Here is a 40,460-nt window from a genome sequence, read left to right as displayed (position 1 = left end):
GGGGGGGGGGGGGGGGGGGGGGGGGGGAGTCTGCTCTGCCACCGCGCATACCCAGCTGTACCCCGGGTGCGCTGTCCGTCTGGACCGATCCGGCCGCGTAACCCCTCACGAACCGGACGAAGAGCCCGCGCACCCCGCGGGGGCGTCGGAGACAGGATGATCCTCAGCTGTAGAGGTGGTACCTGGACCACTGCGCCCGGACCGAAGCGGCGCCGGCACCGTCCTCGGTGAGGGAGAGCAGCGCGGCGAGCAGGACCCGTGCCTGGGAGGAGCGCAGGTAACCGCAGCTCAGAACGCCTCGCCTCGCGAGATCCGCCCCGCCGCCGGGGCCCGAGTACGTGGGCGTCGCCTCGCCCCGCGGGACGCGGGTCGAGGTCGCCACCACGATGTCCGGGCGCTCCACGGCCAGGTCTGCAACGGCCTCGGCCACCAGTGGGGGCAGGTTGCCGGACCCGGTCCCCTCGAGGACCAGCCCGCGGGCCCCGGCGTCCACGCAGGCCCGCAGCGCCACGGCGTCCGAGCCGGGCGGGCAGGACACCACGTCCACCCGGGTCCCGGAGAACCGGGCCCGGCCGGGCAGGGTGGGCCGTTCGAGCTCCGGTGGCAGGCCCTCGACCGGCTGGTCCGGGGCGTTGCGGGCAAAGGCGACGGGCTCCGTGGTGTGCCACTTGCGGACCCCTCGGGCCTGGAGGATCGCCCGTCCCAGCACCACCAGGACGCCGAGACCACGTGAGACCGGGTCGGCCGCGAGCAGCACCGCGTCGAGGAGGTTCGCGGGCCCGTCGGACTCGGGGTGGTCGGCGGGCAGCTGGGCACCGGTGACCGCCACCGGCCGGGGGTCGCTGTGGTGGAGGTCCAGCGCCATGACCGTCTCCTCCAGCGTGTCCGTCCCGTGGGCCACCACGACCCCGGCCACCTCCGGATCGACGAGGACGTCCGCGACCGCGTCGACGAGGCCGTCCCACTCCGCGGGGCCGAACGTCGACGAGTCGGCGTCGAGCACGGCCCGCGCACTCACCCGGATCGAGGCCGGCAGCGCGGAGCGCAGCCCCTCGAGCATGGCCTGCGTCGCCGCGGCCGAGTCGCCCGCCACCACCGCCCCTCCCGGCACTGTGGAGGCGGTGATCGTCCCGCCGGTGGTGCAGATCACGACGTGGGGGGTATCGGTGCTGGTCTCGACGCTGGTCACCCGGTCCACAGTGGTGGGCTCCGGGCTCGTCGTCAACCACCCGGGCCGTGGACGGTGGAACAATGGAGCGTCGGTATCCGTTGGGCTGTTGAACGGCCCGACAGTTGCACATCACGACGAAAGGACCATGCGTGAGTCTTCGACGGACCATCGCCGCAGTCTCCCTCTCCGCCTTCGCCCTGGGCGGTCTCGCCGCATGCGGCGGGGATGACGACGGAGGGCGCGAGACGGCACCGGCCCCCACCGCGACCGAGCAGACGGCCGCCCCCGTGCCCACCGCCGAGGAGCTGACCCAGCTGCTCGCCCGGGCCTCCGACCCGGCGGTGCCGGTGGAGGAGAAGGTCGACCTGGTCGAGGGCGGCGCCGAGGCGCCGGAGCTCTTCGATCAGATCGCCGCGCTCAAGGCCGAGCAGGGCGCCGACGTGATCATCACCGGCGCCGCCGAGGGCGACATCCCCGGCACGCTCATCGCGAACGCGGTGATCATCCAGCCCGGCCAGGAGGACATCAACGTCCAGGCCCAGTTCATCCAGCAGGGCGGTCAGTGGCAGTTGCAGCAGTCCTTCGCCTGTGCGCTCATCACCAACGCGGGGCTCGAACCGCCGGCCACCTGCCAGGTCGCCTGATCTCCTGAAGACCCCGCCGGGTCCACCCCCCGCGGGGTCTCACCCGGCGGTGCGGAACTCCAGCACCGAGTCCTCGACGTAGGTCGTGCGTCGGCCTGAACCCGGGTCCACGTACACGGCCCGCGTCGAGGACTCCGTCGTCCCGTCGACCGGCAGTGGCGCGCGGAGGTCCACGGTGAGTTCACCCGACCCCGTCACCTCGTACGCCTCGACCTCCAGCGTGACGCCCGGGCCGCCATCCGGTGCCGGTGCGTCCAGGGTCGCGGCGGCGTCGGGTGCCGCCAGTTCCATCGACACGGTGGCGACGTCGCCGTCGAGGGCGGTCAGCTCGTAGGTCACGGCCCGCTCCGGCGCCACCGCGTCCTCGACGCTGCGGGTGACGGTCCACCGGGCCCCCACCCCGATCGCCTCGGTCGGCCACGCGACGGTCGCGTCGGATACGGAGTTCGCCGTGATCTCGACCCCCGCCCGCGCGGCGTCCGTCGCGGTGGCCGGCGCCTCCAACGACAGGCCGCGCACGATGCCGTCGGCACTGCGGGTCCAGGTGACCGCGAACCCTGGAGCGGTGGCGAACTGGGCGGAACGGAGCTCGTCCACGGAGGTGAATTCCCGGGCCGTGACGGTGGCCCGCTGGGCGCCGTCGACGTCCGGCTCCGACAGGCCCTCGACGGTCAGTGTCTGCTCGGGGGTCTCGTCGACCCTCGTCTCCGCGCCCGGGACGGTCGTGCGAGCCGACGCGGACCTGGTGACGGCGACGGTCACGGCGTCGCGGGACGGGGCGTAGGCCATCACCCGCAGCTCGCCCGAGCCCTCGTCGAGGAGCTCGACCGTGGGGGCGGGTCCGGGGTCGACCTCCACCGCGGGCTCGAGAGCCTGGCCCTCCTGTGCGGCGACGGTGTCGTCCACGGCGGCGTCGCCCTCGTCCGCGCATGCGGCGGTGGAGGCCACGAGCGCGGTGGCCAGTGCGGCGACGAGCAGTCGCCGACCGGAACGGACGGGTCGGGGACGGCCGGAGGCGGAGGGCGTTCGGGGGTTCACGACCCCCGAGCCTAGAGGGTCGGTCCACCGCACCCGGCGGCCCCGCCGGGGGATCAGGGATACTGGAGCGCATGACGGAGACCAACGGGACGCGGGCCGATGCGGCGGGGACGACGCCCGGTGGGACCGGTGCCCGATACTTCAGGGCGGGGCCGGCGGCCATGCTGGTGATCGCGGCGGTGATCGTGGCGGTGGACCAGGCGACCAAGGCGCTGGCGGTGTGGGGTCTCGAGGGGCAGGACCCGATCCGGATCGTCGGTGATTCCGTGCGGCTCCTCCTGCTCCGCAACCCCGGCGCGGCCTTCTCGATGGGCACGGGGTCGACCGTCGTGCTGAGTCTCGTGGCCACCGTGGTCGTGCTGGGACTGCTGTGGTTCTCGCGCCGGGTCCACTCGAGGTGGTGGGCGTGGGGGCTCGGGTTGATCCTGGGTGGCGCCGCGGGCAATCTCGTGGACCGCTACGTCCGCGCTCCCGGCTTCCTGGAGGGCCACGTGGTGGACTTCGTCTCGGTGGGCTGGTGGCCGGTGTTCAACGTCGCCGATTCGAGTCTGGTCATCGGTGTGGTCGTGGTGGCCGTCGCCGTGTTCAAGGGAGTGGAGTTCGACGGCTCACGTGGGCCGGCGGAGAAGGTCACGAAGGATGGGTGAGCTGCGCACCTTCCCCGTCCCGGACGGTCTCGACGGGATGAGGGTGGACGCCGGTGTCTCCCGCCTCCTCGGACTCTCCCGTACCGCGGTCGCCGATCTCGCCGGGCAGGGCAAGGTGCTGGTCGACGGCCGGGCGGTGGGTAAGTCCGACAAGCTCACCGGGATGTCGTGGATCGAGGTCGAGATGCCCGATCCGCGGGCCGAACCCGCGGTGGTCGCCGAGCCGGTCGAAGGGATGGCCGTCGTCTACTCGGATGCCGACCTCGTCGTCGTCGATAAACCCGTCGGCGTGGCCGCCCACGCCTCCGTGGGCTGGACCGGCCCCACCGTGATCGGTGGGCTGGCGGCCGCCGGATACCGCATCTCCACCTCGGGGCCGCCGGAGCGCAAGGGGATCGTCCACCGACTCGACGTGGGCACGTCCGGACTGATGGTCGTGGCGGCCTCCGAGCGGGCGTACACGCTGCTCAAACGGGCGTTCCGCGACCGCACCGTGGACAAGACCTACCACGCTCTCGTGCAGGGACATCCCGATCCGCTGTCCGGGACGATCGACGCGCCCATCGGCCGCCACACCTCCAACGACTGGAGGTTCGCGGTCACCTCCGACGGCAAGCACTCCATCACGCATTACGACACGCTCGAGGCGCACCAGGCGGCAACGCTCGTCGAGGTCAAGCTCGAGACCGGTCGCACCCATCAGATCCGCGTCCACTTCTCGGCCCTCCACCACCCGTGCGCGGGCGACCTCACCTACGGCGCGGACCCGGTGCTGGCGAAGCGGCTGGGGCTGGAGCGGCAGTGGCTGCACGCGGTGGGGCTCGGCTTCGACCACCCGGGCACCGGTGAACGCGTGGACTTCACCAGCCCGTACCCCGACGATCTCCAGCACGCGCTGGACGCCCTGCGCGCGGCGTGAGCAGCCCTGCCCCGGCAGCCGACCGCTCCACGCCCCGGTCGGTCGCGCTGAGGGCTCTCACGGTCGCGGGCGTGGGCGTGGTGATCGTCCTGGCACTGGTCGCCGTCCTCACCGCGCTGCGCACCGAGCTCCCGCGCACTCCCGGGGCGATGAGCGATGCACTGGGACCCGAGAACGGTGAACCGGTCGACGACTACCTGGCGCGTGACGCGAGCTCCTTAAGGCACGACGGCGAAATGGTTGACGACGGTGAGCTGGGTGACGACGGCGAGGACCCCGCCACCGGAGCGGACGCCCACCGCTGGGCGCTCGTGACCGCCGCCCGGCCGTGGTCCGCCGCGGAGGCGGCCGCCGTGGTCCGTGGCCTGCCCAGGGTCTCCGGGCTCTATGTCCAGGTGCCGGTCGACGGCGTGGCGATGCCCGTGACCGGGGTGACGCTGGCCGAGCCGGTGTCGGGGGAGTCGGGCCGTGAGCCGGTGTTCGACCGAGGCCTCGATGACGTGGCGCACCGGTTGGACGCAGTGATCCCCACCGGGCCCGAGCGACCGGATGGGGGGCAGGCTCCGCCCGACGCCGACCGGGCGGCCAAGGCGGCCGCGCTCACCGCCGCGCGGATCCGATCAGGGGAGCCGGCGATCATCGGTCTGCTCGCCCGGGGTACCCCGGCGCAGCTGAGTAACGCGGCCGGCCGGCCGTCGGTGCGGGCCGTCGAGGCGCTGCCCCCCGACGCGGTGTGGCAGCGGTTCGCCGTCCGGCCCCTCCAACCACAGCAGGTGGACGCCGCGTTCCCGCTGCCGGACGACGCGCCCGTCCCCTCGGCGTGAACCAGAGGGAGCCGAGATGGCACCGGTGAGCGAGCGTGGTGGGGCGACCGGGGGGCAGGACTCCGCCGATCGCTCCGTGGCGCTCGGGATGCTCGCCGGGGTCTGTGCGTACACGCTCTGGGGGTTCTTCCCCGCGTTCTTCCCGTTGCTCGAACCCGCCGGTGCGGTCGAGATCGTGGGCCACCGCGTCGTGTGGTCGCTGGTGATCATGGCGCTGGTGCTCACCGTCACCCGGCGGTGGCGGCAGCTGTGGGCCCTCGACCGTCTCTCGTGGGCGCGAATCACCGGGGCCGCCGCGTTCATCACCGTGAACTGGGGTGTCTACGTCCACACGGTCAATTCCGAACGGGTCACCGAGGCCGCGCTCGGGTACACGATCAACCCCCTGGTGAGCGTCCTCCTCGGGGTCCTGATCTTCCGCGAGCGGCTGAACCGGCCCCAGGTGGTCGCGGTGGCCCTCGCCGTGGTCGCGGTGGGCGTTCTCACCGTGGGGTACGGACACGTCCCGTACCTCTCGCTGCTCCTCGCGACGAGTTTCGGGTTCTACGGGGTCTTCAAGAAGAAGCTCCGCGGGGACCCGGTGGTCGGGATGACCGGGGAGGTGCTGGTCATCGGCCCGCTGGCCCTGTCCGTGCTGGTGTGGCTGGGTGTGACCGGCGCGGGGACCTTCACCGGACACGGGGTGGGCCACTCGGCTCTCCTGGCCGCCTCCGGGGTGGTGACCGTGGTGCCCCTGCTCCTGTTCGCGACGGCCGCCCAGCGCATCCCCCTGGCCACCGTGGGAATGCTGCAGTACATCATCCCGATCCTGCAGATGGCCTGGGGACTGCTGGTGGTGGGCGAGCGGCTGGACGCGGTCCAGTGGACCGGTTTCGCGCTGATCTGGACCGCGGTGATCGCGTTCACGCTGGCGGGGCGGACGCCACGCTCGGTGCGTGCTGGGGTTTCGGGTCGTGTCGGTGCGCCGACCTACACTGGGCCGGACAAGCCGTAGGAGGAATGCTGCGTGGGCGGATCCCAGTTCGTGCATCTGCACAATCACACCGAGTTCTCGATGCTCGACGGGATGGCGCAGATCACCCCGATGTTCGCCGAGGCCTCCAGGCTCGGGATGCCGGCGGTGGGCATGACCGACCACGGGAACATGTACGGGTCCTCGGACTTCTACAAGCAGGCCGTCAAGACCGGCATCAAGCCCATCATCGGTATCGAGGCATACGTCGCCCCCGAGTCCAGGCTCAACAAGAAGCGCGTGACGTGGGGCGAGAAGCACCAGAAGGGTGACGACGTCGCCGGGTCGGGCGCCTACACCCACATGACCATGCTCGCCGAGAACGCCACCGGGCTGCGCAACCTGTTCCTGCTGTCCTCCCTGGCCTCGTACGAGGGTCAACTGGGCAAGTGGGCCCGCATGGACGCCGAGATCCTGGCCGAGCACTCCGAGGGGATCATCGCCACCTCCGGATGTCCTTCCGGAGAGATCCAGACCCGCCTGCGCCTCGGTCAGCGCAAGGAGGCCTACGAGGCGGCCGAGAAGTGGCAGTCGATCTTCGGGAAGGACAACTTCTTCCTGGAGCTCATGGACCACGGGATCGACATCGAGCGGCGGGTCCGGGAGGACCTGATCACACTGGGCAGGGACCTGGGCATGCCGCCGCTGGTGACCAACGACTGTCACTACGTGACCCGCGAACAGGCCCACGCCCACGAGGCGATGCTGTGCGTGCAGACGGGCAAGACCCTCGCCGACGAGAACCGTTTCAAGTTCGACGGCGACGGGTACTTTCTCAAGTCGGCCGACGAGATGCGCGCGCAGTGGGACCCCGAGATCCCCGGTGGGTGCGACAACACGCTGTGGATCGCCGAACGCGTCCAGCCGTACGACGAGATCTGGGCGCCGAAGGACCGGATGCCCAAGTTCCCCGTCCCCGAGGGCGAGACGGAGGACACGTGGCTGGCCCGTGAGGTCCACAAGGGTCTGGAATGGCGCTTCCCCGCCGGGGTACCGCAGGAGTACCTGGACCGCGCGCAGTTCGAGCTCGAGGTGATCAAGGGCAAGGGGTACCCCGGGTACTTCCTCGTGGTCGGTGACCTCATCGAGTACGCCCGATCCATCGGGATCAAGGTCGGCCCGGGCCGCGGCTCGGCGGCGGGCGCGCTCGTGGCCTACGCACTCAAGATCACCAACATCGACCCGATCGAGCACGGCCTGCTGTTCGAGAGATTCCTCAACCCGGAGCGCCCGTCCGCGCCGGATATCGATATCGACTTCGACGACCGCCGCCGCGGCGAGATGATCCGCTACGCCAGCGACAAATGGGGCTCGGACAAGATCGCCCAGGTCATCACGTTCGGCACCATCAAGACCAAGGCCGCTATCAAGGACGCCGCCCGCGTGAACTTCGGCCAACCCGGCTACGCGATCGCCGACCGGATCACCAAGGCCCTGCCGCCGGCGATCATGGCCAAGGACATCCCCCTGTCGGGCATCACCGACCCCAAGCACGAGCGCTACGGCGAGGCCTCGGAGGTCCGGCAGCTCATCGAGACGGATCCGGACGTCAAGCGGATCTACGACACCGCCCGCGGGCTGGAGGGCATGGTCCGCCAGGCGGGCGTCCACGCGTGTGCGGTGATCATGTCCTCCGAGCCGCTGCTCGACGTGATCCCCATGTGGAAGCGTGCCCAGGACGGCGCCCTCATCACCGGGTGGGACTACCCCTCGTGCGAGGACATCGGCCTGCTCAAGATGGACTTCCTGGGCCTGCGCAACCTCACGGTGATCGGCGACTGCCTGGAGAACATCAAGTCCAACCGCGGCGAGGAGATCGACCTCGACACGCTCAGCACCGACGACCAGGCGACCTACGACCTGCTGGCCAGCGGCGACACACTGGGAGTGTTCCAGCTGGACTCCGGCGGCATGCGCGAGCTGCTCAAGCGGATGAAGCCCACCGGCTTCAACGACATCGTGGCCGCCCTCGCCCTGTACCGGCCCGGACCGATGGGGATGGGCACGCACTGGAACTACGCCGACCGCAAGAACGGCAAGCAGGAGCTCACCCCGATCCACCCGGAGCTGGAGGAGCCGCTCAAGGAGATCCTGGGCGAGACCCACGGGCTGATCGTGTACCAGGAGCAGATCATGGCGATCTCCCGCGAACTCGCGGGCTACACGGCCGGTGAGGCCGACGGGTTCCGCAAGGCGATGGGAAAGAAGAAGGCCGAGGTCCTGGCCGCCGAGTACGAGAAGTTCTCCGGTGGCATGGGCGAGCGCGGATTCTCCAAGGAGGCCGTGGACGCTCTGTGGGGCACCATCGAGCCGTTCGCCTCCTACGCCTTCAACAAGTCCCACGCGGCCGGGTACGGGCTGGTGTCCTTCTGGACCGGCTACCTCAAGGCCAACTACCCCGCGGAGTACATGGCCGCCCTGCTCACCTCCGTGGGCGACGACAAGGACAAGGCCGCGCTGTACCTGTCCAACTGCCGGCAGATGGGGATCCGGGTGCTGCCGCCGTCCGTCAACGAGTCGCTCACCAACTTCGTCTCGGTGGGCGAGGACATCCGCTTCGGGATGGGTGCGGTCCGCAACGTCGGTACGCACGTGGTGGACTCCGTCGTGTCCGCGCGCAAGGAGAAAGGGGAGTTCACCGACTTCTCCGACTACCTGGCGAAGATCGACCAGACCGCGTGCACCAAGAAGGTCACCGAATCGTTGATTAAGGCCGGAGCGTTCGACTCCCTGGGACACCCTCGAAAGGGCTTGTTCCTGGTCCACGCCGACGCGGTCGAGTCGGTGATGTCCACCAAGAAGGCCGAGGCGGTGGGCCAGTTCGACCTGTTCGGCGGAGGGGACGCGGAGGACGCCGGGGGAGCCTCGGCGTTCAGCGACGTCTTCGCGGTCCGGGTCCCCGACGAGGAGTGGGACATCAAGCAGAAGCTGGCGCTCGAGCGGGAGATGCTGGGACTGTACGTCTCGGGCCACCCCCTCGACGGGCTGGAGTCCGCGCTCGCCGCCAAGACCGACACGTCGATCGCCACCATCCACGAGGGCGAGCTCCCGCACGGCACCGCGGTGACGATCGGCGGGATCATCTCCGGCGTGGACCGGCGGGTCAACAAGAACGGCGAACCGTGGGCGATCGTGACGATCGAGGACTTCAACGGCAGCGTCGAGGTGCTGTTCTTCCCCAAGACCTATCGCCTCGCCGCCCTCGACATCGCCGAGGACGCCGTCGTCCTGGTCAAGGCTCGCATCAACATCCGCGAGGACCGGGTCTCGGTGTTCGGCGACACCCTCGAGGTGCCGGACCTGGTCGTGGGCGGCAACGGCGCCCCTCTGGCGCTGACGTTGCCCACGAAGATGTGCACCATCGAGACGGTCACCGCCCTCAAGCAGGTCCTCGGGCGGCACCCCGGACCCTCGGACGTCCACCTACGGTTGGTCAACGGGAACTCGTCCACGGTGTTGCGTCTGGACGACCATCTGCGGGTCGAGACGTCGTCCTCGCTCATGGGGGACCTCAAGGCGCTCCTCGGGCCGGGCTGCCTCACCGGATGACCAGTTGGCGGTGACAGACCGCGCGGTGGGACACTGGTCGTCGTGACCGTGACCGACTCCGCCGCGACCCAGGTCGTGACCCCCGACGACATCGACACCGCTGCCCGCCGCATCGGCGATGTGATCCTCGCCAGCGAGCTGCACCAGAGCGAGCGGCTGAGCGAGCAGACCGGTGCGACCATCCTGCTCAAGCGCGAGGACCAGCAGGCGGTCCGGTCGTACAAGATTCGCGGCGCATACAACCTGATGTCGCAGCTGACTGGTGACGAGCGCAGCGCCGGAGTGGTGACCGCGAGTGCGGGCAACCACGCCCAGGGCGTCGCCTTCGCCTGCCGGAGCCTCGGGATCAACGGCCGCATCTACGTTCCCACCAACACCCCCAAGCAGAAGCGCGACCGGATCCTCGCCCACGGACGCAACTGGGTGGAGCTGGTGGTCACCGGCGTCAACTTCGACGCGGCTCAGGCCGCCGCCCGGGCGGACGCCGAACGGACCGGCGCGACGATGGTCCCGCCGTTCGACCATCCGGACACCATGGCTGGCCAGGGGACCATCGCGGCGGAGATACTGGCGCAGCTCGACAGCGTCCCCGACGCGGTGGTCGTGCCCGTCGGCGGTGGCGGGCTGGTGGGCGGTCTCGCGACCTACCTGGCGGAGTACGCCCCCGACTGCAAGGTCATCGCGGTGGAACCCGCGGGGGCCCCGTCGCTGACCAGGGCCCTGAAAGCGGGGGAGCCGGTGACCCTGGACACCGTGGACACCTTCGTCGACGGCGCGTCGGTGGCCCGGATCGGCGACTTCCCGTTCGGGGTGATCTCCTCGATGACCGAGCGGATCCAGGTCCTCACCGTGGATGAGGGCGCGGTGTGCACCGCGATGCTGGAGCTGTACCAGAACGAGGGGATCATCGCCGAACCCGCCGGCGCGTTGGCGGTCACCGCACTGGACCAGCTCGACATCGATGAGGGTGCGACGGTCGTCTGCATCATCTCGGGAGGCAACAACGACGTCTCGCGGTACAGCGAGATCATCGAACGCTCGTTGGTCCACCAGGGCCTCAAGCACTACTTCCTGGTCAAGTTCCCCCAAGAACCCGGTCAGCTGCGTCGATTCCTCGACGAGGTGCTGGGGCCGGAGGACGACATCACGCAGTTCGAGTACCTCAAGCGGAACAACCGCGAGTACGGGGCCGCCCTCGTGGGGATCGAACTCGGCTCGGCCACCGGTCTGCACTCCCTGCTCGAACGCATGGACGCCTCGCGTATCGACTGCGAGCGGCTCGAGCCCGGAACCGCGGCGTACGAGTACCTGACCTGAGCCCGGTCACCCCGTCACCGGGCGGGTGCGCACCACCGCGAACCCGAAGGCCTGACAGAAGACGGAGTCGTGGTCGACCACCGCTCCCGAGGTGAGCACCTCCTCGCCGGTGACCGGGACCCTGCTCGGTTCGGTTCCCAGGTTCACCACCAACGCCAGAGAGCCGCGGTGGACGATCAACCAACGACCGTCGTCGGCTTCGACCCCGCACCGCACGCGCACCGCCCCGAGCCACGGATCGCTGAGCTCGGGTTGGGCCCGCCGTAGCGCGATGAGCTCGCGGTACCCGCGCAGGATCCCGGCGTGCTGGTCCTCCGACTGCTCGGACCGGTCCAGCACCGACCGGCGGAACGTCTCCGGGTCCTGGGGGTCGGCCACGGTGGCCGGGTCCCATCCCATCTCGGCGAACTCGCGGGTCCGTCCCCGGCGCACGGCGTCGGCGAGTTCGGGTTCGGGGTGCGAGGTGAAGAAACAGAACGGGGTCCGGGCGCCCCACTCCTCGCCCTGGAACAGCATCGGGGTGAAGGGGGAGCACAGGATGATCGCGGCCTTGGCCAGCTGCTGCGCCGGCGTGAGGTTGACCGACGGCCGATCGCCCGCGGCGCGGTTGCCCACCTGGTCGTGGGTCAGGGTGTAGGCGACGAAGCGGCTGCCCGGCACACGTTCGACGTCCAGCGGGCGGCCGTGCACCCGGCCCCGGAACGCCGACCATGTCCCCGCGTGCAGGAAGGCCCCGGTGAGCACCTGGCGTAACGCCTCGAGGGAGCCGAAATCCGAGTAGTAGCCCTGGCGCTCCCCGGAGACCGCGGCGTGGACGGCGTGGTGCACGTCGTCGTCCCACTGCCCCGTGAGGCCCAGCCCGCCGCCCTCGCGGGAGGTGACCAGCCGCGGGTCGTTCTGGTCCGACTCCGCGATCAGGGACAGCGGTCGTCCGAGGTGTGTCGACAGCGACTCGACCTCCACCGCCAACTGCTCGAGCAGGTGCACGGCCGAGCCGTCGTGCAGGGCGTGGACCGCGTCCAACCGCAGGGCGTCCACGTGGAACTCGTCGAACCAACGCAGGGCGTTGTCGATGATGTACCGGCGCACCTCGCCCGAGTGCGGGCCGTCGAGGTTGAGTCCCGAGCCCCACGGACCGTCGGCCGCGGACAGGTACGGGCCGAACTCCGGGAGGTAGTTCCCGGACGGGCCCAGGTGGTTGTAGACCACGTCCAGGCACACCGCGAGTCCGCGCGCGTGGCAGGCGTCCACGAACTGCTGGAACGCGTCCGGACCGCCGTACGGCTCGTGGACCGCGAACCACGCCACCCCGTCGTACCCCCAGCCGTACTCGCCGTTGAACGCGCCCACCGGCATCACCTCGACCATGTCGACGCCCAGCTCCACCAGGTCGTCGAGGTGATCTATCGCGCTGGTCAGGGTGCCGCCGGGGGAGAAGGTGCCCACATGCATCTCGTAGAGGACCGACCCCGCCAGTTGGCGACCTGTCCAGCGCGCGTCCGTCCAGCGGGCGGCATCCACCCGGTGCACCCGTGAGAGCCCGTGCACGCCATCGGGTTGACGGGCCGACCGCGGGTCGGGACGCGGATCGCTCGTCTCGCCGTCGTCGCCCGTCACCACGAACCCGTAGTCCCTGCCCTGCTCCCGCACGACGGTCGAGCACCACCAGCCGTCGGTGGTGCGGGTCATGGCGATCGGGTCGGCGTCGGCGGAGTCCAGGACCAGGCCGACGGCGTCGGCTGTCGGCGCCCAGACGGAGAAGGTGTCACTGCTCGCGGAGGTCACACCCCCAGGGTAGGGAATGTCAGCGAGCGGGGGCGTCGCGGCGATACTGGTCCGATGACAGACTCCGCGACTGGTGAGCTCAGGCTGTCCGCCGGCCCGGACGTCACCGGTGTGTACGAGGAGAAGCGCTCGAGGTTCCTCGCCGTGATGAGGAGGTGCGACGACGAGGCAGCCGCCCGCGACCTGATCGCCGACCTCCGTCGTGCCCACCCGGACGCGCGCCATCACTGCAGCGCCTTCCTGGTGGACGTCCCGGGGTCCAGCCGGATCGAGCGCTCCAACGACGACGGTGAGCCCTCCGGAACCGCCGGGACCCCCATGCTGGAGGTGTTGCGCGGTAGTGGGCTCACCGGGGTGGGCGTGGTGGTCGTGCGGTGGTTCGGCGGCACCAAGCTCGGGGCCGGCGGGCTCGCGCGGGCGTACGGCGCGGCGGTCTCGGCGGCGATCGAGCAGGCGTGGCGGGACGGGCGGGTCGTCGAGGTGCTCCGCACCCCGGCGTGGCGCGCGGACGTCGACCACGCGCTGGCCGGAGGACTCGAGGGCGCGGTGCGTGCGGCGGGCGCCCGGGTGCTCGGTGTTGAATACGGCACGCGGGTCGCGCTGACCGTGGCCGGAGACATCGACGTGCTGGGGCCGATCCTCGCGACTCGGAGCTCTGGTGGCGTCGATTGGCAGCCCGCGGGGGTGGCGACCACCGAGAACGCGGCGAGTCGCCGGGATATGGAATCCTGATGGTATGAGCATGCAGCCCTACCAGCCGAACTCTATCGAGGCCCAGAAGCAGCAGGTGCGCAAGGATGCGCGCACCACGGCGATCGCGCTGGGCGTGACTGTGGTGGCGCTGCCGATCGCGTTGTTCGCCAGTTCGTTCTTCACCGTGGTGGCGATACTCGCGGGGATCGTCGCGATCTACAAGGGGAACCAGGTGCGCCAGGCCATCTCGGGCAAGCCCAAGAACCGCGAGCTCTACTGACGGACCGAGACCACCCGCTCCCGCTCAGCCGTGGCGGTGGACCACCCGCTCCCGCTCAGCCGTGGCGGCGGACCACGTCGGTGAGGTCCGCGCGGCCGGCCCGGAAGGCGTTGGCCGGGTGCTCCGGGTCCGCGTACCCGAAGGAGATGCCGCACACGATCATCCGGTCCTCACCGATCCCCAGGTGCTCGCGGACCCCGTCGGAGTACAGCGCGAGGGCGGCCTGGGCGCAGGTGGCCACACCGAGTGAGGACGCCGCCGCCAGGAACGTTGCCACGTAGCCCCCACAGTCCACCGCGCCGTAGGTGCCCAGGCCCGCGTCCGAGGTGATCACCGCGACGTGGGGGGCGCCGAAGAACCGGTAGTTCTCCAGCATCTGCGTCAGCCGCGCCTCCTTGTCCGACCGCTCGATGCCCAGCGCGGTGTAGAGGCCGTAGCCGCTGTCCCGTCGACGCTCGCCGTACACGCCGTCGTAGCGCTCGGGTGCCGGAAGGTCCGACCGCATGCCGTTGTTCAGAACGTACTCGGTCAGGTGCGCGGCGAACCCGGAGGTCGCCTGGCCGCTCACCAACTCGACCTGCCATGCCTGCGAGTTGCACCACGACGCCGTGCGCTGGGCCATCTGCAGGATCCGGTCGATCGTCTCCTCTGGGACCGGCTGGGAGGTGAACCCTCGGCAGCTGTAACGGTCGTCGAGGATCTGCTCGAGCGTGGCGGCGGCGTCGGTCATGGACCCTCCAGGTAATGGCGCGAAACTGTGACGCCAGTCTCGCACGGGGCGCCTCGCGACCTGCGCCCGCCACCGCCCACCGCGCCCGCCACCGCCCACCGCGCCCGCCACCGCCCACCGCGCCCGCCACCGCCCACCGCGCCCGCCATCGCCGCTTCCGCCACGATGCGCCCTTCTGGGTGTGTCCCGCCCCCGTAGCTCCGGGGGCAGATAGCGATGCTCGGGGTGCATCGTGCAACCACGGGGTCGTCCGGCATGTGATCGTCCATTGCTTCGTCGGGGCGCCCCGTCTCGCAGGTGATTCTGGTGGTGAGCGCGTCGGAATGCGCGAACGGCGGCGATTCACTCGCGCTGAATCCATCCACACCATCGTTGGGCGCATACCGGACTCGACGGCCCGCCACAGAACCGTGGCACAGCATGAATGCATGACCGGAATCGAAGAACTGCGTTCACGCCTCTTGACCACAGACGACCTGATAGCGAGGGGCGTCAGCGCCCAGGCTCTCAGCAGAGCGGTGTCCACCGGCGCGATGGTCCGTCTGAGACCAGGGTTCTACGTCGACGCGGCCGCCCGAGAACTAGGCCGGGACGATCGACACCTCCTCATGGTCCTCGCCACTGACAGATGTCTCACGGCGCCGGTGTTCACCCACTGGTCGGCCGCACTCGCGCTGGGACTCCCCGCATGGGGACTGCCACTTCGGCAGGTGTCGGTGTCCCGCAACGGCCACGCCCAGCGATCGCGCAACACGAGGCTGACGAGACACGACGTGTCGCCGCTCGACGCGGACGAGATCGTGACCATCGGCGGGCTTCAGGTCACTTCGCCAGATCGGACGGTGGTCGACATCGGAAGATCCTGTGGGCGGGATGCGGGTGTCTCGGCCGCCGATGCCGCTGCCTACGGCGAGTTGGCCACTGCTGACTCACTGCACGTCGCCCTGGACCGGGCGGCGGGTAGGAGCGGGATCAAGAAGGCTCGGGCGGCGATGGAGCTGATGGACGGTCGGAGCGAGAGCGTTGCCGAGACACTGAGCCGGTTGACCTTCTCTGATCACGGCCTGCCGAGGCCGGCGACCCAGGAGAACATTATCGACACACATGGAAATCGAGTCGCCCGCGTCGACTTCCTCTGGCGCGAACACGGGGTGATCGGCGAATGCGATGGGTTCGGGAAGTACTTCGACGGGAACGATCTCAGGGAGGTGAGACGTCGACTCGCGAGGGAGAAGGATCGCGACGCCGAGCTCGTCGCCCTCGGATATCGGGTCATCCACTGGAGGTGGGCAGATCTGGAGAGGCCGTGGATGCTGGCCGAACGGATCCGGCGCGTGCTGCTGGCGGCGGCAGCATGAGGATGAACCCGGTAACCGACCTCCCTTGACACCACATCTCACCGCTGTGGATGATCCGCCCATCCAATTGCGAGTTGCCCCCCGAGCTACGAGGGTGGATCGCAGTCCGAGGGGCGGACCGGGCGCGAACGGCGAGCGGCGACCGGTATCGCTATCCTCCCCGTATGGCGGTGCGGGTGGACGCGTGGACGTGGTCGGTGCGGCTCTTCCCGTCGCGGACCAAGGCGGCGGCGGCCTGCCGCGGCGGGCACGTCAAGGTCAACGGCGAGGCGGTGCAGCCGTCGAAGCCCGTCGTGCCCGGCGATCGCGTCCAGGTGACGGGCACCCTCGGCCGGATTCGCGTCCTCGAGGTCGTGCGGACGGTCAACAAGCGGGTGGGCGCGCCGGTGGCCGCGACCTGCTATATCGACCACTCGCCCCCGCCGCCGCCGAGAGAGGTACTGGCCTCACAACCTCGACGGGACAGGGGAGCGGGGCGACCGACCAAGCGAGAGCGACGCGAGACCGACCGCCTCCAGGGCCGCGGGTAGACCCCTGCGCCTCCGGGGCCGCGGGTAGACCCCTGCGCCTCCGGGGCCGCGGGTAGACCCCCGCGCGGTCAGACGTCGTCGCGGACGATCAGCACGACCGGGCACCCGACCAGCAGGTCGCCGACGTCCACCCGACCCGAGATCACCGAGCCACCCGGGCGAACCACCCAGGTTCCCTCTGGGAGCAGGACCTCGGTTCCGCCGAACTCGCCGGCCCCGACCACCGCGGTGCGCCGTCTGGCGATCATGCCCACCGCGGCACCCCTGTCGACGAGCCTGGTGAACGCCACCACGTCGGCGGCGGCGGGCCCCCGCACAGGAAGCGGGACGTGCGCGCCGGAAGCCATCGCCGCCGGGTGCGCACGACGGAAGCGCAGCGCCTCGCGGACCATCGCGAACTTGGGGTGCCCACTGCGGGCCACCGCACCGGACCGCAGGGGCTCGTAGTCCACGAACCGGCGGTTGTCCGGGTCGACCAGAGAGTCCTCCCACACCTCCGTGCCCTGGTAAACGTCCGGAACCCCGGGGGACAGCAGCTGCGCCGCCTTGGCGATCAACGAGTTGTCCCGTCCGGCGGGGGCGATGCGCTCGACGAACGGGGTGAGCAGCGCCCCACCCGAGTCGAGCAGCGCGTCGATCCACCCGTGGGCGGCGGACTCGAAGTCGCCGTCCTGATCGGTCCAGGTGGTGTGCACGGCCGCCTCACGCAGGGCCTTCTCGGCGTAATCGTGCAGGCGGGACCGCAGGTCGTCGGGCAGGTAGTCGTCCTCCCGGTCGTCGCCCTCCGCATCGTCGCCGGCGGGCCACACGCCCACGATCACCTGGAGGAGGAAGTACCCGGCGTCCTCGGCGGGCGGGGGGAACGCCCGGAACACCTCGGAGACGAGCTGCGCCCACTGCATGGGCAGCTGGGAGAGTACGGAGATGCGGGCCCGCACGTCCTCGCCCCGCTTGGTGTCGTGGGTGCTGAGCGCCGTCATGGCCAGCGGGCAGGCGAGCGCGCGCTCGGCCATCGCGAGGTGGAACGCCTCCACCGGCAGACCCATGCGGCCCGGCGAGCCTCCGACCTCGTTGAGCGAGACCAGGCGGCCGAGCCGGTAGAACAGGCGGTCCTCCTCGGCCTTCGCCGTGGCCGCCCCGGTCACCTGCGCCAACCGGGCCGAGGCTTCGGTTCCACGGGCCAGGGCCCCGGCCACGAGACCCAGCGCGGGAGCCAGCTCGGGGCGGTCGCGGTGCAGGCCGTCCAGGATCGCCGGCAGGGTCCCGCGGAGGACGGGATAGTCCGCGCGATAGGCGGGCGTGCGCTCGATCACCGAGACCAGCGCCTCGCGGAGCAGGGCCTCGTCGTCGTCACCCGTCACCTCGGTCGCCTCGCGGCCGAGGGCGGCGTCCCGCCGCACCGCGCGGGTCAGGCGTCCCAGTTCGGGGGCGAGGTCCTCCAGGACGATCTGCCGCTTGAGGCGGGCGGACTGCTCGTGGACCTGCTCCTCGTCACCGGGGCCGCCGCAGTACCGGGACGCCAGCTCGGTCAACCGCGCCTGGCCGGCGGGATCGACCAGCATCTGGTCGATCAGGCGGAGCGCGTCGTACCCGGTGGTCCCGTCGACGGGCATCGCGGGGTCGAGCACCTCGGCGGGAGCGAGGATCTTCTCCACCAACAGCCACCGGTCGTCGCCGGCCAGCTCGCGGAGCCGTCGCGTGTAGCCCACCGGGTCGGCGAGCCCGTCCGGGTGGTCGACCCGGATCCCGTCGACGAGGTCCTCCTCGCACCAGCGGCGCACCTCGGCGTGAGTGGCGTCGAAGACCGCGGGGTCCTCCTGGCGCAGGCCCGCCAGCCCGGTCACGGTGAAGAACCGCCGGTAGCCCAGGAGCGGCTCCCGCCAGTGGACCAGTCGGTAGTGCTGGCGGTCGTGCACCTGCTGCGCGGTCCCGTCCCCGGTGCCAGGGGCCACCGGGAAGCGATGGTCGTAGAAGTGCAGCTCGGTCTCGGCGCCGTCGGTATCGGAGGTGTCGGTGTCGGTGTCGGCGCGGGAGGGGGTGACGACGACGAGCTGCTCGACGTCCTCCGGTGACCCCAGCACCGGGATCGCTATCCGGCCGTCCGCCCCGTTGGCGGCCTCGGTGTCGAAGTCGAAGTACGTGAAGTACGGCGACTCCGGGCCCCGGCGCAGCGCGTCCCACCACCAGCGGTTCGCCGCCGGACGGTCCACCCCCAGGTGGTTGGGGACGATGTCCACCACCACGCCCAGGTCGTGCTCCCGGCAGGTGGCCCGGAGCGAGCGAAGGGCGTCGATGCCGCCGAGTTCCGCCGCCACCCTGGTCGGGTCCACCACGTCGTACCCGTGGGTCGATCCCGGGGTGGCTTCGAGGATGGGCGACAGGTACACCGAGCCCACGCCGAGATCGGCCAAATAGGGGACCAGGTCCTCGACGTCGGCCAGGACGAACCCCCGGCCCTCCGGATCGGAGGCGGGCGTCCGCAGTTGGACACGGTAGGTGCTGGCCAGGGCCGCACCCCTGCTCAGCGCTCCGGTCCCGGCCTGGTCCGCGTGGGCCACGATCAGGAGACCTTGCGCAGGACGATCGTGCCGCGATCGGCCACCGTGATCGACTCGTCCGACCCCAGCTCACCGGTGCGCTCCTCGAGGTGGTCCGCCGTGTCCAGCACGACCTCCCACGACTGTGCGTACTCGGGCCCCAGCAACGAGAACTCGATGGGCTCGTGGTGGGCGTTGAACAGCAGGAGGAACGAGTCGTCCACGATGCGCTGGCCGCGCTCGTCGGGTTCGTGGATGCCCTCGCCGTTGAGATAGACGGCCAGGGACTTGCCGAAACCGGAATCCCAGTCCTTGTGGGTCATCTCCGAGCCGTCGGGACTGAACCAGCCGATGTCCTGGGGGTCCTCGTCGTCCCGCAACACCGTGCCGAAGAACCTCCGCCGACGGAAGACGGGATGGTCCCTCCGCAGTCGGACGAGGGTGCGGGTGAACTCGAGGAGGCTCTCCTTGCCCTCATCGAGATCCCAATTCATCCAGGCGATCTCATTGTCCTGGCAGTAGACGTTGTTGTTGCCGCCCTGCGTGCGGGCGATCTCGTCCCCGTGCGCGATCATCGGCGTGCCCTGCGACAGGATGAGGGTGGCCAGCATGTTGCGTCGCTGCCGGTGCCGCAGACGCAGAACGTCAGGGTCGTCGGTGGGGCCCTCGACCCCGCAGTTCCAGGAGCGGTTGTGGCTCTCTCCGTCGTTACCGTCCTCGCCGTTGGCGTCGTTGTGCTTCTCGTTGTAGGAGACGAGGTCGTTGAGGGTGAAGCCGTCGTGGGCGGTGACGAAGTTGATCGACGCGGTGGGGCGGCGGCCGGTGTTCTCGTACAGGTCCGAGGAGCCGGTCAGTCGGGAGGCGAACTCCCCGAGAGTGGCGGGCTCTCCCCGCCAGAAGTCGCGGACGGTGTCGCGGAACTGGCCGTTCCACTCGGTCCACAGTGGCGGGAAGTTGCCCACCTGGTAGCCGCCCTCGCCCACGTCCCACGGTTCCGCGATGAGCTTGACCTGGCTGACCACCGGGTCCTGTTGGACCAGATCGAAGAACGACGACAGGCGGTCGACGTCGTGCAGCCCTCTGGCCAGGGCTGAGGCGAGATCGAACCGGAAACCGTCGACATGCATGTCCAGGACCCAGTACCGCAGCGAGTCCATGATCAGCTGCAGGGAGTGCGGGTGCCGGACGTTGAGCGTGTTACCGGTGCCGGTGTAGTCCATGTAGTGCTGCTCGTCGCCCTCGACGAGTCGGTAATAGGCCTGGTTGTCGATACCGCGGAACCCGATCGTGGGCCCCATGTGGTTGCCCTCCGCCGTGTGGTTGTAGACCACGTCCAGGATCACCTCGATGTTGGCGTCGTGGAACGCCTTGACCATCGCCTTGAATTCGCTCACCGCGTCCCCGGGCTTCGCGGCGAACGCGTACTCGTTGTGCGGGGCCAGGAACCCGAAGCTGTTGTACCCCCAGTAGTTGCGGAGCCCCATGTCGATGAGGCGCTGGTCCTGCATGAACTGATGGACCGGCATCAGTTCGATCGCCGTGACCCCGAGGTCGGTGAGGTAGTCGATGATCGCCGGGTGGGTCATGCCGGCGTAGGTGCCGCGCATCTCGGCGGGGATGTCCGGGTGGGTGGCGGTCATGCCCTTGACGTGGGCCTCGTAGATCACGGTGTTGTGGTACTCGTGCCGGGGGGCGCGGTCGTTCCCCCAGTCGAAGTAGGGGTTGATCACGACGGTGGTCATGGTGTGGCCGAGGGAGTTCTCGGTGTTGCGCTTGGTCGGGTCGTCCAGGTCGTAACTGTGCAGGCTCGGGTGGCCGTCGAACTCGCCGTCGAAGGCCTTGCCGTACGGGTCCAACAGCAATTTCGAGGGGTCACACCGCAACCCGTTCTCGGGTTCGTACGGTCCGTGGACGCGGAATCCGTAGCGCTGACCCGGGGTGACACCGAAGAGGTAGCAGTGCCAGATGTGGCCGTCGACCTCGGTCAGCTCGACGCAGGTCTCACGGCCGTCCCGGTCGATCAAACACAGGTCGACACGCTCGGCCACCTCCGAGAACAGAGAGAAATTGGTGCCGGTCCCGTCGTACGTGGCGCCGAGGGGGAAGGCGCTACCGGGCCAGGCACGAATGAGCTCTGGGGCGGACTGCTGCGTGTCGTCGTTGGTCACAACGCCCAACAGTAGTGGTTATCCGGACTCGTGCCGATGTACCGGGCCCCCGACGCTCACCACCAGCCGGTCGCGGGCCCCATCTGCCGGGCGAGCTCGCCTGACGCGGACCGTACCCACGATCCCGAGAGGTGGTGGGAGTCGTGGTAGACGATGACGTTGCCCACCACGACGGGGCAGTTCCCCGCGTCGCACAGGCCGTCGGTGAGGTCGATGAGTCGGACCGAGTCGATCCCGGCACCGGCGAGCGCCGCCGGGTTGATGGGCGCGATGGACCGCTCCCTGGGCATCCCGCACTCCTCGGGGGTGCCGCCGTCTCCCAGGCAGTCCCCGGCCCGGATCGGGCCGCGTCCCTGGTTGAGCCACGGGGTGTCACGGATGGCGATCACGCCGATGCCCTGCTCGTCGAGCGCCCGCCACAGGTCGACGTACTGGCGTGGGGTGACATCCGGGCCCACGACCCCCACCGGTCGGGTGGCGGTGGTGAACACGAAGTCCGGTGCCAGGCCGACGAGCGCGGCCAGCGCGGCTGGCGTCCATTCGGCGCAGCTCTCGTACAGCAACTCGTCGCTGTCGGACACCGAGGCGTCCAGGGTCAACGGGCAGCCCATCTTGAGCAGCGTCACCACTCGGAAACCGTAGTGGCGGCCGACCTCGTCGAGGCCGCTGATCCAGTGTTCGGCATGCGAGCCGCCGACCAGCGCGATGGTGCGGGGTGCGGTCACGTCGCCGTACACGCACATCTCGACTTCCGAGGACTCGAAGTTGGAGATGCAGCCGTCGAGGGTGCTCATGGGCAGGTCGTTGCCCACCTGCAGCAGGGAGGGGACGTAGCCGGCATCCTCGGGGACCGGGACGCCGTCGAAGAACGCGCGGGCCCCGGGGTGGTCCGGGTCGGTGAGTGAATCGACGTACGGCACCGCGGAGCGAGAGGCCGAGGTGACCGTCCACCACCCGACGGCGCTGAGGCTGGCCACGGCGGACACCACGACGAGGGCGGTGGCCCGCACGAAGCGCCGCTGGTCCCGCTCGGAGCGACCGGACCCCTTGCGGAGCGAGTCGCGCTTCTGGGCCGCGGGCGTGGTCCGGCTCCGCGCCCGGCTGGCCATCCGCAGGGGTCGCTCGATGTATTTCTCGGTCAGCAGGGCCAACACCACCGAGGCGGCGACGATCACCGACCCCGACACCAGCGTGATCTCGGCCTGGCGGTCGTAGGACAGCCAGAGGATGAGGATCGGCCAGTGCCACAGGTAGAGGGAGTACGAGATGTCGCCCAGCCGACGGAACGCCCGCCCGGACAGCAGCCAGGTGACCGGGTCCCTCCGCGGCGTCGCACGCTCACCGTCGGGGAGGTTGCCGCCGAGGATGATCAGCAGCGCGCCGCCGATCGGATACCAGGCCAGGGGGCCGGGGAAGTAGGCGGCACCGTCGAAGAAGAAGCCCGTGCTCACGACCATGAACAGGCCGGCGGCCGTGGTGAGCATGCGCAGCGGCCACGGAAGGACCACCCCGGCCAACACGATGGCCACCAGACCGCCGACGAGCAGCTCCCACATCCGGGCGCCGGTGTCGTAGTAGTTCCAGGGTTGGTTGACCGTCTGCCCGTACGCGGACCACCAGACCGAGGCGACGGTGCCCGCGAGAACCACCCCGAGCAGCATCCACTTGGGAGTCCCGCGTTTCACGACGAGTCGCCACACCGCGGTCAGGCCCAGGATGACGGCCAGGGCCACCAGATAGAACTGGCCCTGGACCGACATCGACCACAGGTGCTGCAGCGGCGAGATGGTGGCGTCGGCTGCCGCGTAGTCCTGGGAGGTGAGCGCGAGTTCCCAGTTCTGGTAGTAGAACAGCGAGGCGACGGTCTGTTCGAAGATCGCCGACCACTGGGTCGGGGGTTTGATGAGGATGGTCCCCACCACGGTCGCCGCCACAGTGACCACGAGCGCCGGGTACAGGCGCCGGACGAGCCGCTTCAGGTGGGGAAGTGGATTGAGGGGGGTACCCGGGAGGCCTGCGCCGCGCAGGAGTGATCCCAGAAAGAAGAACCCGGACAGGGTGAGGAACACGTCCACGCCGCCGGAGACACGCCCCATCCAGATGTGGAACACCACGACCAGTGCGATGGCCAGGCCACGCAGACCGTCGATGTCGTGCCGGTAAGCCATCTTCCCGCGCCGGCGGCGAGCCGGCGGGTTCGGAGTGCTGGTGGCCACTGGCGGATACTTCCTGACGAGTCGTCCGGGCTGTGCTGGCGCCCCGGCCCTGCGAGCGCGCGCACCGAAAACCGTGGTGGCGCCGCGTCAGAGCGTGGTGGAACCGGGTCCGATTACACCACAGACTGTTCACCTCGCCCGCGTTGGTACAGTCCGGCGCATGCTGAGCTCACCGCCGTGGCGCGCCGTGGGGACCCTCGCGGGGGTCGTCGGTCCGGCCGTCGTCGCGCTGCTGCTGTGGGTCGTGGCCGCCCCCCGCTCGGAGTTGCTCTCGGTCGGCGGGGGGAGGGGACTGCGGCTCCCGGAGTCCGGAGCGGACGGCGGAAGTCAGCTCCTGATGCTCATCGTCCTGCTGGGGGCCGCGGTGGTGTGTGCGGTCCTGTCCCTGTGGCACCGCCACCCGGGGTTGCGTCGCCCGGGGGGCGTCCCCGTCCTCGTGCTGCTGCCCGGGCTGACGTGCTCGGTCGCCGCGGCCGCGGCCTCACCGCTGGCAGCGCTCCTGGCCCCGACCGCGGAGGACGCCCCGTACGGAACGGTGGTCGCGCAGCCGCCCACGGCGGGGGCGTTGTTCTTCGACCGCATGATCTACGGGACCACGGGACCATCATGGGACTGGTTTCCGCCCGGCGCCGGGTGGCTGGCCTTCGGCGCGATGATCGCCGCGTTCACCGTCGCGGCGCTGGCCCACGTCAGCCACTCGCCGGAGCTGCGGGACGGAGGGGAGGGCGCGGTCGGTCCGGACGGGGTGCCCCCGGAGTCGGTGTCCACTGACCGTCCGGACTAGGCCTCATGCGCGATCCTCGGTGAGGACGTCGACCGGCGGCCGGAGAGTCGCGAACTGGTCGGTGATCCGCAGCCTGCGCTCGGCGAATCGGTACAGCGCGGCGGGTCGGCCGCCCGAGGGTCCCGGCGGTGCGCTTCGTCCGCAGCGCACCAGCTCGCCCCGCCTGGTGAGGATCCTCTGGAGGTTCGTGGGATCGACCGGATGGCCGAGGGCGGCGGCGTAGTGCTGGGCCAGGGTGGAGAGGGTGAACTCCTCCGGAGCGAGCGCGAAGCCCAGCGTGGAGTAGGAGAGTTTGGCGGCGAGCCGGGCCCGGGCCCGGGCGACGATCTCCGCGTGATCGAAGACGGTGTCGGGAAGATCGTCCACCCGGAACCACGCGGTGTCGTCGGGGATGTCCGGGTCGGCGTCACTGGGCAGGACCCCGAGGAATCCCGAGGCGAAGACCCGCCGACCGGGAATTCGCGACGGGTCGGAGAACTCCGCCACGGATTCCAGGTGGCTCAGCGAGCGCACGTCCACCTTCTCTGCGAGCTGGCGGGTGGCGGAGGTGGCCAGGTCCTCGTCGTCCCCGACCACCCCGCCGGGCAGCGCCCACCGCCCGGCCGCGGGGCCCAGCGTGTGTTGCCACAGCAACACGTGCAAGACGTGCAACGCGGGGGAGGTGGGGTGCGCGACCGGGCGGACCTGACCCACGACGACGAGCACCTCGTGACCGGTGTTACACTTGGGCATGTTTTCGATTATAAGTCGAAAACAAGGGCCGGTGCGGTACCGGTCTGCAGAACCGACCCGGGAGGGGGCAGCGATGAGCACTGCCATAGGACACGGCATCACGGTCGCGCCGCGGCCGGAGAGCACCGTCGGCAGGCTGGAGTCGCCGCTGGCCGCCGGGATCCGTCACGACGGCGCGGTGTACACCGGCATAGAGCCCGACGCCCGGTGGGCGTCCGAGATCCGCCGTCTCGCCGCCGAGCGCGACGCGGTGATCCTCGCGCACAACTACGAGGTGCCCGCCATCCAGGACATCGCGCACCACGTCGGGGATTCGCTGGCCCTGTCGCGGATCGCCGCGGAGGCCGAACAGTCGACCATCGTCTTCTGTGGGGTCCACTTCATGGCGGAGACCGCCAAGATCCTCTCACCGGACAAGACGGTCCTCATCCCCGACGAGGCCGCGGGGTGCTCGCTGGCCGACTCCATCACCGCCGAGCAGCTGGCGGAGTGGAAGGCCGAGCACCCCGACGCCGTGGTGGTCTCCTACGTCAACACCACCGCCGCGGTGAAGGCGCTCACCGACATCTGCTGCACCAGCTCCAACGCCGTCGACGTGGTCGAGTCGATCGACCCGGATCGCGAGGTCCTGTTCCTGCCCGATCAGTTCCTCGGCGCGCACGTGCGGCGTAAGACGGGCCGCGACAACGTTCTGGTGTGGGCCGGAGAGTGTCACGTCCACGCCGCGATCAACGGCGACCAGCTCACCGCCAAGTCCGAGGCGCACCCGGGCGCCGAGCTCTTCGTCCACCCCGAGTGCGGTTGCGCGACGAGCGCGCTGCACCTGGCCACCGAGGGCGCGGTCCCGGCCGATCAGGTCAAGATCCTGTCCACGGGTGGGATGGTCGACGCGGCCCGCGCCTCGGGCTCCCGGGAAGTCCTCGTGGCCACCGAGATCGGGATGATCCACCAGTTGCGCAAGGCCGCCCCGGAGATCGACTTCCTCCCGGTCAACGAGCAGGCCAGCTGCCCCTACATGAAGATGATCACCCCGGCCGCGCTGCTGCGCGCGCTCGTCGAGGGCGCGGACGAGGTACACGTCGACCCCGCCACGGCCGAGGCCGCGCGGGGGTCGGTCGAGCGGATGATCGCGATCGGCAACCCGGGATCCGGGGAGTGACCGGCAGGGGAGAGGGCGGGGTAGCCGCCGGCGCGACCTCGCTGGCCTCCGGCGACGACGACGACCTGTTCGACCCCGACACCCGGGCCGACGCCCTCATCGCGATCCGGCGCGCCCTCGAGGAGGACCTCCGATACGGCCCGGATGCCACCTCGCTGGCCACCGTGCCCGCGGACGCCCGGGCCACGGCCCGTCTCGCGACCCGGTCCGACGGGGTGGTGGTCGGGTTGCCGCTGATCGAACTGGTCCTCACCGAGGTGCTCGGCCCTGGTGGTGACGGCTCCGACGGAGGCGGCGCCGACTTCTCGGTGACGCTCCACGCCCGGGACGGGGACCGCGTGTCGGCCGGTGATGTGGTGGCCGAGATCGGTGCGCCGACCCGCGGTCTGCTCACCGCCGAACGGACCCTTCTCAACCTCGTGTGCCACCTCTCCGGGGTGGCGACCGCGACCCGTGCCTGGGTCGACCGGCTCGAGGGCACCGGATGCGCCGTCCGCGACACCCGCAAGACCATGCCCGGTTTGCGGCTGCTGCAGAAGTACGCGGTGCGATGCGGTGGTGGGGTCAACCACAGGCTCGGCCTCGGGGACGCCGTCCTGGTCAAGGACAACCACGTGGTGGCCGCCGGTGGGGTCCTTCCCGCCCTGGCGGCCGTCCGCGAGCGGTTCCCGGACCTGCCCTGCGAGGTCGAGGTGGATTCCCTGGAGCAGCTCGACCAGATGCTCGCCTCGGAGGTGGACCTGGTCCTGCTGGACAACTTCCCCGTCTGGCAGACGCAGACGGCGGTCCAGCGCCGGAACGCGATCTCACCCCGGACCCGGCTGGAGTCGAGCGGCGGTCTGGGTCTGGACGTCGCCGCGGACTACGCGCGCTGCGGCGTGGACTTCCTCGCCGTCGGCGGACTCACCCATTCCGTGGCGGTGCTGGACCTCGGGCTGGATATGTGAGGTCCACCCCACCCGGTCGTTCTGGTGCGGTGGTGACCGCCGGGACCCGCGTAAAGTTGGTTGTCATGACGGGCTTCTGGGACACGAGCGAGAAGAGCACGCCGGCGGAACGCCGGCAGCAGCGGATGGCGGAGGCCCGCCGGCGCGTGGAGTCAGGGGAGAACACCTCGCCGCCGCCCCCGCGCCCGGCCCCCGGCCCGTCGACCCGGAGCCGTTCGGCTCGGTCCTCCCGACCGGTGACCGTGGATCCGCTCTCGGTGACCGGGGCCCAGTTCGCCGTGTGGCGCAGTGTGCAGCACTTCTGCGCCACCGATTCGCTCCCCGACGCCCGCGGGACCGACCTGGACCTTCTGGTCGCTTGGTCGGATTCCATCCAGCCGTTCCGGCTGCGTCAGCGGATCGTGGCTCGCCTCGACTCCGAGGGAGCCTGGGTGCCGGTCTGTTACGCCAAGGACGGCGTCCGCGAGACCATCACCCAGGCACAGGCCGACCGTTACCGCGAGGCCAGGCTGGGCGAGTCCACCCTCTCCGGGGGCGCGCAGAAGGCGCTCAGGGAGACCGACCACCCGGAGTCGACGACCTCGCTCTGATCTGGCCACACTCTCGCTTCTGACCCTGGCGTCGGTCTGAACTTGTCCCCGCGCTGATGGCGAAGGTCAGCCGGTGGCCAGGGCGAACCGCCGACCCCGCGGTTGCGGCCCGCTACTGAGGACCAGCTCGTCGGCACCCGACTCCCGGCCGGCGGGACCGGTGGTCTCCGTGGTGGCGGTGACCTGGTCGGCGCCGGGGATCGCGTCGTCCGCGGTCTGCTCGCCCGTCAGGGTGTCGGCCTCGGCGTCGCCGGGGTGCTCGGCCACCGCGACGATCCTCCCCTCCCGTTCCAGGTCGATGAGCGCGGTGCGCGCCGCCCTCGCGTAGCGCAGGTGTCGCATCGCGGGGGTGTCGGTGGCGGGGCCGGAGGGGTCCACGTCCGCGAGCCGCAGCGGTTCACCGGAGGGGGCCTCGTAGGCCTCACACACCGACTCGACGATCTCGTCAATTCCGAGGCTGTCCCACTCTCCGAGCTTGTCCACGACGATCATGCGGGCACGGTGCAGGGTGTCGGCATCCGGGACGGTGGCGTCATCGATGGCGGAACGGATCTTCTCGGCACGGGACTTGTCGGTGGAACTCATGACCCGAGCCTGCCAGTCCCGGGGCCGGGGCGCAGCCGGTCGCGCGCGCGACCGGAGCGCGACGGTGGACGGATGCTCAAGACGAGAGCTCGGCCATGACGTGGGGGATCTCCGACAACAGCTCTCTGGCCAGAAATCCGGTGGGACCGACCCGCACCGCGAGCCGTTCACCGGCCCGGCCGTGGGCGAAGGTGGCCCACGCGGCAGCCTGAGCGGGATCCGCCCCGCGAGCAAGCAGCCCGGTGATGACCCCGGCCTTGACGTCACCCGAGCCGGACACCCCGAGCCCGGGGGTGCCCGATTCGTCACGCCAGAGACCGCCCTCGGGTGACGCGATCCACGACGTGGCCGCCCCGGAGACCACCACTGCTCGGGTGCGCCGGGCGAGGTCGGTGACGCACCGGGGGGTGTCGGCCTCGACGTCGGACTCGGGGACGTCGAGAGTCCTCGCCAGTTCCCGGGTGTTCGGGGTGAGAACACAGCGACCCTCGAGGTGGGCGACCCCGTCCGGGCTCGCGGTCAGGAACGCCAGGGCGAGAGCGTCGAGGACCAGCGTGCAGTCGAGATCGGGGACCACTCGGCGGAGCAGTTCCGCGGCGACCTCGACGTTGCCGAGACCGGGGCCGAGGACGACGGCGGCACACCCCTGCGCCAGCTCGGCGACCGTCCCCGCGCCGTCCGGAGACAGCTCGCCCTGCTCGTCCTCGGGGAGCCCCACCGTCATCGACTCCGGGATCCGCAGGGCCAACCCCGGCGCCACGGAGGATGCCGTCGCGATCTGGAGTTTGCCTGCCCCGGCGCGCAGCGCGGCCTCCGACGCGAGGAGCACCCCGCCCGGTGTGGTGCGACCGCCTCCGACGACGAGCACCCGGCCGCGGCTCTCCTTGCCGCCGTCCGGCGTGGGAAGCGCCCAGCCCCGCAGGCGGTGGGAGGTGAGCACGAGCGCCTCGCCCTCCTGGCCGGCGGTCACCGGCCGTCCTCGTCCGCCGCGGAACCCTCGCGGGTGGTGGGGGCCTCGGCCCGCTCTACGGCCGTGGTGTCGGCGTACCGCTCGAGGCGCAGCGCCCCCTCGCCGTGCCGGTAGGTCGTCACCGAGCAGTTGGGCAGGGGGTCCTCACGGTCGACGTGGAGGATGTCCTGTTCAGCCATGTGTTCCAACGCCACCCGGAACCCCATGATCACCGCCTGGTGGCTGAAGATGCACAGCCGCTGCCCGGCGTACTGCTGCCGCAGGTCGGTGAGCAGGTACCGCACACGCAGGACCACGTCCGTCCAGCTCTCCCCACCCGGGGGCCGGTAGTAGAACTTGCCGATCCTGTCGCGCCGCTCGGCCTCCGCCGGGAAGCGGTCACGGATACCGTGCCCGGTGAACCCGTCCAGGATCCCGAGGTCCCGCTCGCGCAGTCGTTCGTCGGTGAGGAGGGTGGCATCCAGGCGGGCGGCGTCCAACGCGGCGGTGGCCGTGTCCGCCGCCCGCCGGTACGGGGAGGTCAGCCACACCGTCGGCCGGTGCTCGTCCGGCAGTGCGGCCAACCACGTGCCGACCGCCGACGCCTGGGTGACCCCGGTCTCCGACAGTGGGGTGTCGGCGTCCCGGTAGTTCAGATCGAGGCGGTGCGCCCCGGCGGCGCGGGCCTCGTCGTCAGCGATGTTCCCCACGCTCTGCCCGTGGCGGACGAGCAGGAGGCGGGCGAGTTCCGTCATGCCCGGAACCTACCTGTCCGCGTCCCGCCGGGCCCCGTTCTCACGGGGTGAGGACGATCTTGACGGCCCCGTCCTGCTTCTTCTGGAAGATCTCGTAAGCGTGGGGGGCGTCCGCGAGGGGGAGCCGGTGGGTGGCGAAGTCATCCACTCCCAGCGGGTCGTCATCGTTGAGCAGCGGCATGATCTCCGGCACCCAGCGCTTGACGTTGGCCTGCCCCATCGTGAGTGTGAGCTGCTTGTCGAACATCGTCAGCATCGGCAACGGGTCCGCGGTGCCGCCGTACACGCCGGACAGGGAGATGGTCCCGCCCCGGCGCGCGATGTCGATGGCGGAGTAGAAGGCGGCGAGTCGGTCCACCCCCGAGTTCTCCATCACCTTCTTGCCGAGGAACTTGGGCAGCAGTCCCACCGTCGCGTGCGCGGCGGTCGCGACGGGGGACCCGTGAGCCTCCATGCCCACCGCGTCGATCACCGAATCCGGCCCGCGCCCGTCGGTCATGTCGCGGATCACGTCGCCCAGCTCACCGGGGACGCCGGTGGGGTCGAGGACCTCGACTCCCCGGTGCGCCTGGCGGGCCCGCCGCTCGGCGACCGGGTCCACCCCGATGACGCGGTGTCCGCGGTGGGAGGCGATCCGGGCGGCCATGTCGCCGATCGGACCGAGCCCGAGCACCACGACGGTCCCGCCGTCGGGGATCTGCGCGTACTCGACCGCCTGCCAGGCCGTCGGCAGAACGTCGGACAGGTACAGGTACCGGTCGTCGGAGTGCTCGTGCGGCACCTTGATGGTCGTGTTCTGGGCCTGCGGCACCCGGAGGTACTCGGCCTGGCCGCCCGAGACGCTGCCGTACAGCTCGGAGTAGCCGAACAGTGCCGCGCCCATCCCCTGGTCGCGGACCTGGGTGGTCTCGCACTGCGTGTTGAGGCCCTTGTCACACATGTAGCAGTGGCCGCACGAGATCTGGAACGGCATCACCACCCGGTCGCCGGGGGAGAGATCGGTGAGTCCGGATCCCACCTCCTCGACGATCCCCATCGGCTCGTGGCCGAGGATGTCGCCCTCGTTCATGAACGGCCCGAGCACCTCGTACAGGTGCAGATCGGACCCGCAGATGTTCGTACTGGTGATCCTGACGATCGCGTCGGTGGGTTCCTCGATCCTGGGATCGGGTACCTCATCCACGCGGACATCGCGCTTGCCGTGCCAGGTGACCGCCTTCATGTCAGGCTCCTCTCGCTGGTCGTGTCATGCGCGCTCACGCATATCACCGACGCTACGAGTCCGGGCGAACCATCGCATCCGGTCGCCCGAGCCTGTACACCAGAGTGGTGACCAGTCTGCGACAACCCCGCGTGGTGATCATCGGTGCAGGAATTGCGGGAATCTCTGCTGCGCACACGTTCCGACAGGCCGGGCTGAGCGATGTGGTGATCTGCGAAAAGGGCACCGACGTCGGCGGGGTGTGGCACTGGAACCGCTACCCGGGCCTGACCTGCGACGTCCCCTCGCAGCTCTATCAGTTCGGGTTCGCGCCGAAAGCTGACTGGTCGCACGTCTGGGCATCCGGTGAGGAGATCCGGCTCTACCACCGGGACGTGGTGGAGCGGTGCGGACTGGACGGATGGTTGCGGCTCGGAACCGAGGTGACGGATGCGGTGTACGACGAGGAGTCCGCCACCTGGACTCTCACCACCGCGGCGGGGGAGACGCTCCTCGCGGACTTCGTGGTGTGTGCGACCGGGGTGCTCCACCACCCCCATGTGCCCGACATCGACGGACTCGACTCCTTCGCAGGCCCGGTCGTGCACACCGCCCGCTGGGACCCGGAACTCGAGACCGGTGGATCGCGGGTCGCGGTGATCGGGTCCGGATCCACGGGGGTGCAGATCGTCTCCGCGCTTCAGCCGGAGGCTTCGCGTGTACTGCACTTCACCCGCTCCCCGCAGTGGATCCTCTGGGCGCCGATGGGCGTCCGCCAACCCGAGCTGTTCACCGCCCTGCTTCGCCGGATGCCGGGACTGCAGCGGGGTCTGTACGCGGCCGCACTGTGGGCGTCGGGGATTCTGGCGGACGTGGTGCTCAAGCCGACCTGGCGTCGCCGGGCGGTGCAGGCCTACGCGCGGTCGAGTCTCCGCCGACAGGTGCGCGATCCTCGACTCCGCGAGCAGTTGACCCCCGACTACGAACCGCTGTGCAAGCGGCAGGTCGTCTCGAGTACCTACTACCGCGCCATCACCGCCCCCAACGCCGAACTGGTCACGGGCCCGATAATCGAGGTGACGCCCACCGGCATCCGCACCGGTGACGGCGTCCACCACGAGGTCGACGTGATCGTCCTGGCCACCGGTTTTCGCGCGCACGAGTACATGCGCCCCATGCGGATCACCGGTCGCGACGGACTGAGTCTCGATGAGGCCTGGGCGACCGGCCCGCGGGCATACCGGATGACCGCGATCCCGGGATTCCCCAATCTCTTCACCGTTCTCGGTCCCAACTCGCCGACCGGGTCGATCTCACTGCAGTACTCGGCGGAACTCACCTCGCGATACGTCGCGCAGTGGATCGAGCGCTGGATACGCGGCCAGTTCGACGCCGTCGAGGTGACCGACCAGGCGACCGAGGAGTTCGCCGGTGCGGTGCGGGAGGCGATGGGACCGACGGTGTGGAACACCGGGTGCACGTCCTGGTATCAGACCGCCGGCGGTGAGATCGATCTGTGGCCCTTCGACCGGAAGCGGATGGAGGAGATGCTCAACCGGCCCGATGGTCGGGACTTCCAGATGATGCGCGTGGACTCCGGCGGACCTTGACCTCCGACCTGCGGGTGCTGGTCACCAGCTGACCTGGCCGACGGCTCACCGCAGTACGAGCGGGATGTGTTGCTCGGCCGCGGTGTTCGCGCCGTGGTGGCCGAGGAGACTCGACTCCATCTTCTCGTGGTGGGAGCGGGCGAGGATCACACCGCCTGTCGCGATCGCGATGACGTCGCCGAGTCGCTCGGCGTGCTCCCGGCCCGGACCGAACAGCTCCTCGTCGAGTGCCTGCTCCCGGCTCACCACGCGGGCGTGGCCCCCCAGTTCGGCACTCCAAGCGGACTGGACCGCGGGTCCGGACCCGGCCCGGGCGTAGAGGTGCCGCACCCTGGCCTCGCCGGCGACGGCGTCGACGTCCGCGAGGAGCGCCGGAGTGGAATCGATATCGATGACGGTGTCGGCCGCGACCATCCCGTGGTCGGCGGTGACGACCATCCTGCAATCGGGGGGCAGATCAGTCGCCAGGTCGGCGACGACGGCGTCCACGTCGTGAAGGGACTGACGCCATTCGGGGGAGCCCGGACCGTGAATGTGCCCGATGAGGTCCAGGTCGCCGAAGTAGGAGTAGACGAACCGCGGGGAGCGCGACGATCCGGAGACGGCGTCCAGCACCGCCTCGCGAATCTCCTCCAGTGAGATCGCCGGCCGATAGTCTCCGTCGGCGCGGAACGCGGCGCGGGTGAGTCCGGATTCCCGGAAATCCTCCCGCATGACGTAGGTGACGTCGACACCGTGCTGCGTGAGTAGCTCCATAAGGCTCGGCAGTACCTGCACCTCGCGCGGAGGGAATCGGTCCAGTGCGGAGGGCCCCTCGGCTGAACCCGTGGTCCACCGCAGGGAGTTGAACACGGTGGGAGTGTCCGCGCCCTCGTCCGGGAGCGCGAAACTGTAGCCGACTATGCCGTGGCGCGAACACGGTGCGCCCACCGCGAGGCTGGTCAGGCTCGTGGCCGTCGTGGCGGGGAATCCCGCGGAGATCATGCGCGCGGTCATCGCCGCGAGGGTGGGGGCGACGTCGGCGTGCTCCCGGATCAGTTCGGCGCCCAGACCGTCGACCAGCACCAACACCGCATCCCTCGTGGGCGGCAACTGTAGGGGGTTGCGGATGTCCACCCCCAGCGAGGAGGCGATCGACGGCATGACGTCGGCCAGTGAGTGGGCGGCGGCGCGTGTCGGGATCCCGGTCATGGCTCCACTCTCCCTCATCCGGCCGGAGTGCGGCGAGGACCGGCGCCGAGCGGGTTCGCGTCACCGGCGCGTGTGGGCCGTGGCGTAACACCGCCCCGCTCCCGGCGGATATGTGATGGACTCGTTATTCATCCATCCGCCGAGGGCCGCGCGCCCCGTCATGCTCGGAGATCATCGTGACCAGATCCATCGCCTGCGCCGGAGCGCTGGCCGCCGCACTTCTCGTCTTCTCGTCCGGCGCCGCCACAGCCCAGAGCGCGGACGGCCTGTCTTCGGGCGCCCTCGACTCGGCGTCACTGTCCGGATCCGCCGGAACGGACACCGACGGGGACACCGGCGGTCTCGGCTCGGCCGGCGAGCTGCTCCCGGCCTCCGTCACCGGGTCTCTGCCCGGGTATACCTCCGGCCCGGTCGGTTCGGTCGCGAGCGCCGCCTGTGCGGTCGGCACCGTGGCCGGTGCGGCTGCCAACCTCGCGGGCATTCCGCTGCCGCCGATCGGCGTCGTGTGCATGGTCGTCAAGCCCGTCGCGGAGTCCGTGGACTTCCTGAGCCGCGGGGATGTCCCGGGGTCTGTCGGGGCCGTCATCGAGGGGGTCCCGGTGGTGGGTGGCTCGCTCGCCGGCTCCGTCAGCACGGACTCGGCCGTCGACGCCGTGGAGGGTTCACTGGGTGAGGAGCGACTCGGGTCGATCTCCGGATCCTCGGTGTCGCCTGAACCGACGCCCGAGGTCTCCGCGGAGAACTGACGACCACCCCGGGGCGGCCGGACCGGATCAGCGTTGACCGCGTCCGAAAGCGTGCGGCTCGACCGGTCGCTGCTCGCGGGGGAGTCCGGCCACCACGAGCCGGTACGACTCCGTGACCAGTTCCTCGACCATGTCGGGGCCGAGTCCTCCGCCCGGGTGCAATGAGATCCAGTGCTTCTTGTCCATGTGGTAGCCGGGCGTGATGTCGGGATGCGCCTCACGTAGGGCGAGGCCGTCCGACGGGGACGCCTTGAGCACCACCAGCGGTTCGTCGTCGACCACGGTGAGAAACATGAACATCTTGCCCCGGACCTTGTAGACGTCCACGTCGGGCCCGAACGGGAACTCCAGAGTGGTCGCCGGTAGTTCGCGCGCTCGCAGCGCCGCACACTTCTGGAGTTCCCGTCCGTTCATCTCTGTGACGCTACGACACGCTCTTCGCGATTCGTGCGATCCTCGGGCCGTTCCGCAGCATCTGACGGGACCGGTGCGAGTGGATCGACCGCCAGGGGATTGGCGAGGGTTCCCGCGAACTGCAACGAGCCCGCCTGATCGGTCAGGTCGACCATCTGCCGGGTGTCGCGCAGTTGCAGGCGGTTGAGGCACGAGTGTCGGAACCGTGGGGCGACGATCGCGTGCCAGATGGCGGAGTCGACTCCGTCACCGTCGCCGTCGGGGGCTGCGACGTCCCCGCCACCGTCGACCAGTGCCAGCAGACACCGGCGCGTCTCCTCCCAGAACTCCGTTGCCGGCAGGACACCGGCCTCGTCGCAGATCGCGGCCAGGTGGCGTAGCACTCCGTCCATGACGTCGGTGTGGATGCTCAGCGCTGCAGTCTCGGCATCCACGATGTGCCGGATCCTCTCGATCCCTGCGGGGAGCGGACGGTCGGTCACCACGGCCACCTCCTCGCCGATGTCCTTGAACAGGACACGCCGAGGAAGGTGGTCCGGTCCGATCACCACGATCACGTTCTCCCCGTGGGGCATGAACACCAGCCCGTGGGCGAGCAGGCAGCGGGCGACCGGCAGGACGTAGGCGTCGAGGAGCGCGCGGAGCCAGGTGCGGGCCTGCACCCCGGAGCGTTCGAGATGTTCGACGACGAGGGGTCGGCCGTGCAGGTCGACGTGCAGGAGTGAGGCCAGCGTGAAAGCCCTCTCGCCGTCCGAGAGTCGCGGCACCGGGCTCTCGCGCCACAAGGCGGCGATCATCTTGGTGTGCGGACCCTCCTCCGAGACGCCGGATGCGGCTGCGCGGTGGTAGGCGTCGCCGGTGTACCCCACCGCGGCGATCTCGCGCAGGATCCCGAAGTCGAGAGACCGTAGCACGGGGTCGTCGGCCACCAGGCCGGCCACCCAGTCGTTGACCGCCGGGGTGTCACGCATGTAACGCGGAGACAGTCCGCGCGTGAACCCCATGTTCTGCACCGCCAGTGCCGTCTTGACGTACCCGCGCTCGGGCCGGCTCACGTCGAAGAAGGTGCGCACGGACTGCTGCGCGCGGTAATCGCTGCGGGACTCACCCAGGTGGACGAGGTCACGTCGTGCCAGGTCGGGGCCGAACGCGACCGAGATCTTGTGTTCCCACTGCCACGGGTGGACGGGGAGGAGGCGGTACTCCTCTGGGGCGAGGCCCAGCTCGCGGAGCCGTGCGTCGCACCGGTCGAGATCCTCACGGCCGAATTCGCGGAGATAGTGCTCGCGCTCCTCCAGGCCGGACACGGTGGCGAGGTGGCTCCGGTCTCGGCGGGCGGCCAGCCAGACCAGACGCACCGTCGCGGGCGCCTCCGGCGTGTAGCGGTGCCGGTCGGTCAGCCCCAGACCGATGCGTCCGTTGTTCGCCACGAAACCGGGGTGGCCCTCGGTCATCGCGGCCTCGACCTCCTGCAGGTCCGCCGTGGCGAGTTCCTGCACCGGTCGGTTGCGGTGGTGCAGGCAGAACGCGGCGGAGCCGAGGGTGGCCGCGATCTCCTCCAGATAGATCCCCACCAGCGACCCGGGGATCCCGAGCACAGGGGCGAACGCGGTGACGAGGGCCTGGGCGTCGGGCTCTGCCCGCTCACCCCCGACCTCCCGACGTATCGACCCCTCGTCCACCACCCAGTGCTCGAGTGGCAGGACCCGCGCGCGGAAGGTCCAGGTCTCTGACTCCGCGCGCACCTCGAACACACCCGGTTCCGCCGTGGCCTGCGGGGAGAGAAGCCGCTCGTGGGAGAACTCGGCCAGTGCCTTGGCGCACAGGTGGCGGTGCGCCCGCCGCATCGCGTGACCGGAGAGGTGTGCGTGAGGTGCGGCGGCGGGTGAGGGAGAGGACGACCACACGTACCGGGTGGTCCGGCCGATCTCGGAGGCCCGGAAGTCATCGACGTCGCAGAAGGAGAGCAACGCGGTCTTGTCGGGTAGGCGGAGCGGCCCGTCCTCGCGGAAGCCCGCGCGGGCGTTGAGCCGGTGGACGGCGGTGTTGTCCATGTCCGGTTCCACCACCACACGCCGGGCACCGAGCGGCCCGAAGGCGGCTTCGCAGATGGCGCCGATCACGGCGGCGGTGGTGCCCGGGACGGGGGTCCGCGACGGTGCGACCAGCAGGTGCATGCCCAGGTCCCCGGGTTCATGGGGGTACCTACCGTCGAGCTCGACCGCGGCCGGGTCGTAGAACACCGCCAGACCCGCCCGCAGTCCGTCGATATGCGCCATGTGGACCTGCCGGTGCGGGCTCGCCTGCCAGTCGTGGAAGAACTCCGAGATCTGCCCGGGCGTCATGTGTCGCATGCCCCAGTAGGCCGATCCGGGGTGGGAAAGCCACGCGTGGAGGGTCCCGATGGTGTCGGGGTCCGTGGGCAGGCTCGAGAGCGAGACGAGTCCGGCGGGCGTACTGACGGTGTGGGTCATCGGGTCTCCTGGGCCTGCTGGTCGGTGGGGGTGTGTCGTTCGGCGGGCGCGTCGGCCGGGGGTCCGAACCGCTGGAACGCGATACGTGATTCGACCGGGTAGACCTCGCGACCGGTGACGGACCGCAGGATGATGCTGTTGCGCATCGCCCCCATCCCGAGGTCAGGCGCGCTCAGGCCGTGGGTGTGCTCCTCGGCGTTCTGCACGTGGATCCGCCGGTGAGCGAGGTCGATGGTGTGGTCCCGCGCCACCCGGTATCGGCGGGGCCGACCCGCGCGGGTCTGATCGGGGCCGGGGTCCTCCCAGTCGATCTCCGCGGCGATCCCGTCGAGGAACCGCGGAGTGGTGGGTGAGTACCCGGTAGACATGACCAGCCCCTCCGTCTGGTGCCCCCAGGTCCGCCCGGTGTCGGTGCACCGCAGGTCAAGACTGATGTGCGACTCGGCGGTGGTGGCGCCGTCCAGGGCGGTCGCGGCCACCAACAACCCGGTGTCCAGTCCGTGGGCGGACCGGCGGTAGAGCAGGTCGTGGATCTGGTTGATCAACTCGGCGTCGATGCCCTTGTAGAGGGAACGTTGGTCACGGAGCATACGGTCACGAGTCCCGGCGTCGAGCCTGTGGAAGTGGTCGATGTACTCCGGGGAGGTCATCTCCAATGTGAGCTTGGTGTATTCCATGGGGAAGAACCTCGGGGAGCGGGTGATCCAGTCCACGCGGGGTCCGGAGTCCCCCGACTCGGCCAGCAGGTCGTGGTAGATCTCGGCAGCCGACTGGCCGCTGCCCACGACGGTCACCGAGTTCAGCTCGAGCAGTTCCCCTCGCCGGTGCAGGTAGTCGGCGGCGTGCAGCGCCACCCGTCGGCCGGTGTCCGGCGGACCGCCGTCGAGGGAGGTGGTGTCGACCGGCGACCACGGGGTGGTGCCTATGCCGAGCACCAGGTGCCGGGCGCGGTAGGTCTCGGTGCCGTCGGAGGTGATCGCGGTGACCCTGTAGACGGGTCCGTCCTCGTCCTCCTCTTCGGCCTGACCCCCGGCCGCGACCTCGACGCCGGTCCCGTCCGCCGTCTCGCGCCGGACGTCGACCACCTCCCGACCCCAGCGGAGTCCGCGCACCCGCTCGGATGCCCAGCGGCAGTAGGCGTCGTACTCCGCGCGCAGTGGCTGGAAATTCTCGCGGATGTAGAACGGGTACAGCCGCCCGATCTGTTTGAGATACGACAGGAACGAGTACGGCGAGGTGGGATCGGCCAGCGTCACCAGATCGGCGAGAAAGGGGACCTGGATCGTCGCGTCGTCGAACATGAGTCCGTGGTGCCATGCGAAGCCCTCGCGGGCGTCGAGGAAGACGGCGTCGACCCCCAGCGGCTCGGCAAGGCAGGCCAGTCCGAGGTTGAACGGACCGATACCCACCCCCAGTACGTCGTGGATCTTCTCGCTCATGACAACACCCCCGCGGACGTGGCCTGCCGCATGCCGTCGGCCAGGTACCGAGCGGCCGCCCGGACGTCGGCGAGGACGGCGGTCACGTCGCGGTCCGACAACTCGGGGTCCAGGACGGTGAACTTGAGGCAGGGCCTGCCGTCCACCACCGTCGCCGCGACCACCGAGCGTCCCTCGGCGAACAGCGCGTCCCTGACGGGACGGACCAGGGCGTCGGCCTCGTCGGGGTCGCACCCCTCGGGTCGCGGGCGGAACAGCACGGTCGACAGGGCCGGGCGGCGGACGAGCTCGAAATCGTCATCGGAGTCGATGGTCCGACCGATGCGCCGGGCCACGTCGATCGCCTCGTCGAGCATGCGGCCGATCCCGTCGGCGCCGAGGACACGCAGCGTCATCCAGAGTTTGAGGGCGTCGAAGCGGCGGGTGGTCTGCAATGACTTGTCCACCGCGTGGTCGTCGCCGTCGACGGGGTTGAGGTAGTCGGCGCTCACCGTGGAGTGGCGGAAGCCGGAGCCGTCGCGGAGGAGCAGCGCGGACGCGGCGACCGGCAGGAAGAAGGTCTTGTGGAAGTCGACGGTCACCGAGTCCGCCGACCCGATCCCGTCGAGTAGATCGCGACGGGTGGGTGAGACGAGGAGCCCCCCGCCGTACGCGGCGTCCACGTGCAGCCAGACGTCATGACGGCGACAGACCTCTCCCACGGCGCGCAGCGGATCGATCGCGCCGTGATCGGTGGTGCCGGCCAGGGCGACGACCGCGGCGACCTCCTCGCCGGCATCGGCGACGGACGACAGAGCCCGGTCCAGGGTGGCGGGATCCATGCGGTCTCCCTCGCCGGGAAGGGTGATCACCGCGTCCGGGTCCAGACCCAGCAGCCGCGCGGACTTGACCACACTGAGGTGGGCGTGTTCGCCCGTGACGATCCTCAACCGGGACAACCGCACGCCACGGTCGCCGGGTGCGGTCCCCGCGGGGCCGGGCCGAGAGAGCCGATCCTCCCGCGCGGTGAACAGGGCCTGCAGGTTGGACTGCGAGCCACCGGTCGTGAACACGCCGTCGGGCGTGAGGTGATCCGGCCGGTCGAAGTCGATCAGGTCGGCGACCCAGTCGATTAGTTTCTGTTCGATGAGACACGCAGAGGTGCCCTGGTCCCAGGTCTCCACCGCGGTGTTGACCGAGGTGGCCAGGGTCTCGGCGGCCAGCGACGGGATGGTGATCGGGCAGTTGAGATGAGAGAGGTACCGGGGATGGTGGTAGCCGACGGCGTGATCCAGGTAGAGCCCGCGCACCTCCAGCAGCGCCTTGTCGAGCGTCCCCAGAGGCGTCGCCAGGTCCACCGCCTCGGTCAGGGATTCGAGGTGGGCGGGGGAGGCCGGCGAGCGGGGAGTGGTGCGACCGTCGAGGAACCTTCCCACCTCGGCGGCCGCCGCGGCCACGGCGGCGGCATGGTCCTTCCGGGTCCGCTG

At 70.3% G+C, this 40,460-nt stretch carries 34 protein-coding genes (1 of these 34 running past the window's edge); 17 read left to right on the top strand and 17 right to left on the bottom strand.

The genetic code is table 11. The features are described 5' to 3' along the window. Positions 1-163: 163 nt before the first annotated feature. Positions 164-1,189, bottom strand: coding sequence for an asparaginase (locus tag CEY15_RS03470; RefSeq protein ID WP_245847189.1), 1,026 nt, complete (start codon positions 1,187-1,189; stop codon positions 164-166). Between the two features lie 131 nt (positions 1,190-1,320). Between CEY15_RS03470 and CEY15_RS03465 the strand changes: the two genes are divergently transcribed. Next, on the top strand, positions 1,321-1,815 hold the full coding sequence (locus CEY15_RS03465) for a hypothetical protein (protein ID WP_095717318.1): 495 nt from the start codon (positions 1,321-1,323) through the stop codon (positions 1,813-1,815). 39 nt (positions 1,816-1,854) lie between these two features. On the opposite strand, the gene CEY15_RS03460 is transcribed toward CEY15_RS03465, so the two are convergent. Beyond that, entirely contained in the window at positions 1,855-2,853 is a 999-nt protein-coding gene (locus tag CEY15_RS03460) for a hypothetical protein (protein WP_095717317.1), read from the bottom strand. A 71-nt stretch (positions 2,854-2,924) separates the two neighbouring features. Here CEY15_RS03460 and lspA point away from each other — a divergent pair, with 71 nt between their 5' ends. Genes lspA through ilvA form a run of 6 tightly spaced genes read left to right on the top strand, consistent with a single transcriptional unit; the run spans position 2,925 to position 11,121 of the window. Next, positions 2,925-3,500 carry a signal peptidase II gene (gene lspA, locus CEY15_RS03455; protein ID WP_095717316.1) on the top strand — a complete coding sequence of 192 codons (576 nt, stop codon included), beginning with the start codon at positions 2,925-2,927 and terminating at the stop codon, positions 3,498-3,500. Beyond that, complete coding sequence (locus CEY15_RS03450) at positions 3,493-4,419, top strand: RluA family pseudouridine synthase (RefSeq protein WP_095717315.1); 927 nt, start codon at positions 3,493-3,495, stop codon at positions 4,417-4,419. The genes lspA and CEY15_RS03450 overlap by 8 nt, the downstream gene beginning before the upstream one ends. Beyond that, positions 4,416-5,243 (top strand): hypothetical protein, encoded by an 828-nt coding sequence (locus CEY15_RS03445; protein WP_245847186.1) that lies wholly within the window; start codon positions 4,416-4,418, stop codon positions 5,241-5,243. Before CEY15_RS03450 ends, CEY15_RS03445 begins: the two co-directional genes overlap by 4 nt. A gap of 16 nt (positions 5,244-5,259) precedes the next feature. Then, positions 5,260-6,237: an EamA family transporter RarD gene (rarD, locus tag CEY15_RS03440; RefSeq protein ID WP_095717314.1), complete on the top strand. Its 978-nt coding sequence runs from the start codon at positions 5,260-5,262 to the stop codon at positions 6,235-6,237. 12 nt (positions 6,238-6,249) lie between these two features. Beyond that, the gene (dnaE, locus tag CEY15_RS03435) at positions 6,250-9,804 is read left to right on the top strand and encodes a DNA polymerase III subunit alpha (RefSeq protein WP_095717313.1); all 3,555 of its coding nucleotides are present in this window, start codon (positions 6,250-6,252) and stop codon (positions 9,802-9,804) included. A 42-nt stretch (positions 9,805-9,846) separates the two neighbouring features. Next, positions 9,847-11,121, top strand: coding sequence for a threonine ammonia-lyase IlvA (gene ilvA / locus CEY15_RS03430; RefSeq protein ID WP_095717312.1), 1,275 nt, complete (start codon positions 9,847-9,849; stop codon positions 11,119-11,121). A 6-nt stretch (positions 11,122-11,127) separates the two neighbouring features. Here ilvA and treZ read toward each other — a convergent pair whose 3' ends face one another. After that, positions 11,128-12,906: a malto-oligosyltrehalose trehalohydrolase gene (treZ, locus tag CEY15_RS03425; protein WP_095717311.1), complete on the bottom strand. Its 1,779-nt coding sequence runs from the start codon at positions 12,904-12,906 to the stop codon at positions 11,128-11,130. Positions 12,907-12,960: 54 nt separating this feature from the next. Between treZ and CEY15_RS03420 the strand changes: the two genes are divergently transcribed. Continuing rightward, positions 12,961-13,638: an IMPACT family protein gene (locus CEY15_RS03420; protein WP_095717310.1), complete on the top strand. Its 678-nt coding sequence runs from the start codon at positions 12,961-12,963 to the stop codon at positions 13,636-13,638. A 4-nt stretch (positions 13,639-13,642) separates the two neighbouring features. Then, a complete protein-coding gene (locus CEY15_RS03415; protein ID WP_095717309.1) occupies positions 13,643-13,879 on the top strand; it encodes a hypothetical protein in 237 nt (78 codons plus the stop codon). Positions 13,880-13,934: 55 nt separating this feature from the next. Here CEY15_RS03415 and CEY15_RS03410 read toward each other — a convergent pair whose 3' ends face one another. Beyond that, complete coding sequence (locus CEY15_RS03410; protein WP_095717308.1) at positions 13,935-14,609, bottom strand: nitroreductase; 675 nt, start codon at positions 14,607-14,609, stop codon at positions 13,935-13,937. A 428-nt stretch (positions 14,610-15,037) separates the two neighbouring features. Between CEY15_RS03410 and CEY15_RS03405 the strand changes: the two genes are divergently transcribed. Together CEY15_RS03405 and CEY15_RS03400 are read left to right on the top strand one after the other, a co-directional pair. Beyond that, positions 15,038-15,967 carry a type IV toxin-antitoxin system AbiEi family antitoxin domain-containing protein gene (locus CEY15_RS03405; RefSeq protein WP_095717307.1) on the top strand — a complete coding sequence of 310 codons (930 nt, stop codon included), beginning with the start codon at positions 15,038-15,040 and terminating at the stop codon, positions 15,965-15,967. A 164-nt stretch (positions 15,968-16,131) separates the two neighbouring features. Further along, positions 16,132-16,497 carry an RNA-binding S4 domain-containing protein gene (locus CEY15_RS03400; protein ID WP_017836122.1) on the top strand — a complete coding sequence of 122 codons (366 nt, stop codon included), beginning with the start codon at positions 16,132-16,134 and terminating at the stop codon, positions 16,495-16,497. Between the two features lie 68 nt (positions 16,498-16,565). Here CEY15_RS03400 and treY read toward each other — a convergent pair whose 3' ends face one another. The 3 genes from treY to CEY15_RS03385 are packed head-to-tail and all read right to left on the bottom strand — an operon-like array spanning position 16,566 to position 23,370. Beyond that, entirely contained in the window at positions 16,566-19,055 is a 2,490-nt protein-coding gene (gene treY, locus CEY15_RS03395; protein WP_095717306.1) for a malto-oligosyltrehalose synthase, read from the bottom strand. Positions 19,056-19,057: 2 nt separating this feature from the next. Continuing rightward, positions 19,058-21,202 carry a glycogen debranching protein GlgX gene (gene glgX, locus CEY15_RS03390; protein WP_095717305.1) on the bottom strand — a complete coding sequence of 715 codons (2,145 nt, stop codon included), beginning with the start codon at positions 21,200-21,202 and terminating at the stop codon, positions 19,058-19,060. A gap of 56 nt (positions 21,203-21,258) precedes the next feature. After that, the gene (locus CEY15_RS03385) at positions 21,259-23,370 is read right to left on the bottom strand and encodes an acyltransferase family protein (protein ID WP_245847184.1); all 2,112 of its coding nucleotides are present in this window, start codon (positions 23,368-23,370) and stop codon (positions 21,259-21,261) included. Between the two features lie 208 nt (positions 23,371-23,578). Between CEY15_RS03385 and CEY15_RS03380 the strand changes: the two genes are divergently transcribed. After that, entirely contained in the window at positions 23,579-24,202 is a 624-nt protein-coding gene (locus CEY15_RS03380) for a hypothetical protein (protein WP_245847182.1), read from the top strand. A 3-nt stretch (positions 24,203-24,205) separates the two neighbouring features. On the opposite strand, the gene CEY15_RS03375 is transcribed toward CEY15_RS03380, so the two are convergent. Continuing rightward, positions 24,206-24,934, bottom strand: coding sequence for an NUDIX hydrolase (locus CEY15_RS03375; RefSeq protein ID WP_095717302.1), 729 nt, complete (start codon positions 24,932-24,934; stop codon positions 24,206-24,208). 73 nt (positions 24,935-25,007) lie between these two features. On the opposite strand from CEY15_RS03375, the gene nadA reads away from it, so the two are divergent. The 3 genes from nadA to CEY15_RS03360 all read left to right on the top strand — a co-directional run bounded on the left by nadA (position 25,008) and on the right by CEY15_RS03360 (position 27,630). Then, positions 25,008-26,093 carry a quinolinate synthase NadA gene (gene nadA, locus CEY15_RS03370; RefSeq protein WP_095717301.1) on the top strand — a complete coding sequence of 362 codons (1,086 nt, stop codon included), beginning with the start codon at positions 25,008-25,010 and terminating at the stop codon, positions 26,091-26,093. A gap of 41 nt (positions 26,094-26,134) precedes the next feature. Beyond that, a complete protein-coding gene (gene nadC, locus CEY15_RS03365; protein ID WP_428844180.1) occupies positions 26,135-27,040 on the top strand; it encodes a carboxylating nicotinate-nucleotide diphosphorylase in 906 nt (301 codons plus the stop codon). A gap of 65 nt (positions 27,041-27,105) precedes the next feature. After that, the gene (locus tag CEY15_RS03360; RefSeq protein ID WP_176475004.1) at positions 27,106-27,630 is read left to right on the top strand and encodes a hypothetical protein; all 525 of its coding nucleotides are present in this window, start codon (positions 27,106-27,108) and stop codon (positions 27,628-27,630) included. Between the two features lie 66 nt (positions 27,631-27,696). On the opposite strand, the gene CEY15_RS03355 is transcribed toward CEY15_RS03360, so the two are convergent. The 4 genes from CEY15_RS03355 to CEY15_RS03340 all read right to left on the bottom strand — a co-directional run bounded on the left by CEY15_RS03355 (position 27,697) and on the right by CEY15_RS03340 (position 31,141). Further along, entirely contained in the window at positions 27,697-28,215 is a 519-nt protein-coding gene (locus CEY15_RS03355) for a hypothetical protein (protein ID WP_095717299.1), read from the bottom strand. A gap of 76 nt (positions 28,216-28,291) precedes the next feature. After that, entirely contained in the window at positions 28,292-29,185 is an 894-nt protein-coding gene (locus tag CEY15_RS03350; RefSeq protein ID WP_095717298.1) for an NAD(P)H-hydrate dehydratase, read from the bottom strand. Further along, positions 29,182-29,919, bottom strand: a complete 738-nt coding sequence (locus tag CEY15_RS03345) for a histidine phosphatase family protein (protein WP_095717297.1) — start codon at positions 29,917-29,919, stop codon at positions 29,182-29,184. The genes CEY15_RS03350 and CEY15_RS03345 overlap by 4 nt, the downstream gene beginning before the upstream one ends. Positions 29,920-29,959: 40 nt before the next feature. Then, the gene (locus tag CEY15_RS03340; RefSeq protein WP_095717296.1) at positions 29,960-31,141 is read right to left on the bottom strand and encodes a zinc-dependent alcohol dehydrogenase; all 1,182 of its coding nucleotides are present in this window, start codon (positions 31,139-31,141) and stop codon (positions 29,960-29,962) included. Between the two features lie 104 nt (positions 31,142-31,245). Here CEY15_RS03340 and CEY15_RS03335 point away from each other — a divergent pair, with 104 nt between their 5' ends. Beyond that, positions 31,246-32,730, top strand: a complete 1,485-nt coding sequence (locus tag CEY15_RS03335) for a flavin-containing monooxygenase (RefSeq protein WP_095717295.1) — start codon at positions 31,246-31,248, stop codon at positions 32,728-32,730. Positions 32,731-32,775: 45 nt separating this feature from the next. Here CEY15_RS03335 and CEY15_RS03330 read toward each other — a convergent pair whose 3' ends face one another. After that, on the bottom strand, positions 32,776-33,921 hold the full coding sequence (locus tag CEY15_RS03330) for an alkaline phosphatase family protein (RefSeq protein ID WP_095717294.1): 1,146 nt from the start codon (positions 33,919-33,921) through the stop codon (positions 32,776-32,778). 176 nt (positions 33,922-34,097) lie between these two features. On the opposite strand from CEY15_RS03330, the gene CEY15_RS03325 reads away from it, so the two are divergent. Beyond that, positions 34,098-34,667, top strand: a complete 570-nt coding sequence (locus tag CEY15_RS03325; RefSeq protein WP_095717293.1) for a hypothetical protein — start codon at positions 34,098-34,100, stop codon at positions 34,665-34,667. Between the two features lie 27 nt (positions 34,668-34,694). On the opposite strand, the gene CEY15_RS03320 is transcribed toward CEY15_RS03325, so the two are convergent. The 4 genes in view from CEY15_RS03320 to CEY15_RS03305 are tightly spaced (each overlapping or abutting the next) and all read right to left on the bottom strand, a layout consistent with a single transcriptional unit that may run on beyond the window. Next, the gene (locus CEY15_RS03320) at positions 34,695-35,081 is read right to left on the bottom strand and encodes an MmcQ/YjbR family DNA-binding protein (RefSeq protein WP_095717292.1); all 387 of its coding nucleotides are present in this window, start codon (positions 35,079-35,081) and stop codon (positions 34,695-34,697) included. Next, positions 35,078-37,555 carry a GNAT family N-acetyltransferase gene (locus tag CEY15_RS03315; RefSeq protein ID WP_217987072.1) on the bottom strand — a complete coding sequence of 826 codons (2,478 nt, stop codon included), beginning with the start codon at positions 37,553-37,555 and terminating at the stop codon, positions 35,078-35,080. Before CEY15_RS03315 ends, CEY15_RS03320 begins: the two co-directional genes overlap by 4 nt. Further along, positions 37,552-38,994 (bottom strand): lysine N(6)-hydroxylase/L-ornithine N(5)-oxygenase family protein, encoded by a 1,443-nt coding sequence (locus CEY15_RS03310; RefSeq protein WP_095717291.1) that lies wholly within the window; start codon positions 38,992-38,994, stop codon positions 37,552-37,554. Before CEY15_RS03310 ends, CEY15_RS03315 begins: the two co-directional genes overlap by 4 nt. Then, positions 38,991-40,460, bottom strand: the 3' portion of a protein-coding gene (locus CEY15_RS03305; protein WP_095717290.1) for a pyridoxal phosphate-dependent decarboxylase family protein. Its footprint extends 21 nt past the window's final position; only the last 1,470 of its 1,491 coding nucleotides appear in the window; its start codon lies beyond the right edge, outside the window — the gene reads right to left on this strand; the stop codon is at positions 38,991-38,993. The genes CEY15_RS03310 and CEY15_RS03305 overlap by 4 nt, the downstream gene beginning before the upstream one ends.

It is taken from the genome of Dietzia natronolimnaea (assembly GCF_002289575.1).
In the GTDB taxonomy this organism is placed as follows: Bacteria; Actinomycetota; Actinomycetes; order Mycobacteriales; family Mycobacteriaceae; genus Dietzia; species Dietzia natronolimnaea_A.
This window is presented reverse-complemented; position numbering and strand designations above follow the sequence as displayed.

Bases quoted from the DNA above. Each gene is read 5' to 3' on its own strand.
- lspA (WP_095717316.1), top strand. From the start codon at position 2,925: ATGACGGAGACCAACGGGACGCGGGCCGATGCGGCGGGGACGACGCCC.
- CEY15_RS03450 (WP_095717315.1), top strand. From the start codon at position 3,493: ATGGGTGAGCTGCGCACCTTCCCCGTCCCGGACGGTCTCGACGGGATG.
- rarD (WP_095717314.1), top strand. From the start codon at position 5,260: ATGGCACCGGTGAGCGAGCGTGGTGGGGCGACCGGGGGGCAGGACTCC.
- CEY15_RS03420 (WP_095717310.1), top strand. From the start codon at position 12,961: ATGACAGACTCCGCGACTGGTGAGCTCAGGCTGTCCGCCGGCCCGGAC.
- CEY15_RS03415 (WP_095717309.1), top strand. From the start codon at position 13,643: ATGAGCATGCAGCCCTACCAGCCGAACTCTATCGAGGCCCAGAAGCAG.
- CEY15_RS03410 (WP_095717308.1), bottom strand. From the start codon at position 14,609: ATGACCGACGCCGCCGCCACGCTCGAGCAGATCCTCGACGACCGTTAC.
- CEY15_RS03405 (WP_095717307.1), top strand. From the start codon at position 15,038: ATGACCGGAATCGAAGAACTGCGTTCACGCCTCTTGACCACAGACGAC.
- CEY15_RS03400 (WP_017836122.1), top strand. From the start codon at position 16,132: ATGGCGGTGCGGGTGGACGCGTGGACGTGGTCGGTGCGGCTCTTCCCG.
- CEY15_RS03385 (WP_245847184.1), bottom strand. From the start codon at position 23,370: ATGGCTTACCGGCACGACATCGACGGTCTGCGTGGCCTGGCCATCGCA.
- CEY15_RS03380 (WP_245847182.1), top strand. From the start codon at position 23,579: ATGCTGAGCTCACCGCCGTGGCGCGCCGTGGGGACCCTCGCGGGGGTC.
- CEY15_RS03375 (WP_095717302.1), bottom strand. From the start codon at position 24,934: ATGCCCAAGTGTAACACCGGTCACGAGGTGCTCGTCGTCGTGGGTCAG.
- nadA (WP_095717301.1), top strand. From the start codon at position 25,008: ATGAGCACTGCCATAGGACACGGCATCACGGTCGCGCCGCGGCCGGAG.
- CEY15_RS03360 (WP_176475004.1), top strand. From the start codon at position 27,106: ATGACGGGCTTCTGGGACACGAGCGAGAAGAGCACGCCGGCGGAACGC.
- CEY15_RS03355 (WP_095717299.1), bottom strand. From the start codon at position 28,215: ATGAGTTCCACCGACAAGTCCCGTGCCGAGAAGATCCGTTCCGCCATC.
- CEY15_RS03345 (WP_095717297.1), bottom strand. From the start codon at position 29,919: ATGACGGAACTCGCCCGCCTCCTGCTCGTCCGCCACGGGCAGAGCGTG.
- CEY15_RS03340 (WP_095717296.1), bottom strand. From the start codon at position 31,141: ATGAAGGCGGTCACCTGGCACGGCAAGCGCGATGTCCGCGTGGATGAG.
- CEY15_RS03330 (WP_095717294.1), bottom strand. From the start codon at position 33,921: ATGACCGGGATCCCGACACGCGCCGCCGCCCACTCACTGGCCGACGTC.
- CEY15_RS03320 (WP_095717292.1), bottom strand. From the start codon at position 35,081: ATGAACGGACGGGAACTCCAGAAGTGTGCGGCGCTGCGAGCGCGCGAA.
- CEY15_RS03315 (WP_217987072.1), bottom strand. From the start codon at position 37,555: ATGACCCACACCGTCAGTACGCCCGCCGGACTCGTCTCGCTCTCGAGC.
- CEY15_RS03310 (WP_095717291.1), bottom strand. From the start codon at position 38,994: ATGAGCGAGAAGATCCACGACGTACTGGGGGTGGGTATCGGTCCGTTC.